42 protein-coding genes are annotated in these 45,911 nt (G+C 71.0%); 24 read left to right on the forward strand and 18 right to left on the reverse strand.

Annotated features, from left to right (window positions below; translation table 11 throughout):
• Positions 1–56 precede the first annotated feature (56 nt).
• On the reverse strand, positions 57–845 hold the full coding sequence (locus Q7F20_RS04955) for an ABC transporter ATP-binding protein (RefSeq protein ID WP_305739042.1): 789 nt from the start codon (positions 843–845) through the stop codon (positions 57–59).
• Between the two features lie 92 nt (positions 846–937).
• The gene (locus Q7F20_RS04960) at positions 938–1,837 is read right to left on the reverse strand and encodes a siderophore-interacting protein (RefSeq protein WP_305739002.1); all 900 of its coding nucleotides are present in this window, start codon (positions 1,835–1,837) and stop codon (positions 938–940) included.
• 65 nt (positions 1,838–1,902) lie between these two features.
• Between Q7F20_RS04960 and Q7F20_RS04965 the strand changes: the two genes are divergently transcribed.
• The 7 genes from Q7F20_RS04965 to Q7F20_RS04995 all read left to right on the forward strand — a co-directional run bounded on the left by Q7F20_RS04965 (position 1,903) and on the right by Q7F20_RS04995 (position 9,618).
• Complete coding sequence (locus Q7F20_RS04965; protein ID WP_305739003.1) at positions 1,903–2,844, forward strand: alpha/beta fold hydrolase; 942 nt, start codon at positions 1,903–1,905, stop codon at positions 2,842–2,844.
• A gap of 57 nt (positions 2,845–2,901) precedes the next feature.
• The gene (locus Q7F20_RS04970) at positions 2,902–4,440 is read left to right on the forward strand and encodes an ABC transporter substrate-binding protein (protein WP_305739004.1); all 1,539 of its coding nucleotides are present in this window, start codon (positions 2,902–2,904) and stop codon (positions 4,438–4,440) included.
• 37 nt (positions 4,441–4,477) lie between these two features.
• Positions 4,478–5,431, forward strand: a complete 954-nt coding sequence (locus Q7F20_RS04975) for an ABC transporter permease (protein WP_305739005.1) — start codon at positions 4,478–4,480, stop codon at positions 5,429–5,431.
• A complete protein-coding gene (locus Q7F20_RS04980; RefSeq protein WP_305739006.1) occupies positions 5,428–6,327 on the forward strand; it encodes an ABC transporter permease in 900 nt (299 codons plus the stop codon). The genes Q7F20_RS04975 and Q7F20_RS04980 overlap by 4 nt, the downstream gene beginning before the upstream one ends.
• On the forward strand, positions 6,324–7,142 hold the full coding sequence (locus tag Q7F20_RS04985; RefSeq protein ID WP_305739007.1) for an ABC transporter ATP-binding protein: 819 nt from the start codon (positions 6,324–6,326) through the stop codon (positions 7,140–7,142). The genes Q7F20_RS04980 and Q7F20_RS04985 overlap by 4 nt, the downstream gene beginning before the upstream one ends.
• Complete coding sequence (locus Q7F20_RS04990; protein ID WP_305739008.1) at positions 7,139–7,921, forward strand: ABC transporter ATP-binding protein; 783 nt, start codon at positions 7,139–7,141, stop codon at positions 7,919–7,921. Before Q7F20_RS04985 ends, Q7F20_RS04990 begins: the two co-directional genes overlap by 4 nt.
• A 107-nt stretch (positions 7,922–8,028) precedes the next feature.
• A complete protein-coding gene (locus tag Q7F20_RS04995) occupies positions 8,029–9,618 on the forward strand; it encodes a DUF4832 domain-containing protein (protein WP_305739009.1) in 1,590 nt (529 codons plus the stop codon).
• A 52-nt stretch (positions 9,619–9,670) separates the two neighbouring features.
• Here Q7F20_RS04995 and Q7F20_RS05000 read toward each other — a convergent pair whose 3' ends face one another.
• From Q7F20_RS05000 to Q7F20_RS05015, 4 genes are all read right to left on the reverse strand, one after another.
• Entirely contained in the window at positions 9,671–10,339 is a 669-nt protein-coding gene (locus Q7F20_RS05000; RefSeq protein WP_305739010.1) for a ThuA domain-containing protein, read from the reverse strand.
• Positions 10,336–12,204 (reverse strand): heparinase II/III family protein, encoded by a 1,869-nt coding sequence (locus Q7F20_RS05005; RefSeq protein WP_305739011.1) that lies wholly within the window; start codon positions 12,202–12,204, stop codon positions 10,336–10,338. The genes Q7F20_RS05000 and Q7F20_RS05005 overlap by 4 nt, the downstream gene beginning before the upstream one ends.
• Positions 12,205–12,218: 14 nt before the next feature.
• Positions 12,219–13,295: a hydroxyacid dehydrogenase gene (locus Q7F20_RS05010; RefSeq protein ID WP_305739012.1), complete on the reverse strand. Its 1,077-nt coding sequence runs from the start codon at positions 13,293–13,295 to the stop codon at positions 12,219–12,221.
• Positions 13,296–13,378: 83 nt separating this feature from the next.
• Positions 13,379–14,500 (reverse strand): substrate-binding domain-containing protein, encoded by a 1,122-nt coding sequence (locus tag Q7F20_RS05015; protein ID WP_305739013.1) that lies wholly within the window; start codon positions 14,498–14,500, stop codon positions 13,379–13,381.
• A gap of 120 nt (positions 14,501–14,620) precedes the next feature.
• Here Q7F20_RS05015 and Q7F20_RS05020 point away from each other — a divergent pair, with 120 nt between their 5' ends.
• The 3 genes from Q7F20_RS05020 to Q7F20_RS05030 are packed head-to-tail and all read left to right on the forward strand — an operon-like array spanning position 14,621 to position 18,199.
• Positions 14,621–15,604, forward strand: a complete 984-nt coding sequence (locus Q7F20_RS05020) for a sugar ABC transporter permease (protein WP_305739014.1) — start codon at positions 14,621–14,623, stop codon at positions 15,602–15,604.
• Complete coding sequence (locus Q7F20_RS05025; RefSeq protein ID WP_305739015.1) at positions 15,601–16,494, forward strand: carbohydrate ABC transporter permease; 894 nt, start codon at positions 15,601–15,603, stop codon at positions 16,492–16,494. The genes Q7F20_RS05020 and Q7F20_RS05025 overlap by 4 nt, the downstream gene beginning before the upstream one ends.
• A 49-nt stretch (positions 16,495–16,543) precedes the next feature.
• On the forward strand, positions 16,544–18,199 hold the full coding sequence (locus Q7F20_RS05030; protein ID WP_305739016.1) for an extracellular solute-binding protein: 1,656 nt from the start codon (positions 16,544–16,546) through the stop codon (positions 18,197–18,199).
• Positions 18,200–18,423: 224 nt separating this feature from the next.
• On the opposite strand, the gene Q7F20_RS05035 is transcribed toward Q7F20_RS05030, so the two are convergent.
• Positions 18,424–19,863, reverse strand: coding sequence for an amidase (locus Q7F20_RS05035; RefSeq protein WP_305739017.1), 1,440 nt, complete (start codon positions 19,861–19,863; stop codon positions 18,424–18,426).
• A 314-nt stretch (positions 19,864–20,177) separates the two neighbouring features.
• On the opposite strand from Q7F20_RS05035, the gene Q7F20_RS05040 reads away from it, so the two are divergent.
• The 4 genes from Q7F20_RS05040 (at position 20,178) to Q7F20_RS05055 (ending at position 24,477) form a co-directional block, all read left to right on the forward strand.
• Positions 20,178–21,176 carry a glycoside hydrolase family 16 protein gene (locus Q7F20_RS05040; protein ID WP_305739018.1) on the forward strand — a complete coding sequence of 333 codons (999 nt, stop codon included), beginning with the start codon at positions 20,178–20,180 and terminating at the stop codon, positions 21,174–21,176.
• Positions 21,177–21,483: 307 nt separating this feature from the next.
• Positions 21,484–22,434 carry a CPBP family intramembrane glutamic endopeptidase gene (locus tag Q7F20_RS05045; protein ID WP_305739019.1) on the forward strand — a complete coding sequence of 317 codons (951 nt, stop codon included), beginning with the start codon at positions 21,484–21,486 and terminating at the stop codon, positions 22,432–22,434.
• Entirely contained in the window at positions 22,421–23,806 is a 1,386-nt protein-coding gene (locus tag Q7F20_RS05050; RefSeq protein ID WP_305739020.1) for a histidine kinase, read from the forward strand. The genes Q7F20_RS05045 and Q7F20_RS05050 overlap by 14 nt, the downstream gene beginning before the upstream one ends.
• On the forward strand, positions 23,803–24,477 hold the full coding sequence (locus Q7F20_RS05055; protein WP_305739021.1) for a response regulator transcription factor: 675 nt from the start codon (positions 23,803–23,805) through the stop codon (positions 24,475–24,477). Before Q7F20_RS05050 ends, Q7F20_RS05055 begins: the two co-directional genes overlap by 4 nt.
• On the opposite strand, the gene Q7F20_RS05060 is transcribed toward Q7F20_RS05055, so the two are convergent.
• From Q7F20_RS05060 to Q7F20_RS05070, 3 genes are read right to left on the reverse strand one after another with little or no spacing between them, the layout of a single operon-like run.
• Positions 24,474–25,082: a dihydrofolate reductase family protein gene (locus tag Q7F20_RS05060; protein WP_305739022.1), complete on the reverse strand. Its 609-nt coding sequence runs from the start codon at positions 25,080–25,082 to the stop codon at positions 24,474–24,476. The genes Q7F20_RS05055 and Q7F20_RS05060 overlap by 4 nt on opposite strands.
• Before the next feature lie 23 nt (positions 25,083–25,105).
• Positions 25,106–26,035: an NmrA family NAD(P)-binding protein gene (locus Q7F20_RS05065; protein WP_305739023.1), complete on the reverse strand. Its 930-nt coding sequence runs from the start codon at positions 26,033–26,035 to the stop codon at positions 25,106–25,108.
• Positions 26,032–26,337, reverse strand: a complete 306-nt coding sequence (locus Q7F20_RS05070) for an EthD family reductase (protein WP_305739024.1) — start codon at positions 26,335–26,337, stop codon at positions 26,032–26,034. Before Q7F20_RS05070 ends, Q7F20_RS05065 begins: the two co-directional genes overlap by 4 nt.
• Before the next feature lie 405 nt (positions 26,338–26,742).
• On the opposite strand from Q7F20_RS05070, the gene Q7F20_RS05075 reads away from it, so the two are divergent.
• Both Q7F20_RS05075 and Q7F20_RS05080 read left to right on the forward strand, forming a co-directional pair.
• Positions 26,743–28,227: a D-alanyl-D-alanine carboxypeptidase family protein gene (locus Q7F20_RS05075; RefSeq protein ID WP_305739025.1), complete on the forward strand. Its 1,485-nt coding sequence runs from the start codon at positions 26,743–26,745 to the stop codon at positions 28,225–28,227.
• 155 nt (positions 28,228–28,382) lie between these two features.
• Positions 28,383–28,811, forward strand: a complete 429-nt coding sequence (locus Q7F20_RS05080; RefSeq protein ID WP_305739026.1) for a hypothetical protein — start codon at positions 28,383–28,385, stop codon at positions 28,809–28,811.
• 58 nt (positions 28,812–28,869) lie between these two features.
• On the opposite strand, the gene Q7F20_RS05085 is transcribed toward Q7F20_RS05080, so the two are convergent.
• Both Q7F20_RS05085 and Q7F20_RS05090 read right to left on the reverse strand, forming a co-directional pair.
• Positions 28,870–29,868, reverse strand: coding sequence for a hypothetical protein (locus tag Q7F20_RS05085; protein WP_305739027.1), 999 nt, complete (start codon positions 29,866–29,868; stop codon positions 28,870–28,872).
• A 310-nt stretch (positions 29,869–30,178) separates the two neighbouring features.
• Positions 30,179–31,462, reverse strand: coding sequence for an MFS transporter (locus Q7F20_RS05090; protein ID WP_305739028.1), 1,284 nt, complete (start codon positions 31,460–31,462; stop codon positions 30,179–30,181).
• A 555-nt stretch (positions 31,463–32,017) separates the two neighbouring features.
• Here Q7F20_RS05090 and Q7F20_RS05095 point away from each other — a divergent pair.
• The 5 genes from Q7F20_RS05095 to Q7F20_RS05115 all read left to right on the forward strand — a co-directional run bounded on the left by Q7F20_RS05095 (position 32,018) and on the right by Q7F20_RS05115 (position 37,736).
• Positions 32,018–32,698, forward strand: a complete 681-nt coding sequence (locus tag Q7F20_RS05095) for a GNAT family N-acetyltransferase (protein ID WP_305739029.1) — start codon at positions 32,018–32,020, stop codon at positions 32,696–32,698.
• Positions 32,652–33,239 carry a GNAT family N-acetyltransferase gene (locus Q7F20_RS05100; RefSeq protein ID WP_305739030.1) on the forward strand — a complete coding sequence of 196 codons (588 nt, stop codon included), beginning with the start codon at positions 32,652–32,654 and terminating at the stop codon, positions 33,237–33,239. The genes Q7F20_RS05095 and Q7F20_RS05100 overlap by 47 nt, the downstream gene beginning before the upstream one ends.
• Positions 33,240–33,604: 365 nt before the next feature.
• On the forward strand, positions 33,605–34,492 hold the full coding sequence (locus tag Q7F20_RS05105; protein ID WP_305739031.1) for an SDR family oxidoreductase: 888 nt from the start codon (positions 33,605–33,607) through the stop codon (positions 34,490–34,492).
• Between the two features lie 69 nt (positions 34,493–34,561).
• Positions 34,562–36,235, forward strand: coding sequence for an NAD-dependent malic enzyme (locus tag Q7F20_RS05110; protein WP_305739032.1), 1,674 nt, complete (start codon positions 34,562–34,564; stop codon positions 36,233–36,235).
• A 4-nt stretch (positions 36,236–36,239) separates the two neighbouring features.
• A complete protein-coding gene (locus tag Q7F20_RS05115) occupies positions 36,240–37,736 on the forward strand; it encodes a lyase family protein (protein WP_305739033.1) in 1,497 nt (498 codons plus the stop codon).
• A gap of 175 nt (positions 37,737–37,911) precedes the next feature.
• On the opposite strand, the gene Q7F20_RS05120 is transcribed toward Q7F20_RS05115, so the two are convergent.
• The 6 genes from Q7F20_RS05120 to Q7F20_RS05145 form a co-directional block, all read right to left on the reverse strand.
• Positions 37,912–38,859: a LysR family transcriptional regulator gene (locus Q7F20_RS05120; protein ID WP_305739034.1), complete on the reverse strand. Its 948-nt coding sequence runs from the start codon at positions 38,857–38,859 to the stop codon at positions 37,912–37,914.
• A gap of 210 nt (positions 38,860–39,069) precedes the next feature.
• Positions 39,070–39,477 carry a tautomerase family protein gene (locus Q7F20_RS05125; protein ID WP_305739035.1) on the reverse strand — a complete coding sequence of 136 codons (408 nt, stop codon included), beginning with the start codon at positions 39,475–39,477 and terminating at the stop codon, positions 39,070–39,072.
• Positions 39,478–39,744: 267 nt separating this feature from the next.
• Positions 39,745–40,764, reverse strand: a complete 1,020-nt coding sequence (locus tag Q7F20_RS05130) for a S66 peptidase family protein (RefSeq protein ID WP_305739036.1) — start codon at positions 40,762–40,764, stop codon at positions 39,745–39,747.
• A gap of 5 nt (positions 40,765–40,769) precedes the next feature.
• Positions 40,770–41,075, reverse strand: coding sequence for a hypothetical protein (locus Q7F20_RS05135; protein ID WP_305739037.1), 306 nt, complete (start codon positions 41,073–41,075; stop codon positions 40,770–40,772).
• A 27-nt stretch (positions 41,076–41,102) separates the two neighbouring features.
• Positions 41,103–41,540, reverse strand: coding sequence for an HIT family protein (locus Q7F20_RS05140; RefSeq protein ID WP_305739038.1), 438 nt, complete (start codon positions 41,538–41,540; stop codon positions 41,103–41,105).
• A 37-nt stretch (positions 41,541–41,577) separates the two neighbouring features.
• Positions 41,578–42,108 (reverse strand): DUF308 domain-containing protein, encoded by a 531-nt coding sequence (locus Q7F20_RS05145; protein ID WP_305739039.1) that lies wholly within the window; start codon positions 42,106–42,108, stop codon positions 41,578–41,580.
• 257 nt (positions 42,109–42,365) lie between these two features.
• On the opposite strand from Q7F20_RS05145, the gene Q7F20_RS05150 reads away from it, so the two are divergent.
• Genes Q7F20_RS05150 through Q7F20_RS05160 form a run of 3 tightly spaced genes read left to right on the forward strand, consistent with a single transcriptional unit; the run spans position 42,366 to position 45,774 of the window.
• The gene (locus Q7F20_RS05150) at positions 42,366–42,947 is read left to right on the forward strand and encodes an HdeD family acid-resistance protein (RefSeq protein WP_305739043.1); all 582 of its coding nucleotides are present in this window, start codon (positions 42,366–42,368) and stop codon (positions 42,945–42,947) included.
• 56 nt (positions 42,948–43,003) lie between these two features.
• Positions 43,004–44,491 carry a basic amino acid/polyamine antiporter gene (locus Q7F20_RS05155; RefSeq protein WP_305739040.1) on the forward strand — a complete coding sequence of 496 codons (1,488 nt, stop codon included), beginning with the start codon at positions 43,004–43,006 and terminating at the stop codon, positions 44,489–44,491.
• 8 nt (positions 44,492–44,499) lie between these two features.
• Entirely contained in the window at positions 44,500–45,774 is a 1,275-nt protein-coding gene (locus Q7F20_RS05160) for an arginine deiminase (protein WP_305739041.1), read from the forward strand.
• Positions 45,775–45,911: the final 137 nt, after the last annotated feature.

The raw sequence follows: 45,911 nt of genomic DNA on the forward strand, positions 1-45,911 counted from the left end.
CGACCCCGCGCGCACCAGCCCCGCGCGCAAGCGCGCAAGCGCGCCCGCCGGGCCCGTCAGGCCGCCGGCCGCCGCGGCACCACGAGCGGCGTCCCCGTCTCGGGGTCGGCCACGACGACGCACGGCAGGCCGAACACGTCCTCGACGAGGTCGGCCGTCACCACCGAGGCCGGCGGGCCCGACGCCACGATCGACCCCTCTCGCATCGCGATCACGTGGGTGGCGTAGCGCGCTGCCTGGTTGAGGTCGTGCAGCACCGCGACGACCGTCCGACCGGCCGCGTGCAACGCCGAGGCGAGCTCGAGCACGTCGTACTGGTGCGCGATGTCCAGGAACGTGGTGGGCTCGTCGAGCAGGACGATGTCGGTCTCCTGGGCGAGCACCATCGCGATCCAGACACGCTGACGCTGCCCGCCGGACAGTTCGTCGACGCTGCGGTCGGCGAGCGACACGGTCGAGGTCTGCTCGAGCGCGGCCTGGACGGCTCGGCGGTCGGAGCCCGAGGACGGGTGCAGCAGGTCCTGGTGCGGGAAACGCCCGCGGGACACGAGGTCGCGCACGGTGATGCCGTCCGGTGCGATCGGGGTCTGCGGGAGCATCCCGACGCGGCGCGCGACGGCCTTCGGTCGGAGGGACGAGATCGGCGCCCCGTCGAGGTACACGGTGCCGGCCGTCGGCTTGAGCGTGCGCGCGAAGGACTTCAGCAGGGTCGACTTGCCGCACGCGTTCGGCCCGACGATGACCGTCAGCTCACCGTCGGGGATGTCCACGTCGAGGGAGGACACCACGACACGGTCGTCGTACGCGAGCGTCAGGCCGCGGGCACCGAGCGCGGTGACCGGCACCGGCGCCGACCCGAGGGCCGAGCCCGCAGCAGTACCGGCAGCACCCGCCGCACCGGCAGCACCCGCCGCACCCGCCCGCCCGGCAGCACCGCTCAATTCTCGGCCTTGCCGTGCCGCCAGTACCCCATGAACGCGACCTGCTTCCGGTCGAGCCCGACCCCGCGTACGAGGTGCCGACGGAGTTCCTTCACGCAGCCGGCCTCGCCCGCGATCCAGGCGTAGACGGGCCGCGACTCGCCCCCGGTCGGGACGTCCCAGAGCACCTGCTCGTCGACGTCCACGTCGACGAGGTCGGAGCGGTCGCCGCACGCCGCCGCCCCCGCCGCGACGGTGGAGGCCCAGGCGTGCACCTGGTCGGTCATGCGGACACCGTGCGAGGCGCCGTTCCGGGCGATCCAGCGGACCTCGACCCCGGCGGGCGCGGTCACCGGCAGCCGGTCGGCGTCGGTCGGGACCTCGATGAAGACGTGGCCGACGGTCGCGACGTCGAGGGTCTCGAGGATGGCGCAGATGGCCGGGGCCGCGGTCTCGTCACCGGCGAGCAGGATCCGGTTCGCGGCACCGGGGTCGAACTCGGCCGCACCGGTCGGGAGCTCCGCGGGCGACGACGGCACCGCCGGCCCGACGATCCGCAGTTCCTCGCCGACGTGGCAGGACGACACCCAGCGCGAGGCGGGTCCGGTGTCGCCGTGCGCGACGAAGTCGATGTCGAGTTCACGTGCGTCCGGGCGGAACGAGCGGACCGTGTACGTGCGGAGCGGGTTGCGGATCGCGTCGGGCAGGGCACGCCAGGCGGCGTACCAGTCCTCGCCGTCCGGCAGGTCCGTGAAGCCGTGCCCGGGGATCGGCAGCACGATCTTGATGCGCTGGTCGAGGCCGACCGACGAGAACTCGGCGAGGGCGTCGCCCGTCAGGGTCACCCGGACGAAGTGCGGGGTGAGCGACGTGACGGCCGCCACGCGGACGGAGAAGACACGGTACCGGGCTGCCACGACGGCAAGTATGGCATGCCTTACCTAAGAGCCCCAAGGGTCCGCACGGTGCGAGGATCGTCCCCGTGCCCGATGCCGACGACGAATTCGCTGACCTGGCCGACCTCGCCGACGCGAGCGGCGTGACGGCGCCGATGCGCGCCTCCAGGCAGGTGGTCCGCACCACGGACGGACAGGAGATCGCCGCGATCCGCTGGGACGCGGACCAGGAGGCGCGGATCACCTACCTGCACGGGCTCGGTATCGACGCCCACAGCTTCGACCAGACCGCGCTCGCCGTCGGCGAGCCGGCGGTGGCCGTGGACCTGCCCGGCCACGGCCGGTCCGGATGGCGCTCCGATGCCGACTACGGAGCCGGCGCGACCGCACCGAGCGTGCTCGCTGCCCTCGACGCGCTCGGGGTCCGGCCCGGGATCGTCGTGGGGCACTCCCTCGGCGCGATCCTCGCCGCACGGCTCGCCGCCACCGCGCCGGAGCGCGTCACCGGACTCGTGCTCGTCGACATGTCGCCGGACTTCGCCCAGCGCGCCGTCGACCGGATCGCCCGCGCACTCGAGGCCGAGGAGCCGTTCACGTCGCTCGACGAGGTCGTCGACCGCGCCGTCGAGGCCCGCGTCGGCGACGACCGTGCGGTGCTCCTGCGCGAGGCACGCCACACGACGCGGCTCGGGGCCGACGGGCGGCTCGTGCGACGGCACCACTTCCCGCACCTCCCCGCCGGGCACACCTCGTCGGTGGGACGGTTCGCGGACGCGTGGCCGGACCTCGAGAGCCTCGACGTCCCGATCCTGCTCGTGCGTGGCGACCGCGGCTACGTGTCGCCGAAGCTGCACGCGCAGTTCGCCGAGCGCCTGCCCGACGCCGAGATCGTCACGGTCGAGGCGCGGCACGCCGTGCAGAACCAGGCCCCCCTCGAACTGGCCGCAGCGATCCGGGCATGGGCGGAACGTAACGGTTTGTTGCACCGGATCGAAGAACCGTCGCCGGACGGCACCCGCCGCCGGTAACCTCGTGCGAGCGCCGCGGCAACCGCCGCCACCGCGCCCGGAAGGAACCCACAACCCATGAGTCCGCTCCTCCCCCGCCGCACCGCCCGAACCGGACGTGTGGCCCTCGCCGCCACCGCGGTCGCCGTCGTCTCAGCGTTGGCGCTGACCGGCTGCTCCGGCTCGTCCTCGAACACGGACAGCGGCACCGACGCCACCGTCCGCGTCGGTCTGGTCCTCGAACCGACGAGCCTCGACATCCGCACGCAGTCCGGTGCCGCACTCGACCAGGTCCTCATCGACAACGTCTACCAGGGGCTCGTGGGTCGCACGGCGGACGGCGACGTCCGCGACGTGCTGGCCTCGAAGCACGAGGTGTCCGACGACGGCCTGACGTACACGTTCACGCTGCGCGACGGCACGACGTTCCAGGACGGCAAGGACGTCACCGCCGCCGACGTCGTCTGGTCGCTCGAGCAGGTCAAGTCGAACGCGTCGTACGTCGACTCCGCGCAGCTCGCGAACGTGACGTCGATCACCTCGCCGTCCTCCGGTGTGGTGGAACTGAAGCTCGCGAAGCCCGACTCCGACCTGCTCTGGAACCTCACGGGCCGCGCCGGTCTCGTGCTCGAGAAGGCGGCGAAGAACGACCTCTCCGACACGGCGAACGGCACGGGCCCCTACGAGGTCGCGAGCTGGAAGCAGGGCGACTCGCTCACGTTCGAGCGGAACGCCGACTACTGGGGCACGAAGGCCAAGGTCGCCAAGGTCGTCTTCCGGTACATCACGCAGCCGTCCACCGCGGTGAACGCCATGGCGAACGGCGACCTCGACGTGCAGACCGCCGTGGACGGCACGCTCAAGAGCCAGCTGCAGAACACCTCGGGCATCACGCTGCACACCGGCAAGACGACCGACAAGTACACCCTCGCGTTCAACGACCAGAAGGCGCCGTTCACCGACAAGCGCGTGCGCCAGGCGATCCGGCAGGCCATCGACGCGAAGGCGATCATCAAGGCGATCGGCGGCACCGGTGTCCCGCAGGGCGGCCCGATCCCCGAGCTCGACCCGGGCTACCAGGACCTCACGGACATCGACGCGTACGACCCCGACAACGCGAAGAAGCTCCTGGCCGAGGCGGGTCACCCGAAGCTCGACCTGACGCTGACCTACGCGAACATCTACTCGGCGACGATCGGCGACGTGCTGAAGTCCCAGCTCGCCGACGTCGGCATCACCCTGACGGTCAAGCGGGTCGACTTCGCCACCTGGCTGTCGCAGGTGTTCGAGGCGCCGAAGAGCGGCACCCGTGACTTCGACCTGTCCATGGTGAACCACGTCGAGGCGCGCGACTTCGGCAACTGGGCGAACCCGGACTACTACTTCGGGTACGACAACGCCGACGTCCAGTCGCTCTACGCCGACTCGGTCGCCGCCACGAACGAGGCCGACAAGGTCGCGGACCTGCAGAAGGCGGCACGGATCGTCAGCGAGGACGCCGCCGGCGAGTGGCTCTACACGGCGACGTCGATCACCGCCGTGCGGAGCGGCGTCACGGGCTTCCCGTACGACGGCACGAACTCGCGCCTCGACCTGTCGAAGCTCGCCGTCAAGTGAGGCGGGCGCGGACCACGGCTCCCGTAGCATCGGTGTCGTGACCCGGTTCCTCATCGGGCGGGTGCTCCTGCTCGTCGTCGGCCTGCTCGTGGCCAGCGTGATCATCTTCGCCACGCTCCGGGTGCTGCCCGGCGACGTGGCGCAGATCGTCGCGGGCACGCAGGCGTCGCCGGCGCAGGTGGCCGAACTCCGGCAGCAGCTCGGGCTCGACCGACCGGTCGTCGTGCAGTACCTCGACTGGATCGGTGGGCTCTTCCGCGGGGACCTCGGGCGATCGCTCGTCACCGACGGGCAGGTCGCGCCCGAGATCGCCCAGAAGCTGAGCGTCACGCTGCCGCTCGCGGGCATGTCGCTCGTCGCCGCGCTCGTGATCGGGGTCCCCCTCGGCGTGCTCGCGGCGGTGCTGCGGCGTCGCCCGGGCGGGGTCGTCATCGCGTTCGTGGCACAGGCCGTCGCGGCGATCCCGGTGGTCTGGGCCGGGATGCTCCTCGTCGCACTGTTCGCCGTCACGCTGCACTGGCTGCCGACCCAGGGCTTCCCGCTCGACGGGTGGGACGAACCCGGTCGGGCGTTCGCGGCGCTCGTCCTGCCCGCCCTGACGATCGGTGCCGTCGAGGGGGCGGTGATCCTGCGCTTCACGCGGTCCGCGACGCTCGGGGTGCTCGACGCCGACCACGTCCGCACGGCGGCGGCGATCGGGCTCACGCGGACGCAGTCGCTCGTGCGGCACGGCCTGCCCTCGGTGGCGTTGACCGTGTTGGCGGTGCTCGGCGTGCAGATCGCCGGGCTCCTCGTCGGGGCCGTCGTCGTCGAACAGCTCTTCTCGCTCCCGGGCGTCGGACGCATGCTCGTCACCGACGTCGGGCGCCGTGACATCACGAAGGTGCAGTCGGAGCTGCTCGTGCTGACCGGGCTCGTGCTGCTCGTGGGCTTCGCCGTCGACGTCGTCCACCGCACGCTGGACCCCCGACAGCGCGAGGTGTCCGAGTGATCCGCCGTCTCCTCGCCCGGCCGACCGGGGTCTTCGCCGTCGTCGTCCTCGGCCTGCTCGTCGTCCTCGCTGCGGTGTCGCTCGTGTGGACGCCGCAGGACCCCTTCCGTGCCGACCCCTTCCACCAGTGGGAGCCGCCGAGCCCCGCGCACTGGTTCGGCACCGACGCCTCCGGCCGCGACATCGCGAGCTACCTGCTCGCCGGCACCCGCACGACCGTGCTCGTCGCGGTGGGCTCGGGTGTGATCGCGAGCATCGTCGGCATGGTCCTCACCGCGATCGGCTCCCTCACCGCACGGTGGGTGCGCGAGGGCACGGCCGTCCTGCTCGACATCCTCGTGGCGTTCCCGACCCTCCTCACCGCGATGCTGCTCACCGCGATCGCCGGCGGGTCGCTCGGCGTCGTGATCGTCAGCGTCGGCCTGTCCTTCGGGGTCACGATCGCCCGGGTCGCCCGCGGTGAGATCCGCCGGATCGCCCGGAGCGACTACGTCACCGCCGCGCGGGCGTCGGGCGTCGGTGGTGCCGGGGTCCTGTTCCGCCACCTGGTGCCGAACGCGGCGCCGCTGTTCACCGTGCAGCTCTCGCTCGCGATGGCGACCGCGGTCCTCGCCGAGGCCGGGCTGTCGTACCTCGGCTACGGCGCCGGGTCGAACACGGCGTCGTGGGGCAGCATGCTCTCGGACCTGCAGACCTACATCGGCGTGCACCCGTGGAGCGCCACCTGGCCCGGTGCGGCGATCGCACTGGTCGTCGCGGCGCTGTCGCTCCTCGGCGACGCCGTCCGCGACGCGACGGACCCGCGCCTGACCACGAACGACCGCGCGTCCGGGGACGCACCGGCGCCCCGCACCCCCGACGACCCCGCCACGACGACCACGGGGGTGACCGCATGAGCGACGCGACCACCCCGGCTACCGACGCCTCCGGGCTCGAGGTGCGCGGCCTGACGGTCCGCATCGACCGTCGGACGATCCTCGACGACGTGACGTTCACCGTGCCTCCCGGCCGCCGCGTCGGCGTCATCGGCTCGTCCGGATCCGGCAAGTCGATGACCTCGCTCGCGCTCATGGGACTCGAACCGACCGGGGCGACCGTCACCGGCAGCATCCGCTTGGACGGGACCGAGCTCGTCGGCCTGCCCGACCGCGATCGCGCACGCCACCGCGGCGCCGGCATCGGCATGGTCTTCCAGGAACCCGGCACGGCGCTCGATCCGCTCCGTCGGGTCGGCGCGCAGATCGCCGAGCCGCTGCGGCTGCACCGCGGGCTCGACCGGCGTGCCGCGGCGGCGGCCGCGCTCGACCTCGCGGTGGGTGTCGGACTGCCGGACCCCGAGTCGCTGCTGCGGCAGTACCCGCACCAGCTCTCGGGCGGGCAGCGACAGCGGATCTGCATCGCGATGGCGATGGCCGGTCAGCCGTCGTACCTCGTGGCGGACGAACCCACGACCGCGCTCGACGTGACGACCGAGGCCCGCATCCTCGAGCTCTTCGAGGGCCTCACCGCGGGCATGGTCTTCGTCACGCACGACCTCGCCGTCCTGGCGCGGATCGCCGACACCGCGGTGGTCCTCGACGCCGGCCGGGTCGTTGAGCGCGGATCGGTCGCGGAGCTCCTGGCCGCCCCGCAGCACCCCGCGACGGCCGCCCTCGTCGACGCCGCCCGCGCCACCGCCCGTCGTCCTCGTCCGTCCGGAGGCTCCGCATGACCGACGTCCTGCACGCATCCGACCTGCACCGCACCTACCGGCTCCCCCGCCGCGGCCCGTTCGAGCCCGGCCCGGTCCGGACCGCGGTCGACGGCGTCGACCTGACGGTCGCTCCCGGCGCACGCCTGGGCATCGTCGGCGAGTCCGGGTCCGGCAAGTCGACGCTGGTGCGGCTGCTCGCCGGTCTGGAGGCGCCTTCCGCAGGCACCGTGACCGCCTCCGGTCGACCGGTGGTGGCGTCCGGGTCCGCGGCCGCGATGCGCTGGTTCCGTCGCGAGACCGGGGTGGTCTCCCAGGACCCGTACGCCTCGCTCGACCCGCGGATGCGCGTGGGCGCGATCGTCGCGGAGCCGTTGCGAGCGCTGCGGATCGACGGGTCGCACGCCGCGCTCGTCCGGGACGTCCTCGCGCGCGTGGACCTGCCGGCCGACGCCGTCGACCGGTACCCGCACGAGTTCTCCGGCGGGCAGCGGCAGCGCATCGCGATCGCCCGGGCCGTCGTGCACTCGCCGCGCATCCTGTTCGGGGACGAGCCGATGAGTGCGCTCGACGTGGTGGTGCGGGCCCGCGTGATCGAGCTGTTCCGGTCGCTCGCCGACGACCTCGGGCTGACGCTGGTGCTGGTGTCGCACGACATCGGTGTCGTGCAGCGGCTGTGCGACACGGTGGCGGTGATGTCCGCGGGGCGGATCGTCGAGCACGGGCCGGTGTCCCTGCTCGACGCGCCGGAGCACCCGGTGACCCGTGCCCTGGTGGAGGCGGCGCCGACGCTGCCGTAGCGGCGGAAGTGTGCGACTCCTGTTCGACCGGGCGCGAGTCCTTGCCCACGGCGCGGGACACTCGGGAGCATCGACGTGCATCGATCGCTTCTCGAAGGGGAGAACGCATGAGCACGTCGAACGACATCACCAGGCGGACGGCACTCGGACTCGGCATCGTCGCCACCGCATCGGCCGCGAGCGGGGTCCTCGGAGCCGCGCCGGCCTCGGCGCACGGACGGCCTGGTGCCGCCGGGCCCGGACCGGGGCACGGGCACGGCCGTCCACACCTCGCCGCCACGGTCTCGAGGGAGTTCGAGGCCGACACGACCACGCTGCTGAAGAACCCGCTCAACGGCTGGGCGCTGTACGGCTCGTCCACCCCGTCGGCCGACTACTGGACGCAGTACGACGACGTCCCGGTGCCTGACGGCACCGCGATCACCGTCTCGGACCACGCCTCGGTGCTGTACATGCGGGTGTCGTGGACGATCCTCGAACCGTCCGAGGGCGTCTACGGATGGGACACGGACGCAGCCTTCGCGGGCATCCTCGCCGAGGCCCGCCGCCGGGGACTCCGGCTGGCGTTCCGCGTGGTCGTCGACAGCCGCGACAAGGCCTCCGACTTCACACCCGCATGGGTCCGTGCCGCGGGAGCCGCCGGGTACGAAACGCAGACCGGCAGCAAGACGGTCTGGTCGCCCTACCCGGACGACCCGGTGTTCCAGGCGAAGTACGCCGCGTTCATCGCCGCCTTCGCCGCGGAGTACGACGACCCGGAAACGACGGACTTCATCGACGGGTACGGCCTCGGCAAGTGGGGCGAGGGGCACTCGATGCTCTACCGGGACGCCGCGAACCGCGAGCCCGTGTTCGACTGGATCATCGACCTGTACCAGCGACACTTCACCACGGTGCCGCTGGCGCTGAACTACCACCGGATGATCGGCGGTGCGAAGGACTGGGGCACGCCCGACCCCGAGAGCGAGCGCATGCTCGACGGTGCGTACGAGAAGGGCTACGTCCTGCGACACGATGCCTTCGGGATGACCACGTACTACTCCGACTGGGAGAAGTCGATGGCCGCGAAGTGGCGGTACCGGCGCCCGATCATCATGGAGGGCGGCTGGGTCACCGGCCAACACGACGTCACCCAGGACCCCCGCGGCTACGAGACCGTCGCCGACGTCCGGCAGGGCGAGTTCGACGACTCCGTCGAGGCCCACGTCAACATGATGGACCTCCGGAACGGCGAGACGCTCTCGTGGTTCACCGCCGAGACGTACCCGCTCACGCAGCGCTTCGAGGCCGAGGGCGGGTACCGGCTGTACCCGTCGAAGGTCGTCGCGCCCGCCGTGGTCCGTGCCGGTGACACCGCGACGATCACCCACGAATGGACGAACCTCGGCTGGGGGTTCCTGCCGACGAACCTGCCCGTGTGGCAGCACAAGTACAAGGCCGCCTTCGCACTGCTCGCGGCGGACGGGACGCCTCTCCGAGTGTTCGTGGACGCGGCGTCCGAGCCCTCGGACTGGCTCCGTGGTGCACCGACCTCGTACTCGTACACGCCGTCGGTCGCCGGCGTCGCACGCGGCGCCCACCGATGGGGCGTGGCGATCGTGGACACGACCCGGTCGGACACGCCGGCGATCGCGCTGGCGGCGCACGGGACGACGACCAACGGCTGGCTCGTCGTCGGGGACGTCACGGTTTCCTGAACCACTGTGACCGTTCCGGTTCGAGATCCCCGGGATCTGCGAACCGGAACGGTCACGAGCTCGGCGCGACCAGGAAGCGCAGCGCCTGTGCGACCAACCGCCGGTGCTCCGGCGAGGCGAACGACGCCCCGGAGTGACCGAGACCGTCGTAGACCGTGACGCCACCGCCGGGCCGGTCGTGCACCCAGACGAGCGGGTGTCGGAGGCCGTCGTGCTCGTGGTCGACCAGGACCCGGACCTCCGACGAGACACGCTGGTGGGAGTACCGCTCGTCGTCGAGGGAGAAGTCGCCGAGACCCGCCGTGACCGGGTGCTGGTCGTCGACGACGTGCACGGTGCACGGTCCGGCCGGCGGGTGCATCGTCCCTCCGCGGACCCACACGCCACCGAGGGCTCGTTCCCAGTCGTCGTCGCCGGCGAAGGACGTCGACGACACGTGCACGGCCAGCATCGGCACGCGGCTCCCGAGCATCCGACGGAACCCCGGGTCCGCAGCGGGCAACGGCACGGGCAGGCCGTCCCGCGGCAGGCCGAGATCGACGACCACGAGTGACGGCAGCGGGCCGTCCCGGAAGGACTCGAGCGTCCGGTCGACGTCCGGCGACGACGAGAGCGCGATCCCTGCCTCGGCTGCGATCGCCGTCAATGCAGCGGTCGTCTCCGCGAAGGGGTGCCAGGGGTCCGTCCACCGTCCGACCCCGCCGAGCAGCACCGCGGTCACGCAGCGGCCCGGCTGATGCGGACGGTGTGCGACCCCGCGGGCGCGGGCGCGTGTTCGACGAGCAGGACGCGGTGGAGCGCCGCACCCCAGGCTGACCGCAGCTTCTCGTCGTCGAGCGCGCGTCGCTCGGTACGGACCGCGAACCGCGTGCCGTCGACCCCGAGGTGCGCCGCTCCGACCCGCAGGCCGCCCGGGACCACGACGGGTTCGTGCAGGGTCAGCAGCACGAGCGTCATCACGCCCGGTGCCGAGAACGCCCACTCGTCGTGCAGCTCGACGACCTCGGCGGCCCGGTCGAGCGAGGCGACCCGCACGGCACGCACCAGCCCGGACGCTGCCGGGTACGCCGCGGTGAGGTCCGTGGACAGCGCTGCTCGATCGCCGTGGTCGACGAACGTGGTGCCGGTGGCCCGGAACGACTCGCCCTCGCGCTGCTCGACCCCGTTCGGCATCGGCACGCTGTGCCAGCTCGACCGCATGGTCCAGATGCCGTACCGGTGCTCGGGCATGAAGGTCTCGCGTCGGTACACCCCGACACCGGCGTCCACGACGACGGGATCGCCGTCGAGCGAGACGATGACGGACCCCACGTCGTTGTGGTTGTGGCTGACGGCGTTGTGCCCGCCCTTCGCCGACAGGAAGAAGGCGTCGGAACGGGCGACGGCCACCTCGGTGCCGGGCAGGTACAGCGCGGTCGGCATGCCGGGCGCTGCGGGGCCGTCGTCCTGCCAGCCGGGCGTGCGGAGCTCCGCGAGGGTGCGGCGGAAGAGCGCAGCGAGCTGACCGTCGAAGCGCAGCGCGTGCTGGCGCCCCATCCACCGGGCGTGCCGGACGACCTCGTCGTCCCCGACCCGGGCACCGAAGCGGGCGAGCAGGTACCAGTTCGCGTTCTCGGGCAGCACCGGCGAGCCGTCGGAGTGGTTGACCTGACGGTGGGCGTCGATCTGCATGCCCATCGGGAACCGTGCCGTGGCCGCCACCGGCTCCACGACGAAGCCGTCGAAGGCGCCGTCGGTCAGCTGCTCGACCAGGTCGAGGGCCTCGAACAGGGTCGCACCCGCCCACCACCAGTACGTCGCACCCTCGTCGCAGCTGCCGTCGGCGTCGTACCCGGCCCGGAACCGGTCGAGGATGACCAGCGCACGGTCGATCGTCGTCTCCAAGCGTCCGGCCTCGGGTTCCACCACCGCGGCGCAGACGAGCACGTTCGACACGATCCACGGAGCCCAGTTGTTCGGCGGACCGTCGACACCGTGCCAGAAGTACTCCTCGCGCTCCCACGGGTCGAGGACGCGGCGGCGGATCTCGTGGTGCACGTGCGCGCGGATGCCCGGTGCGTCACGCTCGAGCCGCTCACCGGCGATCGTGTCGATCACCGCGAGCATGCCGCCGACGTACGCGTCGGACAGGTCGAGCACGTCACGACCGGGCACCGGCAGGAACGGCCGCTCGCCGCTCTCCGGCAGCGCGTAGTGCGACGGCAGGCACCACGCGCGCAGCTCGCAGATCCGCCAGACCTGGTCGGCGAGGACCGTCGCCCACTCCTCCTCGTCGGTGACGGCGAGCGCGAGCGCGGCCGTCGCGGCCGACTCCAGCAGGTTCCGCTGCGCGCGCTCGTACGGCTGCCGGTCGCCGTCCCGGCTGTAGCGCGCCCAGAGCGACAGGGTCGGGAACGCGACCGCGGCGGCAGCGCGGCGGTCCCTCGCCACGGCGAGCAGCGCCTCCTGGTCCACTGCCGCCACATCAGCCCAGGCAGCGCGGTCGGTGACGGGAGGCGCGGGTCGCCACGTCCTCGGACGGAGCGCCCGGCGGGCGGTCGCGGTGAAGCGCTCGGTGAAGGTCGGGGCGTCGACGGTGACGGTCATCGGGGTTCCAGTTGTCAGGCCTGGACGGCGAAGCCGTCCGGGACGATGGGGTCGGTGAAGGCGCCCGTCGCGGCGAAGGCGATGGTCTCGCGCACCGCGTTGTCGGCCAGCCTGCGGAGCTCGTTGCCGAGGGAGCCCGCGATGTGGGGCGTGATGAACGTGTTCGGCGTCGAGCGGAGACGAGCGTCCGAGGGCAGGAGCTCGGGTTCGGTGACGTCGAGCACGGCGGCGAGGTCGCCGCGCTCGAGCCGGTCGGCGAGGGCGTCCTGGTCGAGGATCGCTCCGCGGGCGGTGTTCACGACGGTCGCCCCCGGTCGAAGCAGCCCGATGACACGCCGGTCGATCAGCCCCCGGGTGGACGGCAGCAGCGGCGCGTGCACCGTCACGATGTCGCTCGTGGCGGCGAGGGCGTCGAGGTCGACCGCCGTGACGCCGAGCAGCGCGGCCTCCTCGTCGTCGAGGTAGGGGTCGCTGACGAGCACCCGGACGTCGTGGGACCGGAGCCGCTCGATCACCGCCCGGCCGACCCGGGACGCACCGACCACCCCGACGGTGATCCCGTGCATGCCGACGACCGGCCACGACCCCTCGACGTCGACGGGCCCGGAGGCGGACCCGAGGGCGGCGGCGGTCGCGAACGCGCGTTTGGCGGCGAGGACGATCACCGCGACGGTGAACTCCGCGACCGGCACAGCGTTCGCGCCGGCGCTCGAGGTCACCGCGATGCCGCGGGACCAGACGTCGTCGTCCACCACGGGTTTGACCGACCCGGCGGAGTGCGCCACGGCGCGCAGTCGCGGCATCCGGTCGAGCCGGCGCGCGTCGAGCTCCGGGCTCCCCCACCCGGTCACGAGGACCTCGACCTCGGCGAGGAGCAGCGCGTCACGCGGGGCATCGGGGTCGAGCGGGCGATCGGCGAGGAGCCGGACCGCATCGGAGGCGTGGAGCGCAGCGAGGTCCCCGTGGTCGAACACCCGCGCGAAGGTCGTCTCCGGCATCACGAAGGCGACGGGCACGCTGCCGGGTTCCCGCGCGGGCGCGGCGTCGGTCGCCCGCGGTTCGGCGCGGTCCGGGCGGGGGTCGGAGGTCATCGTCGGCGGCTCCTCGTGTGCGGTCGGCGATCACCATGCCAGCGCCGGGGCGTGTTCGATGTCAAGGACGACGACACGAACGCTCACGAAACGAACACCGGTGCGGCCGAGGATCCACGGACGCTCAGCGTCGGGGTGAGGGTCATGTGCCGTCTGGCGAACCTGCTCTGCGCCGTGGCGGAGATGCGTTCGAAGCACATCGTCGCGGCGAACCGCCCGACGTCGTTCTTCGGCGGTGCGACCGCGGTGAGCGGGACCCCGGCGAGCGCGGCGACCTCGTCGTCGTACGCCACCACGGAGAGGTCGCCCGGGATCGTCAGACCCATCTCGGTGACGGTCTCGACGAACTCCACGGCGTAGTGGTCCGAGTGCACGAAGACGGCGGTGGTCCCGGTGTCGATGCAACGTCGGATGAAGGCTCGTGTGGCGTCCCCGACCGCGTTGGTCTCGTCGATGAGCTCGACGGGTGCGTCGGTGGCGAGGTCGAGCTGGCGGACGCTGCGCTCGTAGCCGGTGCGGAGCTGCGGGGTCGTCGGAGTCTCGAACACCGCCATGCCGATCCGCCGGTGCCCGAGCGAGGCGAGGTGGCGGAGGGCGAGGCCCGCTCCGGCCTCGTGGTCGCTCCGGACGGACTCGAGGTGCGTCCCGACGGGTGCCTCGGTGACGGCGCGCTCGACGACGACGACGGGCATCGGTGCCTGGTCGAGGAGTTCGAGGGTGCCGACCGCGTCCGCGACGGTGGTGGTCACGAGCAGCCCGTCGACCCCGGCGGCGATGAGTCGTTCGACCTGCTGCCGTTCGCGGACCGGGTCGTACCGGGACACCCCGAGGACGACGCGCCCGCCGAGGGCCTCGGTGCGCTCGGCGACACCGGCGACGATCTTCGGGAAGTAGTAGCCCGGGTCGGGGACGACGAGACCGAGGGTGAACAGCGCGTCGGGCTCGGTGGAGTTCCGTGCGGTGGGCTCGGGTCGGGGTGCGGGCCGGTGCGGCGCCCCGGCCGTGGGGAGTGTCTCGACCGAGACCGCGCCGCCGTGCACCCGTCGCACGAGTCCTCGGTCGGCGAGTTCGGAGAGGTCGCGGCGGACCGTCATCGCTGAGATGCCCTCACGCTCGGCGAAGTCCGAGGCGGACAGACTGCCGTGGACGCGGAGTTCCGCCAGGATGCGTTCCTGCCGTCTGGTCGGGTGCATCGTCGCTCCCATGTTCGTTTCGTGTGCGGGTGAATACGCCCGCTTGACCGTCATCATACGGACGTCCCAGGATGACGAAACCGCCGCCCGAGGTCCGGCCGCGGACCCCAGCCACGTGAGCGAAGGAGCCACATGAGCGCGACGATGGTCGACCCGACCACCGAGTCGCGGACCGTCCGGTCCGACGGCGTCCCGGTGGCCCGCAAGGTCCCGTTCACCGCGAGGTTGCGACGGGACTACCCGCTGCTGGTCATGGTCGCGCCGGCGGTGGTCCTGCTGCTGTTGTTCGTGTACGTCCCGATGCTCGGGAACGTCATCGCGTTCATGGACTACCAGCCGTACATCCCCATCGCGCAGAGCCCGTGGGTGGGCCTGTCGAACTTCCAGGTGCTGTTCGTGGACCCGGACTTCTGGCGCGCGACGTTGAACACGCTCGAGATCACGTTCATCCAGCTGGTGTTGTTCTTCCCCGTGCCGATCGCCCTCGCGTTGCTCATCCACTCACTCGTGTGGCCGTGGCTGCGGGCCACCGTGCAGTCGGTCCTCTACCTGCCGCACTTCCTGTCGTGGGTGATCGTCGTCGGGTTCTTCCAGCAGTCGCTCGGCTCCGGCGGTGTCGTGAACCACGCGCTCCGGCAGCTCGACGTCGGGACGATCAGCGTGATGAGCGACCCGGGGACGTTCAAGCTGCTGCTGACGAGCCAGGTGATCTGGAAGGACGCCGGCTGGGGGACGATCATCTTCCTCGCGGCCCTCGCGGCGATCGACGACAACCTGTACGAGGCGGCCGCCATCGACGGCTCGGGCGCGTGGAGCCGGTTCTGGCACGTGACGCTGCCCGGTATCCGGCCGATCATCGTGCTGCTGCTCATCCTGCGGCTCGGCGAGGCGCTGTCCGTCGGTTTCGAGCAGATCATCCTGCAACGGAACGCGGTGGGGGCTGATGCCGCCGAAGTGCTCGACACCTACGTCTACTACCACGGGGTCGTCGACGGGAACTGGTCCGCCGGCATCGCCGTCGGCCTGATCAAGGGCCTCGTCGGGTTCGTCCTCATCATGGCGGCGAACAAGGCCGCCCACATGCTCGGTGAACAGGGAGTGTATTCGCGATCATGAGCACCATCGTCCGTCCGGTCTGGGCAGGGAAGCCCAAGCCCGTGGTCCTCGCGCTGAAGGCCGTCGCGATCGTCCTGATCCTCGCCGTGGTGCTGTTCCCCTTCCTCATCGTCTTCTCGACGAGTGTGTCGAGCCAGGCCGACGTCACCGCAGCGGGCGGCTACGTCGTGTGGCCGCGGTCGTTCGACCTGTCCGCCTACGTGCAGATCCTGTCCGGTGGGGTCGTCACCCGCGCCGTGGTGGTGACGCTCCTGGTCACGATCGTCGGCACGGCGATCAGCCTCGCGTCCACCGTCCTCGCCGCGTGGGCACTCAGCCGGCAGGGATCGCTGTTCCAGCGGCCGCTGCTGACGTTCGTCCTCATCACGTTCCTGTTCGCGCCGGGGATGATCCCGCTCTACCTGATGGTCAAGCAGCTCGGGCTCCTCGACAACTACTGGGCGCTGATCCTGCCGAGTGCGTTCAGCGTGTTCAACATGGTCGTCGTCCGCGGCTTCATGATGAGCATCCCGCAGGAGCTCATCGACAGCGCGAAGATCGACGGCGCCGGCGAGTTCCGCATCCTCTGGCAGATGGTGCTGCCGCTGTCGCGCGCGGTGATCGCCGTCGTCGGGCTGTTCTACGCCGTCGGGTACTGGAACGCGTTCTTCAACGCCCTGCTCTACCTGTCGGACTCGACGAAGTGGACGCTCCAACTGGTCCTCCGGACGTACGTCCTGCAGGGATCGAGCCTGGTGTCGGGAGCCGGCTCGGACGCGTCCATGCAGCCTCCGGCGGAGTCGATCCAGATGGCGGTCGTGATGATCGCGATCATCCCGATCCTCGCCGCCTACCCGCTCGTCCAGCGCCACCTCACCAAGGGTGTCCTGACCGGCGCCGTCAAGGGTTGACCGGCCCTGCCGACACCACCCTCCACCCGAACGCTTCAAGGGAGAAGCCATGACCGACACGACCACCAGCGGCCTCAGCCGACGCACACTCCTCTCCGGCGCCGCCTTCGGCCTCGTCGCCATCGGTGCGACGGGCGGACTGACCGGCTGCTCGACCGGCGGCACCGCCGCGACCATCTCCGACACGGTGGCCGCACTGCCGACGTACGTGCCGATCATGAAGGGCCCGAAACCCGACCTGCCGGGCAACGACGTCGTGCAGCCCGTGTACTACACCTACCCGCAGGACAGCGAGCTCTTCACCTCGGTGAGCGGGAAGGTCGCCGACGGATCGAAGACCTCGGGGTTCGTCGTCACCTACACGGCGCCACCGCCCGCCGACAACTCGTTCCTCGACTACATCGGCGGCCTGACGAACACCGAGTACGACCTGACGTTCGTCCCCGGCGACTCGTTCGACACGAAGTTCGCCACCATGACCGCGGGGAACGACATCCCGGACATCGTCGAGTTCCTGACCTTCGCGATGCCGCCGCGCTTCCCGCAGCTGCTCGACGCGAAGTTCTCGGACCTGTCGGAGTACCTGTCGGGTGACGCCGTGAAGGACTACCCGAACCTCGCGAACATCCCCACCGCGTCGTGGCGGAGCGCCCGCATCAACGGGAAGATCTACGGCGTCCCGGAGCACCGCCCGCCCTTCGGATCGGTGATGGTCTGTCGGCCTGACCTCATCGAACAGCTCACCGGTGCAGCCCCCGCGCCGAAGGACAAGGACGAGTTCACCGAGCTGTGCAAAGCCGTCACCGACACCAAGGCCGGCCGCTACGCGATCGCCGGCGGTGGCGGGTCGAGCGGCGTCGACTGGTCCTACGACTTCATCGGCGCGGCCTTCGGCGTCCCGAACCAGTGGAAGCAGTCCGCCGGCGGGAAGCTCACGCACAAGAACGAGACCGACGCCTGGCTCGAGACGCTCTCGTACATCAAGAAGCTCTGGAACCTCGGCATCTACCACCCGGACACGCCGAGCCTCGAGAGCGCCAAGGCGAAGACGTACATCAACAACGGCACTGTGCTGATGCACCTCGACGGGATCTCCGCGTTGCTCGACGTCACGATGCCGAAGGGGATCGTGACCGGCGGCATCGTGCCGTTCGGCGCCGACGGTGGGAAGGGCGCGAACTACCAGGGCTCGTCGAGCTTCTCGTTCGCCGCGCTGAAGAAGACGACCCCGGCGAAGATCCGCTCCCAGCTCCGGTTGCTGGACTACCTGTCGGCACCGTTCGGTTCGCGAGAGGCCTTCACCCTCACGCACGGCAAGAAGAACGTGCACTTCACCGGCAGCGGGCCCGACGCGGTGCTGACGAAGAGCGGCGAGCAGCTGATCAACGCCAGCTCCCTCTACCGACTCGCCGCGGGCCCGCAGGTGCTCAACACCGCGGTGCGCATCGACGAGCAGCTCCGTCAGTCGCACAAGTGGCAGGTCGCGACCCAGGACATGCTCCTCAAGAACCCGGTCGACGGCTTCTACTCCCCCTCGGCGACGTCCACGCAGTCCGCCAACCAGGCGTTCAACAGCGTCTGCAACGACTACGTACTCGGTCGGACGAACCTCGCCGCCGTCAAGGCCGGCGTGACGACGTGGACCGCGGCCGCTGGCGACAAGATGCGCAAGGAGTACACGGAAGCGATGGAGAAGCAGGGCTGAGCAACGCGGGCGAGCGGCCGGTGTGCGGACTCGGAACGACACCGTCGACGTCGTACAACAGCGAGGATGTCGTCCTCCCGCGCCTGCAACTGTTGCGCACGCGCACGAGCGACGTCACCGATGTCGTACGACGTCGACGATGTCGCACCGACTCGTCAGCCCGCCGCTCGCCTCCGACCGCCGACCCCCGCCGGCCCCCGGCCCGCCCGACGACGGGCCCGGACTCACCACCCCGCCGGGTGCCGCCGCTGCCACCGCAGCCGTCGCTCGAGCTGCGCGCCGATCGCCAGGAGCACCCGCTCGCCGCCCGGTCGCCCGATGAGCTGCACGCCCATCGGCAGCCCGGCCCCGTCCGGGTGTTCCTCGTCCGTCACCCCGACCGGCAGCGTGATCGCCGGCAGCCCGGACACGTTCGCCATCGACGTCCACGGCGAGTAGGCGCACTGACGGCGGAAGTCCTCCTCGGGGTCGGACCCGTACCAACCGAGCGGCCTCGGCGTGAGCGCGAGCGTCGGGGTGAGGACGGCGTCGAACCGGTCGAAAGCGCCGATGAGCGACGCCGAGAACGTGTCGAGCGCCGCCATCGCGTCGAGCACCTGCGTGCCGGTCAGTGCCCGGCCCCGGTCGACGAGCCACGACACCAGCGGTGTCAGCTCGGAGCGATCGATCCCCGGCACCGTCGGCAGCCGCGCCGCGGAGCTCTCCCACGCGACGCGGAACGCCGCAGCGTAGGGAGCGCGGGGCATCCGGACGTCCTCCACGCCGTGCCCGACCTCGCCGAGCACCCGGACGGCGGTCTCGACGGCGGCACGCGCCGCGGGGTCGATCACCACGTCGACGGTCTCGTCCCACGGGGAGCCCTCGAGGAGGCCGACGACGAAGCGCCCCTCGCCCCGGACGGCGGCTGCGGTGAAGGGCCCCTCCCCGACGTCGGGCGTGACCAGGGCGTACGGCTGCGGTTCCGGCAGACCGGTCGGCGACACGAGTGCGTCGAGCAGCATGCCCGCGTCCGCGACGTTCCGCGTGATCGGCCCCGCGACCGACAGCCCGCCCACGCCGGATCGCCCGGGCATCGACGGCACCCGTCCGCGGCTCGGCTTCAGCCCCACCAACCCGGTCGCCGCTGCCGGGATCCGGACCGAGCCTCCGCCGTCCGATCCGACCGCGGCCGGCAGGAGTCCGGCGGCGACCGCGACCGCAGCCCCGCTCGACGATCCACCGGGCGCACGGCTCGTGTCGTAGGGGTTCCGGGTCACCCCGAACCTGGTCTCCGACGACGAGGACATCCCGAACTCGGGCGACGCCGTCTTGCCGAGGCTCACCGCACCGGCGGCGTCGAGCGCGGCGACGAGCGGGTGGTCCGCGTCCGCGGGGCGTGCGGGCAGGCTCGTGGTGCCGTTGTGCGTGGGGACCCCGGCACGGTCGTAGAGGTCCTTGTCGGCGGACGGGAGGCCCCACAGCGGCCTCGACGTCGGCACCCGGTCGCCCAGGTGCTCGGCCCGGTCGCGCGCGGCGTCCGCGGTGACCGTCACGAAGGCGCCGAGCTCGGGGTCGAGCCGCGCGATCCTCGCCAGGTAGTGGTCGGTCACCTCGAGCGCGGTCGCCTCACCGCGTTGGATCCAGTCCCAGAGTTCCTGCGCGGTGAGGTGGTGGAGTTCGAACACGAAACCCCAGCCTAGACACGACCGGAATTCTCCCTGAGCATCCGTTCAGTGACGTGTCCCTCGTTCGGGGGCCGATCGGGCGGGTTCCCCGAGCCGTCCTCACCCCGAGCCTGGACGATCCACCGGCAGACAGCGGACCGGGCGGGTTACGGTTCCGCGTCGCACCACCACACCTCAGGAGGAACGGGCCACGTGTTGACCAGGGACAACGACAGGGAACACCACGGGGGTACGGGGACAACAGGGGCAAGAGGCGTCACCGGGACGCTCAGCAGCAGGACGGACGGGTCAGGACACGTCGGATCGTCGCGGGCGTGGCGATCGTCGCGGGCGGTGCCCTCGTGTTCGGACTCTCGCAGCACGCGAACGAGACCGATGCCGCCACCCGCACAGCGGCGACGGAACGCACGGCGACCGAGGCGCCGAGCAGCGCGCCCTCCGCCACCACCACGACCCCGGTCCCGACGACCGCTCCGCCGTCGGCGTCTCCGTCGGCTCGGCCGTCGGTCGTGTCGGGTCGGATCACGGCACGGCCGTCGGCGAGCGCCACCGCCACGCCGGCACCCGCCGCCGCAGCCGCGAGCTCGTCGACCGCCTCGACCACGTCGACCTCGATGCCCCGGGGCGACGTCACGTCGAACGGGCGGACGTGGAAGCAGACCTACGCGGAGGACTTCACCACGGACGCCGGGCTCGGCAGCGTCCTGGACACCTACCCGCGGCTCGGGGCGTACTCCGGCTACAGCGACACCAGCGGCCGCGGGTACTACGCACCGGACAAGGTGCTCAGCGTGTCGAACGGGAACCTCGACTTCTGGCTGCACTCGGAGGGCGGGCAGCCGCTCGTCGCCACGGTGCTGCCGGACGACTACGCCCCGCATACGACGGGCCGCGTCTCGATCCGGTACAAGACCACGAACACGGACGGCTACAAGTTCGTCGGGATGCTCTGGCCGAGCAGCAACGACTGGAACGAGGGCGAGATCGACTGGCCCGAGGGCGACCTCGGCAGCACGGTCCGGCCGGCCTCCGCGATCCCGGGCAGCATGAGCGACGGCGTGATGACGTTCGACAGCTCGATCGAGCAGCACACGACGTCGACGCAGAGCAGCGGCTACCACGTCGCGACCACCGAGTGGGACCACGGCGAGGTCCGGTTCTTCTGGGACGGCACGCTCGTCTCGACGACGCGCAGCGCGGTCCCCACGACCCCGATGCGGGTCACGCTGCAGGCGGAGACCGCCATCGGCGGCTCCGTCCCGACGTCCGCGAGCGGGCACGTCGACGTCGACTGGGTCTCGATCTGGGACTGACCACGATCTGACGGTCGCAGTGCGGGACGGGAAGCGGGGGGGCCGCGGGGCGCCCCCCCCCCCCCGGGGGGGGCCCCGGCCACCGCCGGGCAGCCATTAGGCGGAACCCCCCCGCGGGGGGGCCCGCCTCGGGGCCTCACCACGATCTGTCGGCCGCTGGGCGGGCCGGGAGGCGCGGTGCCAGCGGGCACCGCGCCTCCCGTCGTGTGGTCCCGCGTCCACGGCGGTGCATCCTTTCGGAGGAACCCCGCGGAGTGCGTCCCTTCGCCGGTCGTCCGGCGGCACCGCCGTTCGTAGCGTCGATGCCATGACGACCACCACCGAAGACCGGCACACCACCGGCACCGAACCTCCCCGTCGGACGGGGCTCCGCGGCCTCGTCGAACGGCACCCGCTCGCAGCGTTCGCCACCCTCGCCCTCGGCCTCAGTTGGCTGGCGTGGGTCCCCTACATCCTGTCGCCGCACGGCCTCGGCGTCTGGGACATCCACTTCCCCGAGTTCCTCGGCACGGCGCAGTTCACCGGCGTCCTGCCCGGAGCGCTGCTCGGCCCCCTCGGCGGCGCCTTCCTCGTGACGGCGATCGCCGACGGCCGACCCGGTCTGCGTCGGTGGGTCGGTCGGCTCTGGCGCTGGCGGGTGGCCTGGTACTGGTACGCCCTCGCGCTCGTCGGCGTCCCCGCGATCATCGTCGCCACGGGGCTGCCCTTCGCCGGCGGCCAGGTGCAGGCGCCGAGTGCACTCGCGCTGCTCGCCCTCGTGCCCGGACTCGTCGTGCAGCTCTTCACCACCGGGCTGTCCGAGGAGCCCGGCTGGCGGGACTTCGCCCTGCCGCGACTGCAGGAGCGCTTCGGTCCGCTGGGCGCTGCCGCCGTGCTCGGTCCGCTCTGGGCGCTGTGGCACATGCCGCTCTACCTCAGCGATTGGGGCGGGTGGCCGGACGTGCACTGGACGGAGCCGCTCGTGTTCGCCCTCTTCACCATCACCTTCAACGTCGTGATGACGTGGGTGTTCAACCGCACCGGGGAGAGCCTGCCGGTCGCCTTGCTCCTGCACGTGGGCGTCAACAACACCATCTCGACGCTGTGGGCCGACATGTACCCGGGGATGACCGCGGCGACGATGATGCACGGCCTCGCGATCGTGTCGACCGTCGCGGCACTGGTCCTGCTCGTCGCGACTCGGGGACGCCTCGGCTACCCCGGCCCCGGCACCGCCCCGGAGGCCCGACTCGTAGGATCGAACGATGGCACCCGCTGACGCGCCCGACCGACGCGATGCCCGTGCGATGCCGACCATCCGCGAGCGCCGCACCGACCTGCTCGTCGCCGCCGGCACCGCCGTGATCGCGCTCGGGCTCCTGCTCGGCCTGCCTCCGCTCGACGCCCTGGACTCGGACACCGCGGGCGCGGCGGGCACCGGTCCCGCGTTCCCCGCCGTCGGCGGCAGGGCGTGGACGCTCCTCGCGGTCACCCTCCTCGTGCAGTCGGCCCTGCTGCTCGGCGCCCGTCGAGCACCGCGTCCGGTGCTCCTCGCCGTCGGTGCGCTGCCGATCCTCCTGGCCCTCGTGTCGACGAGCACCGCGTTCGGACTCACCGCACTGCCCGTCGTCGTGGCCGTCGTGCTCGCCGCGCTCCGGGTCCCGCTCCCCCGACTGTGGCCGACCGTCGCGGGATCGGCCGTCCTCGTCGCGGTCGGCACGGGGACGACGTGGGCCGTCACGTCCGGTGCGATGCGCAGCGGCGTCCTCGTCGGGCTCGGCGCCTCGGTCGGGCAGGGCGTCCTGCAGGCGGTCGGCGCGGTCGGCCTGCCCCTCGTGGTCACGCTGATCGTCCGCTCGCGGCGCGAGCTCCGCGCAGCGCGTCGGGCCGAGTCGGACGCCCGTACCGCGGCAGCCGACGCCCGGAGCGCCGAAGCGGCCGCCCTCGCACGGGAGCAGGACGCCCGCGTCGAGGCCGCCGTCTCGCGTGAACGCGCCGCGATGGCCCGCGAGCTGCACGACATCGCCGCACACCACCTGTCCGGGATCGCGCTGATGTCGGCAGTCGTCGACCGGCAGATCGACACCGACCCGGACAGCGCGCACGAGGGTGTCCGGCAGGTGCGCGAGCAGAGCACGGCCGTCCTCGAGGACCTCCGCCGACTCGTCGGGCTCCTCCGCGACGACGCCCCCGCCGAGACCGCGGTCGAGACCGTCGCCGGGATCGTCGACCTGGTCGAGCACGCGCGCAACCGCACGGCGGTCGCCCTCACGGTGCAGCCGGGCGACCACCCGCTCGCGGACGGCATCGGTCCGCTCACCCAGCTCGTCGCCTACCGCACCGTGCAGGAGGCCCTCGCCAACGTCGCCCTCCACGCCGCGGGCGCGCCGTGCACGGTCACCGTCGACGACCGCGACCCCGACCACCTGACGGTCCGCGTCGAGAACGGGGCGCCCGCCGCGCCGTCCGTGGGCAGCTCGCCAGCGGGTGGGAACGGACTGCGCGGCATGCGCGAGCGGGCAGAACTGGTCGGGGCGCGCCTCCAGGTCGGACCGTCGGCCGACGGCGGCTGGACGGTCCAGCTGGAGGCGGCCCGGGAGGCGCGACCCGACGCCGACACGTCGGCCCGCGCGCCGGAGGTGGCCGGGTGATCCGCGTACTGGTGGCCGACGACCAGCCGCTGGTCCGCGCCGGCGTCTCCGCCCTGCTCGCCGCCGAACCGGACATCGAGGTCGTCGGGGTCGCCGCCGACGGCGGCGAGGCGCTCGCCCTCGCCCGGAGCACCCGACCCGACGTCGCGTGCCTCGACATCAGGATGCCGGTGCGGAACGGCATCGAGGTCGCCCGGGAGCTCTGCGCTCCCGGCGCCGACCCCGCCGTGCCGGTGCTGATGTTGACGACCTTCGACATGGACGACCTGGTGTTCGGGGCGCTCGAAGCAGGCGCGTCGGGCTTCCTGCTGAAGGACGCCGAGCCGGACGTCATCGTCGGCGCCGTGCGGCAGGTCGCCGCCGGGAACGGCACGATCGACCAGGCGCTCACCCGTCGCGTGCTGCGCGAGTTCGTCGCACGGCGGAGTCTGCAGCCGGTGTCGGGCGACCGGGCGGACGAGGTGCTCACGGCACGCGAGCGCGACGTGCTCCTGCTGCTCGCCCAGGGGATGTCGAACGAGGAGATCGCGGCCGCACTCGTCGTCGAGGTCTCCACGGTGAAGTCGCACCTCGCTCGGATGTTGCCGAAGCTCGGGGTCCGTTCGCGCCTGCAGGCAGTGGTCTGGGCGTACCAGAACCGGATCGTGACGGTGCCGGGGTCCGACGGTTAGTTCGTCCGGCGGTACCGGACGTGCGTCGTGAGCGGCGAGTGCAGCACCTCGACGGGCTCGAAGTCGAACGTCTCGGCGCCGTCCTCGAAGATCCGCTCACCGGAGCCGAGCAACACCGGGGCGATGTCGAGTGTGAGCTCGTCGATCACTCCAGCGGCGAGCGCCTGCCGCACCGTCGAGGCGCCGCCGGCGATGTCGACCCCGGCGTCACCGGCCGCCTCGACCGCGCGGGCGTAGGCGGCGTCGAAGCCGTCGGTGACGAAGTGGAAGGTCGTGCCGCCGTCGAGTTCGATCGGGTCGTGCGCCCGGTGCGAGAGCACGAAGACGGGGGCGTGGTACGGCGGCTCGTCACCCCACCACCCCGTCCAGTCGTCAGGCCGCTCACTGCTGGGCGGCCCGAACATGTTCTGGCCCATCACGTACGCGCCACGGGGCCGCATGAGCCAGCTGGCCGCCGTGCGGTCCGCCTCGCCGACGTCGGCGCCGGGCATGTGCCACGTGTGCAGCTCCCCGCCGCGGCGTCCGAGGGGTTGGTCCAGGCGCTGGTCGGGCCCGGCGACGAACCCGTCGAGGGAGATCGACATGTGGCAGGTGGTGTCGGTCATCGCGTGCGCTTCCGTTCGCGGGCTCAGGCTGCGGGTTCGGGCTCGGTCGCGGGCTCGGCTCCCACGTGTGCTGCGAGCACGTCCCGCACCGTCGTCCAGCCCCCTGCACCGTACCGCTCGTCGTCGACGTGGCGCAGCGTGGCCTCGCCGCTGAACATGCTGACGAAGTACTGCATGCCCTGCCACGCCGGGAACGGCTCGTCGTCGCCCGCCCTCGACAGGCGACGGCCCACCCTCGCCATCGCCGACAGCGTCGACGCGGTCCCCGCCCACTGCAGACGGAAGGGCGTGCCGGTGAGCCGGGACATCGTGTCGGCGATGCTCCGCGAGGTGACCCGGTCCCCCGCGACCTCGACGATCCTCGGTGCACCGGGATCGAGCGCGACGAGCGCGGTGGTGCGGGCGACGTCGTCCTTCGTCGTGAAGTCGAGCACCTGGTCCGCCGAGGACCAGTAGAGCACCCGCTGCCGGTCGAACAGGATGAGCGGTGCCTGCCCGGTCAGCATGTCCGTGAAGGCCCCGTTCAGCACCGAGGTCGCTCGGATGCGAGCGGCGTCGAGGTCGGCGGCGAACTCGCGGCGCAGCTCGAAGTTCCGGTTCGTCCCCGGGGTGATCGACCGGTAGTCGGCGGAGTAGTCGGACGGGATGAACCGTTCGACGCCGGCGTCCACCGCTGCCCGGAGCAGGGCACGCTGCGCATCGACGATGACGGAGCGCGTCCCGCTCACCGCGGAGACGACGACCTCGACGCCGGAGAGCGCCGCGGTCAGCGCCGCGTGGTCGCCGTAGTCCGCCCGCGCCACCTCGACGTGCTCGTCACCGTCGGTCGGTGCGGTGGCCGTCGACCCGGGTCGGGTCAGGACGCGGACGTGGGTGTCGTGCCGGCGGAGTGCCCGGACGATGCGGCCGCCGAGGTCACCGGTCGCGCCGGCGACGAGGACGGTGGTGGTCACGCCTTCTCGACGTCGGAGAAGAGCCCGGTGAAGGTCGCGCCGGTCGCGCCGAGCTGCCCGAAGAAGGTGCCGGCCTCCTCGCCGGCGACGGCCGCGGAGGCGTCGTCGTAGGAATCGAAGTACAGGTCGAGCGTCCGGTGGGCCGGGGTGGGGGTGCCGTCCTCCTTCGGCCAGACCTTGCCGGCCTCGAGGCGGCGGAGCTGCGGCAGGGCGGCGGCTGCCTCCTCGAGTGCGGGGTAGGCCTGCTCGAAGGCGGCGGGGTCGGTCGGGTTGTCGATGATGAGGGTGATCTTGGTCGTCATGAGGACAGTGTTCTCCCTCGACGTGGTCGGTGCCCGCGCGGCCGGCGGCTGTCGGTGCGACGTCCGAGACTGCGTCGGAACCGTTGGCCACAACAGCGTCATCCGATCTCCGGCCCGGTACCCGGATTGCTTGCACCTCCGTTGAACCGATGGTTCGATGTCGTCGGGGGGGCTCGCGCCGGCCGCGCACGAAGTGTGGCAATGGGGTCTGCGTCGCACAGCGGGGGGAATCGTTCGTCCCGGAGGTGCGCGCTCTCGACGCCATGGCGGTGTCGTACTCCTGCCTTTCACAACGAGGAGGAATCGACGTTGACGCATCACAAGGACTCGAGTACGGAGCGCGAGGGTGGCCAGTCGTTCGGCCTGAGCCGACGAACGGCGCTCGTCGCGGCAGCCTCAGCAGCAGTGGCAACAGTGGTCACGTTGCACCCGGCGCGGGCTTCAGCGGCGACGGTGCCGGCCGATCTGCGCGACCTCGACCGTTCCATGCCCGAGGGCGGACCATCCAGCAATGCTCGGAGCGCCGCTGCCAGCACCGCCGCGTGGGGCGGTTACTCGAACGGGGAGATCCCGCCCACGGCCATGTCTCCCGTCCCCGCCGAGGTAGGAGACCCGTACCTCCGTCCGGACGCAGCCGCTGCCTACTTCGACCTCAGTGATGCCTTCGAGCGCGCCTTCGGGGTCCCCCTGGTCATCACCGAGGCGTACCGAGGACTCGCGCGGCAACAGCTGCTGTGGGATCGGTACCAGAACGGCGGGAACCTCGCCGCGTACCCGGGCACGTCCGTCCATGGCTGGGCACTAGCATGCGATTTCGGTGGCGGCGTGCAGACTCCTGGGAGCACCCGGAAGAACTGGATGAACGCGAACGCGCCCGCGTTCGGCTGGCAGCCGCGCGGTGATTCGTTCAGCTCGCCCGAAGCGTGGCACTTTGAGTACGACGGTTCCTACTCGCCGCCGCCCGCCACCGTCGTGGACACGGCGGCAAACCAGGGCAACATCGCCGCGACCGACGGCGCCGCGGTGTACTTCGCCGGCGCGGACGGACGGCTCTGGAATGCCTACACCAACCCGGGGTGGAACGTCGCTCCGATCGGCGGGAACGTCCGCGCGCTCTCCCCCGTCGTCGCCAAGGCCGACGGACAGGCCGTGTACTACGCCGGACCCGACAACAGGGTCTACAACGCCTACTACAACGCCTCGGGGTGGAACGTCATCGCGATCGGGGGTTCGATCGCAGCGAAGAGCGGTCTGGCGGTCCGTGACGACGGTACGGCGGTCTACTTCGCCGGGGGCGACGGCCGCCTCTACAACGGGTACCACAACAGCTCGGGGTGGAACTTCGCGGCCATCGGTGGAAGCGTCCGTTCCGGCTCCCCGATCGCAACCAGTACCGATGGACTGGCCATCTTCTTCGTGAACTCGACCGGGATCCTCACCAACGCCTACTACAACGCCAGCGGTTGGAACGTCGCGCCGATCAGCGGGGTGACGGTGGACACGGACAGCGGTCTCGCGACGAACGCGGCCGGCACCACCGCGTACTACCGCGGTACCGACGGCGCGCTCTACAACGCGTACCACAACGCGACCGGCTGGCACGTCGGCAAGATCGGGGGCTCGGTCCGTGCGAAGTCACCGATCGAAGCCTCGTCGGACGGTACCGCCGTGGACTTCATCGGGGCGGACGACCAGATCTACAACGCTTACCAGAGCCCAGGGTGGAAGATCGGCGTCGTCGGCGGCTCCGCGCGCGCTGGCAGTGGTCTGAGCGCGAACTCGGACGGCACCGCCATCTACTACACGGGGACGGACGGTCGGCTCTACAACGCCTACCAGAAGCCCGGGTGGAAGATCGGCGCCATCGGCGGCAGCGTCAGGTCCAACTGACTCCTGCTCCCGGACGGACCGTCCTCGGGGGCATCCCCGAGACGGTCCGTCGGTGGTCGTCCACCCGCACTCCTCTGAGTAGCGGCTGAGCGCGAGACGGGAACGGCCAGCAGGATGGATCGGACCACGCGAGTGCGTCGGTCGGAGAGGACACCGTGACGAACGACATCAGCAACGCCGGACTGCAGGCAATGATCGACCGGGCCGGGCAGATCACCGCCGACGAGGCAGAGTCGCTCGACATCGCGTGGAAAGCCGACGAGGCGATCCTGCTGCCGGAGCCGAGTGCCTCCCTCGCGATCCAGGGTGGCGCTGACGGGCGGATGGTCACGAACGCCGACCTCGTGGCCGCGTGGCAGCATGCGCTCGAGGCAGCCGGTGCAGCGGGACGCGTCGAGGAGATCGAGGCAGCGCAGGAGGCTGGACGCGCGGTGCGGCACTCGGATGCACGACTGCGGGACCGGGCGGGGGCCGAGGAAGCAGTCCGATCAGCGGTGCTCGCGAACGGGGTGCGGGACCTCGTCTCGGACGACGAGTACGCCACGCTGACAGCGGTGTGGCGGAAGGTGCTCGGCGAGGTCTGACCCGTCGGGTGCTCGTGCTCCGCTCAGCGGGCCTCACCACCCGTTGTGAGGCGGCAGGTCAGGGGCGAGCGACGCCGCTGAAGTCCGGGGAGCCGTCCGGTGCCGCTGGCAGTGGCGTCCCGTCGAGGTACCGCGGCCACGCGAGCGCGCGGGCGCCTTCCGGTCGACGTTCGTAGAGCAGACCATCGCTTCCCGTGACCGTCAGCGCCGATCCCTGGGGCGTCCCGGTACCGTCCACTCGGGTCGGCGGGGCAACCGCAGCCGGAGGCGCCTGGTGGTCGACAGGCTGCCCAGGCGCAGCTGGAGGGACGGCAGGTCCGGGTACGCTCGTCCACCCACCGACGGGCGGAACGGCTGCAGCGTGCCTCTCGGAGCCCGACGTCCCTGATGTTCCGCCCACACTCACGCGGTCGTGAGCACGCGGTCGGAACAGTGCGTTGCTCAGCGGCACGACGACGGTTCCGAGCAGGTCGAGGATGACAACGACCCACACCAGTCGCCAGTACCCGCTGGCGAGGTCGAGGTGGGGAGCGAGCAGGGGCACCGACAACAGCAGGGCGAGCAGCGAGATCACTCCGACCGTCGCCTTCGCCACGAACTGCAGCAGCGGGGTCGGGTAACGCCGGTGGATGACGAGCAGCAGGTGCACGTGCAGCAGCGCGAAGCGCGCGACGAACACGATGCCGAGCCACTGCACGAACTGTTCACTGACGAGCCCGATCCCGTCACCGCCGAAGGGGTCGGACGGCACGATCCAGATCTTGGCCAAGCCGGTCGAGAGCAAGTACAGGGAGACGACGATGCTCGCGAACGCGAACGCTCCGGACCGTCGCGACGAGACGTCGGCGTCGTACCAGGACAGGAGCGCGAACACCACGACGACCACGACGGTCAGCAGGAGCTGCACCGCGACCCGGCCGAAGTCCCCGAGGAGCACCGCGACGATGCCGACCAGGCCAGCCGCGACGACAGCACCGATGATCGTCCGGAATACCAGTGGACGGACCCTCGCCCACCGCGGGTCGATCGTGCTCCCCATGCCGTCGGTGCTCGCCATGCGCGCCCTCCCTCACGTCGATGTCCCCGAACACTAGCGGCGCTCGATCGTCCGCACAGCACCGTGAACGGGGGCCGTGCTGAGACGCACCGTCGAGTTGCGGAGGAATTGCCCACCGGGCTCCGGGCGTTTCGAGGGCGTCTGCTCGCCGCTTCGTCGGACTACGATCCCCGAAGAGGTCGTCGTGCACGGCCGAAGCGGGTATTGCCGACGGACGCACCCGAGGTCCGGCGCGCGGTTGAGTCCCCGCGAGCGCTGCGGCAACCTACTGTACGAGCGGCCTCTGCTCGATCGAGGCATGGCCCGCTGGTCAGCGTTGGCCAGGGAGCTTCCCCACGGCGCGGCGTGTACCGATGACGAGGATCACGCTGGCGAGTCCCATGACCGCTGCGGCCGTCGCGATGGCTGCCGGGAAGCCGGTCGTCGCTGCGTCGAGGGGATCGAGCGCGCTGAGAACGTTCGAGGTCACTGTCGTGGCAACGAGCGACGAGATGGCGAGGACCGGAGCTGTCAATGATGACACGCGTCCCATTGCTCCCGATGGAACCTCGGCTTGCAGGATCGGCCCTTGCGCGACTATGTACACGGAGAAGAGCAGTCCTGCAAGCAGCATCAGACCCGCGGCGGGGACGAATGAACGCACCGCGGCGTACGCGACGTACGTCACCGCCATCGAGAGCAAGGCGAGAGCGAGTGCACGCTCGGCCCGGAGGCGACGGACGACCGTGGGCGCAGCGAAGGAACCGACGAGTCCACCCACGGAGAACATTGCGGAAACGATGCCGTACTGCTCCGTGGAGAGCTGGGCAGTCTTCAGTGCGAAGAGGGACAGCGTTGCGTTGTTGACTCCGAGTGACAGCCCGTACGCAGACATCCCGACGAGAAGGAGCCGAAGTCGTCGCGACTGCCAAGCGATGAGGATGCCAGAGCTGAGTTCGCGCCAGTAGCGTTCCCGAGCCACCGAGCTGTGCACTCGTCGCTCGCGGACCAACGCGACGAGCGTGGCAGACACAACGAACGATGCCGCGTCGATGACGAGCGCCGGACGGGGGCCGACCGCACTGAAGAGCGCCGGCCCCGCCATCGTCGCGATGATCCCGGCGCCCATGCTGGAGAACGTCGACCGCCCCGCTGCCCCTGCACGTAGATCAGTCGGGACGACCGCCTGGATCAGAGCACTCCTCGCCGGATCGAAGAATTGCGATGCCGTGCTGACGAGCAGCTGCATGACGATGAGCGCCAGCGGGAACGCCGCTGCGGGGAGCACTGTCGTTGCGGCGAGCAGGGGCACGTACAGCGCCGCCCTGACGAGGTCCGCCGAGAGCATGACGGTGCGCGCCGCCCACCGGTCGACGAGCACCCCGGCGAACGGGGCGAGCACGATCCGCGGCAGCGCTGCTGCCGCTACGACTGCCCCGATGTAGATCGGGAGCTGCGAGTCCGTCGCAGCGAGCGTCGTTGCGAGCCAGACCGTCACCGTCGATGCCATCACGTACTCGCCGAACGACGAGAGCGCTTGCGCACTCCACAGCAAACCGAACGATCGGTTGATGAAAAGCTTCGCGGCGCGCGGCGCGGGTGCTGTCGTCGTCACCGTGATGGGCGGGCCAAGCGGATCGCGTACAACGCAGAGATGTGCTCGGGGAACCGGAACATGGCCGCTGCGGTGCTCATCACCCCCCGGCCCCACTGCATTCGGTCAGATGTGAACCGGCTTCGATGCCAGGACGTGATCCGACGGAAGCGCCTGCGTCTGCAGGTTGCACGTGCTCTCCTGCAGGAGAGCCGCCTTGACAGTTGATTCCATGATTTCCCCAATCTCAGCAATCAATGCACCTCGCGGCTGCGACGTTGCACTTCGCAACGTATTTCCGTTACCGCGAACAGCGCAAGGTCCTCCAGCGAGCATGAGTTGACTCTCAGATTCAGGGTGGACGCCAGGGCAACTACGTGACTCTCTAGCGCGAACGACGTTCAGCGCACGGACCCACTCGCCCCGACTTCGCGACGCCTGCTGTGGTCGAGTCGCGCGTCCTCGGCTATCTCCGTGCTGGTCGCACGTCCGCCTCGCACAACGCAACGGGGTGAGCAGCGCAGGAAAGTCGCGAACGTCGTCGATCGGTGCTGCGACCCCTGAGAGAGTCACCTCATGACGTCGGAGTGGAACGGGGCAGACGCTGCGCACCGGTACGGGGCGACACTGCTCGAAGGCGACCTCGTTCGGTTCCGCGCGTTGGAGGACGCGGACCTGCCCGACCTGGTGCGGTGGTGGCGCGACCCGGAGTGGGCGGTGCTCCAGCAGATCATCGTCCGTCCACGCCCAGCGGATTCGGTCGTCGAGATGTTCCGCAGCTGGAGCAAGAGCGACGGGAGCGGCGAGGTCGGGTTCAGCGTCGTCGACCGCATGTCGGGCACGCTCGTCGGCCACGTGACGCTCTTCGGCGCGAAGCTCCCGGTCCGGGCCGCGACCCTGGCCGTCATGATCGGCAGCGAGCACGTGGGACAGGGGTTCGGCACGGACGCGGTCCGACTCCTCACGGACTACGGGTTCCGCGAGATGGGACTGAACCGCATCGAGATCCAGGTGCACGCGTTCAACGACCGAGCGCGCGCCGTCTACGCCAAGACCGGCTACCGCGTCGAGGGCGTGCGCCGCGAGGCGACCTTCCACGACGGGCGCTTCCACGACGAGGTCATCATGTCCGCACTGGCCCGCGACTGGTCGAGCAGATCGACCGGCGCCACGCCCGAGCCACCGGACGCGGCCGTGCGAGGATCGAGCCGTGGGGGAAACGAGAGTGTTGCGGGCGGACGTGCCCGAGGCCGCTGAACTCGAAGCGCAGGGCTGGAACGTCACCGCACGATCGTTCGGCGCCCAGCTCGACGCCGACCGGGTCGACCGCCAGCGGCTGCAGGCGCTCGTGGACCGCACCGCTGACATCGGCGTGACGGGGCCGCTCGGGCCCGACGACGTCGACGCCGTCCTCCGGCTCGACGCCCTGACGGCCGACCACTACCCCGGCGGCATCGCGACCCAGCACGAGCCACTCGACCGCGGGGCGGCGACCCCGACGCCGGCACGGCGCGCGTTCGGCACCGTCACACCGGACGGCGAGCTCGTCGCGATGACCTTCGTCGACACGGACGGCCCCCATGCCGAGACCCACTTCACGGTCGTGCACCCCGCGCTGCGCGGTCGCGGGCTCGGGCAGGCAGTCAAGGCCGCGTCGGTCCTCGCCCTCGTGACGTCCGGCACCACCCGCTTCCGTACCGGCGGGTCGGCCGACAACTCCGCGATCGCGGCGGCGAACGCCGCCCTCGGGTACGTCCGCGACGAGGAGTGGGTGACGCTCGAAGCGCGCCGACGGTGAGGACGTGCGCGTCATCGGACGGGAGGCGCGGGCCGGGCCCGCACCGCGCCTCCCGTCCGTGACACCAACCGCTGGGTGACGGCGCCGCTCGCCGACCGCGCCCGAAGGCAGGAGCTGAGCGCCCCGCGGGAGACGGTGCGTTCCTGCGCATCGGTCGTGCAGATTCCCACGAGCAGCCGCGCCGACGCGTGCCTAGAGTCTGAATCGTTCCCGCTCTCAGCGAAGGAAATCGGCGGCATTGCGATCTCTGCTGCTCTGCCGTGCATTCCCGTCTCATCCGTCACTTTGCGTGTCATGACCCCACGAACCCGGTACCAGCGGGAATGTCGGGGCGATTCTCGGCGCGCGGAAAACGAAAGGTCACCATGTCACCGTCCAATTCGCTCAAGAAGGTCCTCATCACCGGCGCCGGCACCGGTTTCGGGCAGGAGGTCGCGTTCCGTCTGGCCGAGAAGGGCTTCGACGTGCACGCGACCGTCGAGGTCTACGCACAGGTGCAGACCCTCAAGCGTCAGGCAGCCGAGCGCGGCGTGACGCTGCACGTCAGCAAGCTCGACGTCACCGTCGAGGGCGACCGCCGCAAGGCCCTCGACTGGGGCATCGAGATCCTCGTCAACAACGCCGGCGTCGGTGAGGGTGGCGCGACCGTGGACATCCCCGAGTGGAACGTCCGCCACCAGTTCGAGGTCAACGTCACCGGCCCGCTCATGCTCACGCAGGGCATCGCGAAGCAGATGGCGAAGCGCGGCACCGGCCGCATCATCTGGGTCTCGTCGCGTGAGGGCCTGAACGTCAACCCGTTCACGGGGATCTACTCGGCATCGAAGCACGCCGTCGAGGCGATCGCGGAGAGCATGAAGGACGAACTCCAGGAGTTCGGCGTCGAGGTCGCGACGATGAACCCCGGTCCGTTCCTCACCGGCTTCAACGACCGGATCTTCCAGACCTGGGAAGGTTGGGAGGACGAGCCGGCGGAGCGTCTGTACGACTACTCGAAGCTCGCCTTCCCCCGGGCACAGTTCAACCCGGAGGCCGTCTACGCGACCCTCACCGCCCTCGCGGCCGGCGAGATCGACTCCTACCGGAACCTCGAGCCGAAGTCGATGATCGAGGAGACCAAGCAGCTCATCGAGGCGCCGTGGTCGAAGAAGACGACCGACGGTCTCGGCACCCGGAACGAGAACATCCAGAACGCCTTCGACATGCAGCCCGAGCAGCTCCGCGACGACCAGGACCCGATCCCCGCGCCGTGAGCACCCCGTGGGCGCGGCACACGCGCGGCCGCGCCCACACCCCCGTCGACTCGACCGCAAAGGAACGTCGTGAGCATCTCCGACCCGAACACACACCTCCCCGTCCTCCGCGACCCGATCCGCAACCGCGGCACCGCCTTCTCGCACCAGGAGCGCGCAGACCTCGGCATCACCGGCCGACTCCCCGCCGCCGTCGAGACCCTCGACGAGCAGGCGGCTCGCTGTTGGGCGCAGCTGCAGCGCAAGTCCACCCCGCTCGAGCAGTACACGTACCTCGAACTGCTCCGAGACCGGAACGAGACGCTGTACTTCCGCGTCCTCGGTGACCACCTGCGCGACCTCCTGCCCGTCGTCTACGACCCGACCGTCGGCGACGCCATCAAGGACTGGAGCAGGGACTACCGCGTCTCCCAGGCCGCGTACCTCTCCATCGACCGCATCGACGACATCGAGGCGACCCTGCAGTCCTTCGGGTACGGTCCCGACGACGTCGACCTGGTCGTCTGCACCGACGCCGAGGAGATCCTCGGGATCGGCGACTGGGGCGTCAACGGCGTCGACATCTCCGTCGGCAAACTCGCCGTCTACACCGCCGCCGCCGGCATCGACCCCGGCCGGGTCATCGCGGTCAGCCTCGACTGCGGGACGAACAACGCGGCCCTGCTGAACGACCCGGCGTACCTCGGCAACCGGCACGCACGCGTCGGCGGCGACCGCTACGACGACTTCATCCGCCAGTACGTCACCGTCGCCTCGGAGCTGTTCCCGAAGGCGCTGCTGCACTTCGAGGACTTCGGCCCGCAGAACGCCCGTCGGATCCTCGACGAGTACCGCGACAGCACCCGGATCTTCAACGACGACATGCAGGGCACCGGCGCCATCGTCGTCGCGAGCATCATCTCGGCGATGCGTGTCACCGGGCAGACGTTCGCCGACCAACGCCTCGTCGTGTTCGGTGCGGGCACTGCCGGGACCGGGATGGCGGACCAGATCACCGCCGGCATGGTGCGAGACGGCCTGACCGAGGACGAAGCACGAGCCCGTGTCTGGCTCATCGACAAGCACGGCCTCGTCACCGACGACATGACCGACCTGCCGAACTACCAGGCCGCGTACGCCCGGCCCGCAGGCGAGGTCGCCGACTGGGATCGGAAGGACGACACGATCGACTTGCTCACCGTGGTGCGCCAGGTGCACCCGACCGTGCTCATCGGTACGTCGACGGTCCACGGCGCGTTCACGAAGGACGTCGTGGAGGCCCTCTGCGCCGGCGTCGACCGGCCGGTGCTGCTGCCGCTGTCCAACCCGACCGAACGCATCGAGGTGATGCCGGAGGACGCGATCGCGTGGTCCGACGGCAAGGCGCTCGTCGCGGTCGGCATCCCGTCCGACTCGATCGAGCACGACGGGACCACCTTCACCATCGGGCAGGCGAACAACTCCTTGCTGTACCCAGGACTCGGTCTCGGCACCATCGTCTCCCGTGCCACGCACGTCACGGACGGCATGCTGCTCGCTGCTGCCACCGCGATCGCCGACCAGGTCGACGCGACCGCGCTCGGTGCGTCGCTCCTGCCGCCGGTGGAGAACCTCCGCGCCTCGTCCGCCATCGCCGCGTTCGCCGTCGTCCGAGCCGCCGCGGCCGACGGCGTCGCCACGGTCACGTTCGGCAGCGACTCGGAACTCACCCAGGCGGTCCAGGACGCGATGTGGCAGCCCGACTACCCCAGCCAGGAGGGTTGAGCAGATGACTTCGGAACAGCGCACCGAGGACCTCGAGTTCCACGATGTCCCGATCGGGACCGGAGCCCGCGGCACCAGGGTCGAGACCGACTCCATGGGCGAGATCGACGTACCCGCCGCCCACTACTGGGGAGCGCAGACCGAACGCTCCCTCACGCACTTCTCCATCGGCGACGACCGGATGCCGAAGGCCGTCTACCACGCCTACGGGTACGTGAAGAAGGCCGCCGCGCTCGTCAACCACGCCGGTGGACGACTCGACGATGCCCGCACGCGGGCGATCGTGCACGCCGCGGACGAAGCGATCGCCGGGAAGCTCGACGACCAGTTCCCCCTGTACGTCTGGCAGACCGGGTCCGGCACGCAGTCGAACATGAACGTGAACGAGGTGCTCGCCAATCGTGCCTCGCAGCTGCTCGGCGGGGAGCTCGGGACCAAGTCGCCGGTGCACCCGAACGACCACGTCAACCTCGGCCAGTCCTCCAACGACACCTTCCCGACCGCCATGCACATCGCCACGGTCTTGCACGTCCGGCGGCACACCCTGGTGCAGGTCCGCCGGCTCGCAGACGCCGTCATGGAGAAGGCGGAGCAGTGGGCCGACGTGGTGAAGACCGGCCGGACGCACCTGCAGGACGCGACCCCGATCACGGTCGGGCAGGAGTGGTCCGGCTGGGCGGTCCAGATCCGACAGGCAGCCGACCGGCTCGAGCAGTCGCTCGACGGCATCCGCGACCTCGCAGCCGGCGGCACCGCGGTCGGCACCGGACTGAACGCCCCGCCCGGCTTCGATGTCGAGATCGCGGCCGAACTCACCACGTTCACCGGTGAGGCGTTCCGGACGGCGCCGTCGAAGTTCGCCGCGCAAGGCTCCCTCGACGCGATGGTCGCCGTCTCCGCAGGACTCCGTGGCGTCGCCGTCGCCCTGCTGAAGGTCGCAAACGACATGCGCTGGCTCGCGTCGGGGCCGCGGACCGGCCTGCACGAGCTGCAACTTCCGGAGAACGAACCCGGGTCGAGCATCATGCCGGGCAAGGTCAACCCGACCCAGCAGGAAGCCATGATCATGGTCTGCCTGCAGGTCATCGGCGAGGACGGCATCGTCGCGGCCGCCGGCGCGCAGGGCAACTTCGAACTCAACGCGATGCGACCGATCATCATCGACAACGTGCTGCACAGCGCCACCATCCTCGGCGACGCGAGCGACAAGCTCCGCGAGTTCAGCGTCGAGGGCACCGAACTCGATCGGCAGCAGATCGGCCGCTTCGTCGGCGCCTCCCTCATGCTCGTCACGGCGCTGTCGCCGGTCATCGGCTACGACGCAGCGTCAGCGATCGCGCACAAGGCGGAGGACGACGGTACGTCGCTCCGTGATGCGGCGCTGGCCTCCGGAGTGGACGCGGATCAGTTCGACCAGGTCGTCGACCCGCGGAAGATGGTCGGAGACCCGGCGAAGGACCTCGCCGACGCGAAGACTCACCTGCCGGGTACCGGCAGATGACCGGCGGAGCCCGACCGCAACACCCGGGCAGCATGACCCATCGGGGGACACAGCTGTCGCACGGCGGGCTCCGTCCCAGCACGCCGACCGGCACGCCCACACCGAGCGATGAACTGCTCGATGCGGGCGTGCGCGTGCCCGCGCGAGCGCCCGCCGGAGCGCGGTGGAGGAGCGGTCAGCCGGAGACGGTCGTCCCGGTGGTGCTCCTGTCGTTCGGCATCCACACGAGCTCGTCGCGCCGGTCGAGGACCTCCCGGTGCAGCGCCTCACGGATCGCTGCGATGGCCGGCCGGTGGATGGCTTCTCGGCGCATCACCATCGAGACCGGGACGCGGGGAAGCGTCACCGTCGCGTCGACGGGGCGGATACCGTCGACCGTCCCCGCCATGAACTTCGACAGCAAGCCGATACCGGTACCACCGCGCACGGCTGCGAGCTGAGCGAAGATGCTCGTCGAACTGAATGCGAGGTCCGCTGTCTCGACGACCTCGGCGAGGTCGAGCTCGCGGATCTTCTGCAGTGCGTCGATGAAGTACACCAGGCGGTGGTCCTGCAGGTCGGCCAGTGTCGCCGGGTTGCCGTGGCGGGCGAAGTAGTCGTCGCTGCCGTAGAAATCGCTGTCGTACTCGCAGAGCCGTTCGAGGTGCAGCCGTGTCGCGGGCCGCCGCCCGGGAGTGATGGCGATGTCGAAGCTGTTGGCCTGCAACCCGAGTTCACGGGAGCCGGTGACGAGTTCGACGGACAGGTCGGGGTGCTCGCGCTGGACGCGGCCCACTGCGGGCACCACGAACACCGTCCCGAAGCCCTCGGCGGCGGTGATGCGGACCATGCCGGACACGCTGCCGGGCTCGACGCCGGAAGCGTACTGCGCGACGGACTCCACCGAGCGTTGCACCTCGCGTGCGTGTTCGAGGAGGTCCCTGCCGGCGTCGGTCAGCATCCACCCGTCGTCGCTCCGGCTGATGATGCGGATGCCCAGCGCGTCCTCGAGCGCGTGCAGACGCCGTGACACGGTCGAGTGGTCGACACCCATCGCCCGGGCAGCGGTGGTGAGCCGCCCGGTCTCCGCGATCGCGGCGAGGTGTCGCAGGTCGTCGGACCTCAGGTCTCGGGCCTTCACCATGCGGTGCTCCTGTCGGCGGTGGTGCTCTCGGTCGGGCGGAGGAGGATCTCGCCGTCGACGCCGCGGGCCCGCAGGGAGTGGGCTCGGGCGTCATCGTGAGGCGGCTTCACATCATCGCGTTGCTCGCCACGGGCGTCCAGCGGCACGGCGCAAGTGGGGACGGGCGCCACCCTCCCCCAGATGCGATGCCCCCCGGGGAGAGCGTCCGTGTCAGGGCTCGCGGAGGTCGGCGAGCTCGACCTGCTCACCGAACATCCCCCAGTCCGACTCGGGCGTCTCGTTGATCACGACGTAGACGGGGATGCCCGCGCCCAGGGACGCGTGCGTCCGGAGGATCTCGGTTGCCTCAGCGATCAGGTGCTTGCGGGCGCGGTCATCGAGACCTCCCTCCAGCGCGTACACCTCGAGGACGACCGTCGGTGACGGAGCGAGCGAACCGCCGCGGAACACGCTCTCCGTCTGGTACTCCGAGAACAGCACCCAAACGCCTTCGCGGACCTCCTTCCGTTCCGAGAGCTTCTCGCAGTCGATCCCGAGGTCCGTCAACGCAGACGCGATACCCCAACGGACGTGCGAGGGGAACGTCCCCTCCGTCGAGCGGACAAACATCTTCGGCATGACACTCCTGTTCGACGGTGGGTGGATCGCGGCGCGGATGGACTCCACGGGCTCCACCCGCAAACGCTACGAGTCCAGAGGTGCCCCGCGAAGCGGCAGTTCCCCACACCGGGCGTGCAGCGATGCGCCGTCGACGCGATCGCCCGGGCGAGCCCTCGGGTCCGTCCGCGACGAGGAGTGGGTGACGCCCGAAGCGCGCCGACGGTGACGACGTGCGCACCGTCGGACGGGAGGCGCGGGTCGGGCCCGCACCGCGCCTCCCGTCCGTCAGACCAACCGCTGGGTGATGGTGCCGACCGGTCCGTCGAGCACGACGTCGGCGAGCGCGCCGTTCACCAGCGGCATCTGTGGCGGCTGGTGGCCGGTGTCGAAGTCGAGGACCACGGGGATGCCGAGGTCGCCGAGGGCTCGGCGGACGGCGTCGTCCTGGTCCAGCCCGCGCACCGCAGCGCCCTCGGTGCGGCCGATGAGGACGCCGCTCGCGTCGTCGAACCAGCCCGCGAGCCGCAGGGAGGTGAGCATGCGGAGTGCGGTGACGGCGTTCGACTCCGCGACCTCGAGGTGCACGATGGTGCCCTCGGGTGCGTGCCGTCGCGCGAAATCGGGCACGTCTCCGTAGGGGGTCGCGGCGAGCAGTGACACCGTCTCGAGGCACCCGCCGATGAGGCGTCCGCGGATCGCGAGCTGGGACGCGCCGTCGAGGGTGCGCCAGCGCGTCGGGGTGTCGTAGGCGCCGTCGCGGTCGAGGACCTCGTCGGACCACGCACCCCAGGGGCGGCTGCGGCGACGCGGGGCGCTGCGTTGTTCGATCGTCCCGCCCGATGGGAGCGCCGCGACGTCGGTCCACCGGGCGAACTCGGTGGGCAGCTCGTACGGCTCGTCCATGAGGTTCGCACCGTGCAGGGTCGCGAGGCCCGTCATCGTCGTGAGCGGCAGGAGCAGGGTCGAGATGTCGGACCAGCCGACGAACCAGGCGCGTGCGGCGGCGAGGGCGTGCCAGTCGATCGAGCCCACGAGCTCGATCGCCAGCTCGCCGCCCCACGGCGGCAGGACCACGTCGGCGCTCCGGAAGGCGTCGTGCAGGTCGGCGACACGCTCGGAGGCGGTGGCGGGGACGAGCCCCGGCGTGCTGGCGTGCGGCCGGACGTGCACGGAGAGTCCCCCCGCCGTCAGGGCGTCCGCGCCGTCCTGCAGTCGGCGGTGCAGGCGTTCGGGGACGCCCATCGACGGAGCCGGCACCTCGATGCGACCGCTGGCGACCAGGGGCCTCGGGTAGGTGATGGCCACGGTGCTCAGGCCGCGTCGAGACGAGCGGTGTTGCGGGGCAGCCAACCGGCGCGGTAGACGAGCCGATCGTCGTCCGGCCGCGCGGTCACGGTGCGGGTCGCGAGGCCGAACCGCCACACGCGGTTGTAGAGGTAGACGCCGATCTCGGTGCCGCCGTCGTCCGGGACGGCCCAGGTGCCGGTCCCCCACTGCGCCGGGTGCCCGACGCCGTCGATCGTCACGGTCGGTCGGGCGAACCATGTGAGTGGCGGGCGGGTGATCTCGAGTTCCACGCGGCGCTTGGTCGTGCCGGACGGCTGGGTCGTCTCCACCGTCGCAGGATACGGGGCCGCCGTCGTTCAGGACTCGTCACGCAGGCGTTCCGCGATCGCCGCGCGGTCGGCGGGTTCGAGCGGGGGAAGCGGGTAGCGACTCGTGTCCTCACGGAACTCGTACCCGTCCCCCGAGGCGCGCGGGACGACGTGCAGGTGCGCGTGGGGAACGCCCTGGTCGGCGGCGGCACCGTTCGACATCACCAGGTTCGTCCCCTCGACGGCCGCACCGAGCACCTGACGCAGCGCGCGGTCCGCTCGCTGCGCGACGAGCGCCATCTCGGTGACCTCGCGGGGGTCCATTGCGGCGAGGTCGGGCGCGTGCCGGAGCGGCAGCACGAGCAGGTGCCCCGGGTTGATCGGGTGCCTGTCCAACACCGCGAGGACGAGGTCGCCGCGGACGACGACGTCGAAGGAGCCGGCCGCGAGGGCGGCACAGAAGTCGCACGGTCGATCTCCGGTCACCCCGTCGAGCGTAGCGATCGGCACCGTCCCCGTGACCTCAACTGCCCGCGGGACGTGTCTCGACGACGACCTCCTCGAAGCGGGGCGGCACCCACGTCAGGATGCCCTCGAACAGCTGCGCCGCCGAGAGCAGGACGAGGAAGACCGCACTCGACGCCGTCGCTGCTCGGACACCGATCGCGGGGTACAGGAGCAGTGCCACGGCGATGCAGATGCAGAGCACGGCGGCGACGAGGGCGAGCGACCGGGCGGACGAGAACGTCGAGCCGGTGAGGATGACCGCGGCCTCGAGGAACCAGGCGAGCGAGATCACGAAGACCCAGACGCTCAGCTGTCCGGGTGGGTGGACGACGGCGATGACGCCGGCCACGAGCACGAGCACACCGAGGACGCCGTGGATCGTCCGGCGGAGGACCGACATCCCGTCCCCGGCCTGTGCGCGGCCGATCCGGAGCAGTCCGGCGACCACCATGTACGAGCCGAGGAGGTGCACCTCGGCGTCGAGCGCGGCGGCGGGTCTCGTGAGGACCAGGACGGCCACGACGAACCCGACGACCCCGAGGATCACGAGGACGACCGACTGTCGCGCCCGGCGTGCCGCGGGTCTCGGACTGTGTGCTGACCAACTCGGTGTCCTCGGTGCGTCCGCCATGGCCGACCTCCCTGATCGTCGTCGTGGCGCCCGTCTACACCGTGGAACGACTCCGTGCCCGGTCGATGTGCACGCATGGGATCGAACGAGCGCTCACGTTCCGGTGTAGGCCTGGTCGGACAACCCAGTACGTCGGAGATTCCGCAACCTTTCAGGGAAGGTCGGTGGACATCATGGTCGATGCTCACGGCACGGGAAGCACGACGGCGATCGGGCGCCGACTGCGGACAGCGTTCGCGATCCTCGGGACGATCGCGCTGCTCGCCGGCATCGCAGCGCTCGTCCTCCCACACGCCACGCTCGTCGCGGTCGTGTGGGTGTTCGGCATCTACCTCGTCGCCGCCGGCGGGACGCTGCTCGTGCGGGCGTTCTCCGGCGACACGACCACGTGGCACCGTGTCGGCCTCGTCGTCGTCGGGGTGCTCGTCGTCGTCGGCGGGGTGTTCGCGATCCTGCACCCGCCCGTCGGACTGCGGTGGCTGTCGTTCGCGATCGGCTTCACGTGGCTCCTCGAGGGCGTCACGCTGCTGTACGCGCCGAGCGTCGGCCCTCGAGCGCTCACCGTCACCGGAGCCGTGCTGAGCTTCCTCAGCGGTCTGCTCCTCATCAACCTGCCGTACCTCGGCGCGGTCTTCGCCGTCGCCGCCGTCAGCAGCGTCCTCATCGCCGTCGGCGTCGTCCAGCTCGTGATCGCGGTCACGTGGTCACGGGCCGGCCTCGACGACGAGAACGACCAGGACGTCGCCGCGGTCTGAACCGGACCGCTCCACACCAGGCACGACCCGCACGAGCACCGACAGGGGGCGCTCAGATGACGGTCCAGGAACACGACGCACCACCGACCACGGAGGGCGACCGCTCACTCTCGGTGATCGCACTCGCCGCCATGGTCGTCGGCTCGATGGTCGGCGCGGGGGTCTTCTCGCTCCCCCGGAACTTCGCCAGCGGTGCCGGCGTGGTCGCCACGGTCATCGCCTGGGTCGTCGCGGGCGTGGGCATGCTCATGCTCGTCTTCGTCTTCCAGGCGCTCGCGACCCACCGCCCCGACCTCGACGCCGGGATCTTCGCGTACGCCAAGGCGGGCTTCGGGAACTACGTCGGCTTCTTCTCGGCGTTCGGGTACTGGGCGAGCGCATGCGTGGGGAACGTCACCTACTGGGTGCTCATCGGCTCGACCCTCGGCTCGGTGATCCCCGCGTTCGGTGAGGGCGACACCCTGCTGTCCGTCCTGGTCACCTCGGTCCTGCTGTGGGCCTTCCACCTCTTCGTGCTGCGGGGGACGCGGAACGCGGCGGTGCTCAACACGATCGTCACGGTCGCCAAGCTCGTCCCGATCCTGTTGTTCCTCGTCGTCGGGGCGGTGGTCGGCACACACTGGGACACGTTCCGTCTGAACCTCTGGGGCGGCGCGGAGCCGAGCCTCGGTGAACTCTTCGCGCAGGTGCGGTCCACGATGCTCATCACGGTCTTCGTGTTCCTCGGGGTCGAGGGTGCGACCGTGTACTCCCGCTACGCGCGGCGTCGGGAGGACATCGGGCGGGCGACGATCAGCGGGTTCCTCGGGGTGCTCGCGGTGTTCGCGCTCGTGACGCTCGTGTCGTTCGCCGCGTTGCCCGCCGCCGAGCTCCAGGGCCTGCGGCAACCATCGATGGCGGGTGTCTTCGGCGAGGTGGTCGGCACCTGGGGCGCGGTCCTCATCAACGTGGGCCTGGTGGTGTCCGTGCTCGGGGCGTACCTCGCCTGGACGCTGATGTCGAGCGAGGTCCTGTTCCAGGCCGCCCGGCAGGAGGACGCCCCGCGGTTCCTCACGGTCGTCAACCGACACGGCACGCCGTGGATGGCGCTCCTGTTCACCAGCGGCCTCATCCAGGTCTTCCTGGTGATCACGATGTTCTCCGACGACGCGCTCACCTCGATGCTCGAGCTCTGCAGCTCGCTCTCGCTCATCCCCTACTTCCTCACGGCGCTCTACGCGGTGCAGTTCGGGATCCCCCGGTGGTCCCGCAGCGCACACGGCGGCACCGCGCCGCCCGGCGTGGACGGTGCCCTCACCCGACGGCAGCTGGCGGCGGCCTGCGTCGCCGTCGTGTACACCGTCTTCCTCGTCATCGCGGCCGGACCCCAGTACCTGCTGCTCTCCTTCCTCATCTACGCACCCGCGACGGTGCTGTACGTGATCGCACGACGCGAGCGGCGCCTCCGGGTCTTCACCCGGTGGGAACTCGTGCTCTGCGTGGTCGCGGTCCTCGGCGCCGTCGTCGCCCTCGTCGGGCCCATCACCGGATCGATCACGCTCTAGGAGGCACCATGCACAGCAACACGACGACCGACGACCCGACGGAGCCGGCGTTCGGCGCGTTCTCCGAGGTCGGTCGGCTCCGGAAGGTGCTGGTCTGCGAACCAGGGCTGGCGCACCGGCGGCTCACGCCGAGCAACAACGACGCCCTGCTGTTCGACGACGTGCTCTGGGTCGAGAACGCGCAGGAGGACCACCGTGCCTTCGTGGAGAGCCTGCGATCGCGGGACGTCGAGGTCTTCGAGCTGCACCAGGTGCTCGCGGAGACGCTCGCCGTCCCCGGAGCGAAGGAGTGGTTGCTGCAGCGCAAGGTCACCCCGAACGAGGTCGGGCCGCTCCTGGTGGAGGCGACGCTCGAGCACCTCGCGCGCTACGACGACCGGGAGCTCGCCGAGGCGCTCATCGGCGGCCTGAACGTCGAGGACCTCGACCCCGGCGAACGCCCGGACATGCTGCGGCTGCACGGCGCCGCCTCGGCCGCGGACTACCTCATGCCGCCGCTGCCGAACATGCTCTACACGCGCGACACCACGTGCTGGATCAACGGCGCGTTCACGCTCAACCCGCTCTACTGGCCGGCGCGGCACGACGAGACCCTGCTGATGCAGGCGGTGTACACGTTCCACCCGGCGTTCGCGCCCGCCGCCGACCGGCTCGCGTGGGGCGACCCGGAGCGCGACTGGGGCCTGGCGACGATCGAGGGCGGCGACGTGCTGCCCGTCGGCGACGGCGTGGTGCTCATCGGCATGAGCGAACGGACCTCGCGGCAGGCGATCACCCAGGTCGCCGCCGCGCTGTTCGACCGCGGGGAGGCCGAGCGGGTCGTCGTCGCCGGGATGCCGAAGCTGCGGGCGGCGATGCACCTCGACACCGTGCTGACCTTCGCCGACCGTGACGTGGTGACGGTGTACCGATCGATCGTGGACCACATCCACCCGTTCACCCTCCGACCGGGCGAGGTCGGCTCCGGGTCCGTGCACGTGACCGACGAGTCGGGGTCGTTCCTCGACGTGGTCGGCGGCGCGATCGGTGTCGACGGACTACGGGTCGTCGACACCGGGGGCGACGAGTACGCGGCCGAGCGGCAGCAGTGGGACAGCGCGAACAACGTCGTGGCCGTGGAGCCCGGGGTCGTCTACGCGTACGACCGGAACACGCTCACGAACGACCGGCTCGTGGCGGCCGGGATCGAGGTGCTGACGATCCGGGGAGCGGAGCTCGGGCGCGGTCGCGGCGGCGGGCACTGCATGACCTGCCCACTGCTGCGGGACCCGTTGCCGGCATGAGGACCGGCCGGTGCTGGGCCGCCGTCGGCGGGTGCACGGTCGCGGTGGTCGCGGCGGGCGTCCTCGCGGGTTGGGTCGCCGCGGCCGGGAGCGGTCGCAGCGAGTCCGGAGCGGCCGGCCGGGTCGGGTCGGGCACG

Source organism: Curtobacterium sp. A7_M15 (assembly GCF_030705415.1).
Classification (GTDB): Bacteria; Actinomycetota; Actinomycetes; order Actinomycetales; family Microbacteriaceae; genus Curtobacterium.

Coding starts and splice junctions, on each gene's coding strand:
- Q7F20_RS04970 (WP_305739004.1), top strand. CDS start 2,902: ATGAGTCCGCTCCTCCCCCGCCGCACCGCCCGAACCGGACGTGTGGCC.
- Q7F20_RS04985 (WP_305739007.1), top strand. CDS start 6,324: ATGAGCGACGCGACCACCCCGGCTACCGACGCCTCCGGGCTCGAGGTG.
- Q7F20_RS04990 (WP_305739008.1), top strand. CDS start 7,139: ATGACCGACGTCCTGCACGCATCCGACCTGCACCGCACCTACCGGCTC.
- Q7F20_RS04995 (WP_305739009.1), top strand. CDS start 8,029: ATGAGCACGTCGAACGACATCACCAGGCGGACGGCACTCGGACTCGGC.
- Q7F20_RS05005 (WP_305739011.1), bottom strand. CDS start 12,204: ATGACCGTCACCGTCGACGCCCCGACCTTCACCGAGCGCTTCACCGCG.
- Q7F20_RS05010 (WP_305739012.1), bottom strand. CDS start 13,295: ATGACCTCCGACCCCCGCCCGGACCGCGCCGAACCGCGGGCGACCGAC.
- Q7F20_RS05015 (WP_305739013.1), bottom strand. CDS start 14,500: ATGGGAGCGACGATGCACCCGACCAGACGGCAGGAACGCATCCTGGCG.
- Q7F20_RS05020 (WP_305739014.1), top strand. CDS start 14,621: ATGAGCGCGACGATGGTCGACCCGACCACCGAGTCGCGGACCGTCCGG.
- Q7F20_RS05025 (WP_305739015.1), top strand. CDS start 15,601: ATGAGCACCATCGTCCGTCCGGTCTGGGCAGGGAAGCCCAAGCCCGTG.
- Q7F20_RS05030 (WP_305739016.1), top strand. CDS start 16,544: ATGACCGACACGACCACCAGCGGCCTCAGCCGACGCACACTCCTCTCC.
- Q7F20_RS05045 (WP_305739019.1), top strand. CDS start 21,484: ATGACGACCACCACCGAAGACCGGCACACCACCGGCACCGAACCTCCC.
- Q7F20_RS05050 (WP_305739020.1), top strand. CDS start 22,421: ATGGCACCCGCTGACGCGCCCGACCGACGCGATGCCCGTGCGATGCCG.
- Q7F20_RS05060 (WP_305739022.1), bottom strand. CDS start 25,082: ATGACCGACACCACCTGCCACATGTCGATCTCCCTCGACGGGTTCGTC.
- Q7F20_RS05070 (WP_305739024.1), bottom strand. CDS start 26,337: ATGACGACCAAGATCACCCTCATCATCGACAACCCGACCGACCCCGCC.
- Q7F20_RS05085 (WP_305739027.1), bottom strand. CDS start 29,868: ATGGCGAGCACCGACGGCATGGGGAGCACGATCGACCCGCGGTGGGCG.
- Q7F20_RS05095 (WP_305739029.1), top strand. CDS start 32,018: ATGACGTCGGAGTGGAACGGGGCAGACGCTGCGCACCGGTACGGGGCG.
- Q7F20_RS05105 (WP_305739031.1), top strand. CDS start 33,605: ATGTCACCGTCCAATTCGCTCAAGAAGGTCCTCATCACCGGCGCCGGC.
- Q7F20_RS05115 (WP_305739033.1), top strand. CDS start 36,240: ATGACTTCGGAACAGCGCACCGAGGACCTCGAGTTCCACGATGTCCCG.
- Q7F20_RS05120 (WP_305739034.1), bottom strand. CDS start 38,859: ATGGTGAAGGCCCGAGACCTGAGGTCCGACGACCTGCGACACCTCGCC.
- Q7F20_RS05125 (WP_305739035.1), bottom strand. CDS start 39,477: ATGCCGAAGATGTTTGTCCGCTCGACGGAGGGGACGTTCCCCTCGCAC.
- Q7F20_RS05150 (WP_305739043.1), top strand. CDS start 42,366: ATGGTCGATGCTCACGGCACGGGAAGCACGACGGCGATCGGGCGCCGA.
- Q7F20_RS05155 (WP_305739040.1), top strand. CDS start 43,004: ATGACGGTCCAGGAACACGACGCACCACCGACCACGGAGGGCGACCGC.
- Q7F20_RS05160 (WP_305739041.1), top strand. CDS start 44,500: ATGCACAGCAACACGACGACCGACGACCCGACGGAGCCGGCGTTCGGC.